This is a genomic window from Streptomyces sp. PKA51 (assembly GCF_057552455.1).
In genome coordinates this window covers 1-57,671 of the sequence record NZ_BAAJPZ010000004.1, presented here as the reverse complement: position 1 = coordinate 57,671, position 57,671 = coordinate 1, and the positions used below count along the sequence as shown (strand labels likewise).

General features: G+C 72.0%; 45 protein-coding genes, 8 tRNA genes and 1 riboswitch (1 of these 54 running past the window's edge). Of the genes, 27 read left to right on the top strand and 26 right to left on the bottom strand.

Annotated elements, in window-relative coordinates; all coding sequences use genetic code 11:
• The 7 genes from AC27L3_RS07470 to AC27L3_RS07440 form a co-directional block, all read right to left on the bottom strand.
• Positions 1–1,218: the 5' portion of a sensor histidine kinase gene (locus AC27L3_RS07470; protein WP_487233214.1), read on the bottom strand. 117 nt of this gene lie to the left of the window's left edge; the window shows 1,218 of its 1,335 coding nt (coding positions 1–1,218); the start codon lies at positions 1,216–1,218; its stop codon lies beyond the left edge, outside the window.
• Between the two features lie 23 nt (positions 1,219–1,241).
• Positions 1,242–2,021: an ABC transporter permease gene (locus tag AC27L3_RS07465; RefSeq protein ID WP_487233213.1), complete on the bottom strand. Its 780-nt coding sequence runs from the start codon at positions 2,019–2,021 to the stop codon at positions 1,242–1,244.
• Positions 2,021–3,043: an ABC transporter ATP-binding protein gene (locus AC27L3_RS07460; RefSeq protein ID WP_487233212.1), complete on the bottom strand. Its 1,023-nt coding sequence runs from the start codon at positions 3,041–3,043 to the stop codon at positions 2,021–2,023. The genes AC27L3_RS07465 and AC27L3_RS07460 overlap by 1 nt, the downstream gene beginning before the upstream one ends.
• Before the next feature lie 138 nt (positions 3,044–3,181).
• Positions 3,182–3,254 (bottom strand) — tRNA-Gly (locus AC27L3_RS07455).
• A 79-nt stretch (positions 3,255–3,333) separates the two neighbouring features.
• Positions 3,334–3,405 (bottom strand) — tRNA-Gly (locus tag AC27L3_RS07450).
• 44 nt (positions 3,406–3,449) lie between these two features.
• Positions 3,450–3,521 (bottom strand) — tRNA-Gly (locus AC27L3_RS07445).
• Positions 3,522–3,706: 185 nt separating this feature from the next.
• Entirely contained in the window at positions 3,707–4,024 is a 318-nt protein-coding gene (locus tag AC27L3_RS07440) for a histone-like nucleoid-structuring protein Lsr2 (RefSeq protein ID WP_344438592.1), read from the bottom strand.
• 317 nt (positions 4,025–4,341) lie between these two features.
• Between AC27L3_RS07440 and purS the strand changes: the two genes are divergently transcribed.
• From purS to purM, 6 genes are all read left to right on the top strand, one after another.
• Positions 4,342–4,587 (top strand): phosphoribosylformylglycinamidine synthase subunit PurS, encoded by a 246-nt coding sequence (gene purS / locus AC27L3_RS07435; RefSeq protein WP_030367046.1) that lies wholly within the window; start codon positions 4,342–4,344, stop codon positions 4,585–4,587.
• Positions 4,584–5,264: a phosphoribosylformylglycinamidine synthase subunit PurQ gene (purQ, locus tag AC27L3_RS07430; protein ID WP_487233211.1), complete on the top strand. Its 681-nt coding sequence runs from the start codon at positions 4,584–4,586 to the stop codon at positions 5,262–5,264. Before purS ends, purQ begins: the two co-directional genes overlap by 4 nt.
• Positions 5,264–7,513, top strand: coding sequence for a phosphoribosylformylglycinamidine synthase subunit PurL (gene purL / locus AC27L3_RS07425; protein ID WP_487233210.1), 2,250 nt, complete (start codon positions 5,264–5,266; stop codon positions 7,511–7,513). The genes purQ and purL overlap by 1 nt, the downstream gene beginning before the upstream one ends.
• Before the next feature lie 108 nt (positions 7,514–7,621).
• A complete protein-coding gene (locus tag AC27L3_RS07420) occupies positions 7,622–8,464 on the top strand; it encodes a sterol carrier family protein (RefSeq protein ID WP_487233209.1) in 843 nt (280 codons plus the stop codon).
• A 148-nt stretch (positions 8,465–8,612) separates the two neighbouring features.
• The gene (gene purF / locus AC27L3_RS07415) at positions 8,613–10,130 is read left to right on the top strand and encodes an amidophosphoribosyltransferase (RefSeq protein ID WP_487233208.1); all 1,518 of its coding nucleotides are present in this window, start codon (positions 8,613–8,615) and stop codon (positions 10,128–10,130) included.
• Between the two features lie 61 nt (positions 10,131–10,191).
• Positions 10,192–11,274: a phosphoribosylformylglycinamidine cyclo-ligase gene (gene purM / locus AC27L3_RS07410; RefSeq protein ID WP_487233207.1), complete on the top strand. Its 1,083-nt coding sequence runs from the start codon at positions 10,192–10,194 to the stop codon at positions 11,272–11,274.
• 119 nt (positions 11,275–11,393) lie between these two features.
• Here purM and AC27L3_RS07405 read toward each other — a convergent pair whose 3' ends face one another.
• Both AC27L3_RS07405 and AC27L3_RS07400 read right to left on the bottom strand, forming a co-directional pair.
• On the bottom strand, positions 11,394–11,651 hold the full coding sequence (locus AC27L3_RS07405; RefSeq protein ID WP_487233206.1) for a DUF3073 domain-containing protein: 258 nt from the start codon (positions 11,649–11,651) through the stop codon (positions 11,394–11,396).
• Positions 11,652–12,026: 375 nt separating this feature from the next.
• The gene (locus AC27L3_RS07400; RefSeq protein WP_487233205.1) at positions 12,027–13,142 is read right to left on the bottom strand and encodes a Leu/Phe/Val dehydrogenase; all 1,116 of its coding nucleotides are present in this window, start codon (positions 13,140–13,142) and stop codon (positions 12,027–12,029) included.
• A gap of 221 nt (positions 13,143–13,363) precedes the next feature.
• On the opposite strand from AC27L3_RS07400, the gene AC27L3_RS07395 reads away from it, so the two are divergent.
• Together AC27L3_RS07395 and bldC are read left to right on the top strand one after the other, a co-directional pair.
• On the top strand, positions 13,364–14,206 hold the full coding sequence (locus AC27L3_RS07395; RefSeq protein ID WP_487233204.1) for a DUF8083 family protein: 843 nt from the start codon (positions 13,364–13,366) through the stop codon (positions 14,204–14,206).
• 490 nt (positions 14,207–14,696) lie between these two features.
• Entirely contained in the window at positions 14,697–14,903 is a 207-nt protein-coding gene (gene bldC, locus AC27L3_RS07390) for a developmental transcriptional regulator BldC (RefSeq protein ID WP_003949541.1), read from the top strand.
• A gap of 345 nt (positions 14,904–15,248) precedes the next feature.
• On the opposite strand, the gene AC27L3_RS07385 is transcribed toward bldC, so the two are convergent.
• The 6 genes from AC27L3_RS07385 to AC27L3_RS07360 form a co-directional block, all read right to left on the bottom strand.
• Entirely contained in the window at positions 15,249–15,473 is a 225-nt protein-coding gene (locus AC27L3_RS07385; RefSeq protein ID WP_487233203.1) for a DUF6274 family protein, read from the bottom strand.
• A 237-nt stretch (positions 15,474–15,710) separates the two neighbouring features.
• Positions 15,711–15,785 (bottom strand) — tRNA-Asp (locus tag AC27L3_RS07380).
• A 118-nt stretch (positions 15,786–15,903) separates the two neighbouring features.
• Positions 15,904–19,875, bottom strand: a complete 3,972-nt coding sequence (gene hrpA, locus AC27L3_RS07375) for an ATP-dependent RNA helicase HrpA (protein WP_487233202.1) — start codon at positions 19,873–19,875, stop codon at positions 15,904–15,906.
• A gap of 133 nt (positions 19,876–20,008) precedes the next feature.
• Positions 20,009–20,082 (bottom strand) — tRNA-Phe (locus tag AC27L3_RS07370).
• A gap of 30 nt (positions 20,083–20,112) precedes the next feature.
• Positions 20,113–20,187: transfer RNA gene (locus tag AC27L3_RS07365), tRNA-Asp, on the bottom strand.
• 40 nt (positions 20,188–20,227) lie between these two features.
• A tRNA-Glu gene (locus tag AC27L3_RS07360) sits at positions 20,228–20,300 on the bottom strand.
• Positions 20,301–20,438: 138 nt separating this feature from the next.
• Here AC27L3_RS07360 and AC27L3_RS07355 point away from each other — a divergent pair.
• The 5 genes from AC27L3_RS07355 to AC27L3_RS07335 all read left to right on the top strand — a co-directional run bounded on the left by AC27L3_RS07355 (position 20,439) and on the right by AC27L3_RS07335 (position 24,647).
• Positions 20,439–20,789: a metallopeptidase family protein gene (locus AC27L3_RS07355; protein ID WP_344438566.1), complete on the top strand. Its 351-nt coding sequence runs from the start codon at positions 20,439–20,441 to the stop codon at positions 20,787–20,789.
• Positions 20,790–20,862: 73 nt separating this feature from the next.
• Positions 20,863–21,381, top strand: coding sequence for a hypothetical protein (locus AC27L3_RS07350; protein ID WP_487233201.1), 519 nt, complete (start codon positions 20,863–20,865; stop codon positions 21,379–21,381).
• 234 nt (positions 21,382–21,615) lie between these two features.
• On the top strand, positions 21,616–23,796 hold the full coding sequence (locus AC27L3_RS07345; protein ID WP_487233200.1) for a DEAD/DEAH box helicase: 2,181 nt from the start codon (positions 21,616–21,618) through the stop codon (positions 23,794–23,796).
• A 147-nt stretch (positions 23,797–23,943) separates the two neighbouring features.
• Positions 23,944–24,016 (top strand) — tRNA-Lys (locus AC27L3_RS07340).
• A gap of 169 nt (positions 24,017–24,185) precedes the next feature.
• A complete protein-coding gene (locus tag AC27L3_RS07335; RefSeq protein ID WP_487233199.1) occupies positions 24,186–24,647 on the top strand; it encodes a cellulose binding domain-containing protein in 462 nt (153 codons plus the stop codon).
• Positions 24,648–24,820: 173 nt separating this feature from the next.
• On the opposite strand, the gene tuf is transcribed toward AC27L3_RS07335, so the two are convergent.
• On the bottom strand, positions 24,821–26,014 hold the full coding sequence (tuf, locus tag AC27L3_RS07330; protein ID WP_487233198.1) for an elongation factor Tu: 1,194 nt from the start codon (positions 26,012–26,014) through the stop codon (positions 24,821–24,823).
• Positions 26,015–26,371: 357 nt separating this feature from the next.
• Here tuf and AC27L3_RS07325 point away from each other — a divergent pair, with 357 nt between their 5' ends.
• The 7 genes from AC27L3_RS07325 to AC27L3_RS07295 all read left to right on the top strand — a co-directional run bounded on the left by AC27L3_RS07325 (position 26,372) and on the right by AC27L3_RS07295 (position 35,441).
• Complete coding sequence (locus AC27L3_RS07325) at positions 26,372–27,595, top strand: MFS transporter (RefSeq protein WP_487233197.1); 1,224 nt, start codon at positions 26,372–26,374, stop codon at positions 27,593–27,595.
• A gap of 487 nt (positions 27,596–28,082) precedes the next feature.
• Entirely contained in the window at positions 28,083–28,919 is an 837-nt protein-coding gene (locus AC27L3_RS07320) for a DUF6227 family protein (protein WP_487233196.1), read from the top strand.
• A 184-nt stretch (positions 28,920–29,103) separates the two neighbouring features.
• Complete coding sequence (locus AC27L3_RS07315; protein WP_344438551.1) at positions 29,104–29,307, top strand: cold-shock protein; 204 nt, start codon at positions 29,104–29,106, stop codon at positions 29,305–29,307.
• Between the two features lie 645 nt (positions 29,308–29,952).
• The gene (locus AC27L3_RS07310; protein ID WP_487233501.1) at positions 29,953–31,338 is read left to right on the top strand and encodes a DEAD/DEAH box helicase; all 1,386 of its coding nucleotides are present in this window, start codon (positions 29,953–29,955) and stop codon (positions 31,336–31,338) included.
• Between the two features lie 135 nt (positions 31,339–31,473).
• Positions 31,474–31,610, top strand: a riboswitch (cyclic di-AMP (ydaO/yuaA leader).
• 11 nt (positions 31,611–31,621) lie between these two features.
• On the top strand, positions 31,622–32,851 hold the full coding sequence (locus AC27L3_RS07305; RefSeq protein ID WP_487233195.1) for a M23 family metallopeptidase: 1,230 nt from the start codon (positions 31,622–31,624) through the stop codon (positions 32,849–32,851).
• Between the two features lie 108 nt (positions 32,852–32,959).
• The gene (locus AC27L3_RS07300; protein WP_487233194.1) at positions 32,960–34,435 is read left to right on the top strand and encodes an MFS transporter; all 1,476 of its coding nucleotides are present in this window, start codon (positions 32,960–32,962) and stop codon (positions 34,433–34,435) included.
• Between the two features lie 61 nt (positions 34,436–34,496).
• Positions 34,497–35,441 carry an aldo/keto reductase gene (locus AC27L3_RS07295; protein WP_487233193.1) on the top strand — a complete coding sequence of 315 codons (945 nt, stop codon included), beginning with the start codon at positions 34,497–34,499 and terminating at the stop codon, positions 35,439–35,441.
• 22 nt (positions 35,442–35,463) lie between these two features.
• Here the strand turns inward: AC27L3_RS07295 and AC27L3_RS07290 are convergent, their stop codons facing one another.
• Positions 35,464–35,772 (bottom strand): hypothetical protein, encoded by a 309-nt coding sequence (locus AC27L3_RS07290; RefSeq protein ID WP_487233192.1) that lies wholly within the window; start codon positions 35,770–35,772, stop codon positions 35,464–35,466.
• Between the two features lie 361 nt (positions 35,773–36,133).
• On the opposite strand from AC27L3_RS07290, the gene AC27L3_RS07285 reads away from it, so the two are divergent.
• On the top strand, positions 36,134–36,496 hold the full coding sequence (locus AC27L3_RS07285) for a NaeI family type II restriction endonuclease (protein ID WP_487233191.1): 363 nt from the start codon (positions 36,134–36,136) through the stop codon (positions 36,494–36,496).
• Complete coding sequence (locus tag AC27L3_RS07280; protein WP_487233190.1) at positions 36,454–37,095, top strand: NaeI family type II restriction endonuclease; 642 nt, start codon at positions 36,454–36,456, stop codon at positions 37,093–37,095. The genes AC27L3_RS07285 and AC27L3_RS07280 overlap by 43 nt, the downstream gene beginning before the upstream one ends.
• A gap of 273 nt (positions 37,096–37,368) precedes the next feature.
• Here the strand turns inward: AC27L3_RS07280 and AC27L3_RS07275 are convergent, their stop codons facing one another.
• From AC27L3_RS07275 to trmB, 4 genes are all read right to left on the bottom strand, one after another.
• Positions 37,369–37,752, bottom strand: coding sequence for a very short patch repair endonuclease (locus tag AC27L3_RS07275; protein ID WP_487233500.1), 384 nt, complete (start codon positions 37,750–37,752; stop codon positions 37,369–37,371).
• A 125-nt stretch (positions 37,753–37,877) separates the two neighbouring features.
• Positions 37,878–38,672 (bottom strand): NgoMIV family type II restriction endonuclease, encoded by a 795-nt coding sequence (locus AC27L3_RS07270; protein ID WP_487233189.1) that lies wholly within the window; start codon positions 38,670–38,672, stop codon positions 37,878–37,880.
• A 244-nt stretch (positions 38,673–38,916) separates the two neighbouring features.
• Positions 38,917–40,266 (bottom strand): PrsW family intramembrane metalloprotease, encoded by a 1,350-nt coding sequence (locus AC27L3_RS07265; protein WP_487233499.1) that lies wholly within the window; start codon positions 40,264–40,266, stop codon positions 38,917–38,919.
• A gap of 192 nt (positions 40,267–40,458) precedes the next feature.
• Positions 40,459–41,286, bottom strand: a complete 828-nt coding sequence (gene trmB / locus AC27L3_RS07260) for a tRNA (guanosine(46)-N7)-methyltransferase TrmB (protein ID WP_487233188.1) — start codon at positions 41,284–41,286, stop codon at positions 40,459–40,461.
• 415 nt (positions 41,287–41,701) lie between these two features.
• On the opposite strand from trmB, the gene AC27L3_RS07255 reads away from it, so the two are divergent.
• Positions 41,702–42,640, top strand: a complete 939-nt coding sequence (locus AC27L3_RS07255) for a glycoside hydrolase family 16 protein (RefSeq protein WP_487233187.1) — start codon at positions 41,702–41,704, stop codon at positions 42,638–42,640.
• 40 nt (positions 42,641–42,680) lie between these two features.
• On the opposite strand, the gene lhgO is transcribed toward AC27L3_RS07255, so the two are convergent.
• On the bottom strand, positions 42,681–43,907 hold the full coding sequence (lhgO, locus tag AC27L3_RS07250) for an L-2-hydroxyglutarate oxidase (RefSeq protein ID WP_487233186.1): 1,227 nt from the start codon (positions 43,905–43,907) through the stop codon (positions 42,681–42,683).
• 260 nt (positions 43,908–44,167) lie between these two features.
• Entirely contained in the window at positions 44,168–45,625 is a 1,458-nt protein-coding gene (locus tag AC27L3_RS07245; RefSeq protein WP_487233185.1) for an NsdA family TPR-like regulatory protein, read from the bottom strand.
• Between the two features lie 738 nt (positions 45,626–46,363).
• Here AC27L3_RS07245 and AC27L3_RS07240 point away from each other — a divergent pair.
• Positions 46,364–48,403, top strand: a complete 2,040-nt coding sequence (locus AC27L3_RS07240; RefSeq protein ID WP_487233184.1) for an asparagine synthase-related protein — start codon at positions 46,364–46,366, stop codon at positions 48,401–48,403.
• Positions 48,404–48,446: 43 nt separating this feature from the next.
• On the opposite strand, the gene AC27L3_RS07235 is transcribed toward AC27L3_RS07240, so the two are convergent.
• Together AC27L3_RS07235 and AC27L3_RS07230 are read right to left on the bottom strand one after the other, a co-directional pair.
• Positions 48,447–50,429 carry a sigma-70 family RNA polymerase sigma factor gene (locus tag AC27L3_RS07235; RefSeq protein WP_487233183.1) on the bottom strand — a complete coding sequence of 661 codons (1,983 nt, stop codon included), beginning with the start codon at positions 50,427–50,429 and terminating at the stop codon, positions 48,447–48,449.
• Positions 50,430–50,911: 482 nt separating this feature from the next.
• Complete coding sequence (locus tag AC27L3_RS07230) at positions 50,912–51,658, bottom strand: TetR/AcrR family transcriptional regulator (RefSeq protein ID WP_487233182.1); 747 nt, start codon at positions 51,656–51,658, stop codon at positions 50,912–50,914.
• 616 nt (positions 51,659–52,274) lie between these two features.
• On the opposite strand from AC27L3_RS07230, the gene AC27L3_RS07225 reads away from it, so the two are divergent.
• Together AC27L3_RS07225 and AC27L3_RS07220 are read left to right on the top strand one after the other, a co-directional pair.
• Positions 52,275–53,600 (top strand): NAD(P)/FAD-dependent oxidoreductase, encoded by a 1,326-nt coding sequence (locus AC27L3_RS07225; RefSeq protein WP_487233498.1) that lies wholly within the window; start codon positions 52,275–52,277, stop codon positions 53,598–53,600.
• A 269-nt stretch (positions 53,601–53,869) separates the two neighbouring features.
• Positions 53,870–55,570: an ATP-binding SpoIIE family protein phosphatase gene (locus AC27L3_RS07220; protein ID WP_487233181.1), complete on the top strand. Its 1,701-nt coding sequence runs from the start codon at positions 53,870–53,872 to the stop codon at positions 55,568–55,570.
• A 13-nt stretch (positions 55,571–55,583) separates the two neighbouring features.
• Here the strand turns inward: AC27L3_RS07220 and AC27L3_RS07215 are convergent, their stop codons facing one another.
• Positions 55,584–56,915 carry an MFS transporter gene (locus AC27L3_RS07215; protein WP_487233497.1) on the bottom strand — a complete coding sequence of 444 codons (1,332 nt, stop codon included), beginning with the start codon at positions 56,913–56,915 and terminating at the stop codon, positions 55,584–55,586.
• A 100-nt stretch (positions 56,916–57,015) separates the two neighbouring features.
• On the opposite strand from AC27L3_RS07215, the gene AC27L3_RS07210 reads away from it, so the two are divergent.
• Positions 57,016–57,564 (top strand): MarR family winged helix-turn-helix transcriptional regulator, encoded by a 549-nt coding sequence (locus tag AC27L3_RS07210; protein ID WP_365970075.1) that lies wholly within the window; start codon positions 57,016–57,018, stop codon positions 57,562–57,564.
• Positions 57,565–57,671: the final 107 nt, after the last annotated feature.

Below are 57,671 nucleotides of genomic sequence, written 5' to 3'. Positions count from 1 at the left end.
CACCCGGAACGTGGCGCAGTCCCCGTACGCCGCGTCCACCGTGCCCCCCAGCGCCGCCAGGCGCTCCCGCAGGCCGGCCAGCCCGGAACCGGCGCCGCCCCCGGCCCCGCCGGCGCTCGCGCCGTCGTTGTCGACGGTCAGCACCGCCGTGCCCCCCACGCGCCGCAGCCGCACCTCGCACCGCCGCGCGTCCGCGTGCCGCAGCACGTTCGTCGTGGCCTCCCGCACCACCCACGCCAGCGCCGACTGCACCGCCGGGGGCAGGTCGCCGTCGGCGGCCGGTGCGTCGTCGATGCGGCAGGCGATGCCGGCCGCGGTCAGGATGCCGCGCGCTCCGGCCAGTTCCGTGTGCAGATCCGCCTCGCGGTAGCCGCGGACGACCTCGCGCAGCTCCCGCTGCGACTCCTGCGCGATGCGCTGCACCTCGGCCATCTGGTCGGCGGCCGCCCCGGCCCCCCGCCGGGACAGCTGCACCGCGAGCTCGCTCTTGAGCGCGATCGCCGCCAGATTGCGGCCGAGGATGTCGTGCATGTCCCGGGAGAACCGCAGCCGTTCCTCCGCGACCGCCAGCCGTGCCTGGACCGCGCGGGCCGCGTCGACCTCCCAGATGATCGACAGCATCCAGCCGGAGACGCGGGCCATGAGCATGACCCACCCGCACTGGAAGAGCGCGCCCACCGCAATGCCCGCGAGCACCGGGAACGGCAGCCCGATCACCGCGAACGGCACCCACGCCAGCAGCAGGGAGACCCCCGCGCACACCGCCGCGTACACGCGCTTGCGCACCAGGAGGCAGAAGGCGCCGGCCGGCGGCAGCGAGGTGCCCATGAGCAGCGTGGGCGCGGCCTGGAGGGCGTCCTCGGACGGGTGCCTGCCCAGCATCGCGGCGAGCAGGCACAGCGCCAGCGCCAGCAGGGCCGTGGCGAGGACCAGCCGCCCCCGTGGCACGGGGGCCTCGCCGCTCTTGTCGAGGTAGTGGTCGAGGGCCCGCCGGATCAGCCCGGCCCCCGTGGCGGCCTGGGCGACGCCGACGGCGAGGAAGGCCACGGTGAGGACCGTGCTCACCGCCCCCTGCCCGGCCAGCGCCAACAACGAGGCGCTCTGGGCGAGGAGGAAGAACCACGGGACCACGTACAGCGCACCGCGCGAGTACATGTCGATCTGCTTGACCTTGCTCTGGCGCCGGAACGCCCGCACCCGCCGGAACACGCGCGCCACCCCCCGTATTGGATTTGCCCAGCTCAGCGCCGTGGTTCCCAGCGGAACCACCGTCGTACAGCAAACACCCCCAGGCCGACCCAGACCAAGGCGGCCCCCAGGTGGGCGAGCACGCTCCCCGCGCCCGCCCCGCCCAGCCAGCCCTCGCGCACCAGCTGCACCACCCCCGTCAGCGGCAGCACCTCGCAGACCCGCGCGAGGGTGTCCGGGAAGAGGTCGAGCGGGACGAAGATGCCCGAGCCCAGCAGCGAGACCATCGCCAGCGGCATCGCCGCGAGCTGGGCGCTCTCCGAGCTGCGGGCGAAGGCCGTGGACGCGGCCGCCAGCGCGCTCAGCACGACCACGCCCAGCAGCGCCCCCGCCACGAGGAGTTCGGGTCGCGCCGGGAGGGGCATGCCCAGCCAGGTGACACCCGCCACCACCAGCAGGACGCACTGCACCAGCGCGATCAGCGCCGACGGCAGGGCCGTGCCCGCGAGGATCTCCAGGTCGCCGGCCTCGCCGGTGCGCAGCCGCTTGAGGACGAGCTCCTCGCGCCGCGCCGTATAGGCGCTCATCAGGTTGTAGTAGACGCAGAAGATCAGGACGTAGCCGAAGGCCCCCGTCATGGTGACCTCCTTCAGCGACATCCCGCTGCGGCCCAGGTCCACCTGCTGGGCGCCCGCACGCATCGCGTAGATCATGAGCGCGGGCATCAGGAGGGTCATGGAGAGCGCCGTCCTGTTGCGGCCGAGCAGGGTCAGCTCCGCCTTCCCCAGGGCGAGGGCCCGCCGCGGCCCCGTGACCGTCCCCGTCGTCGCCATCACTCGCCCCTCCCCGCGGAAACACCCGTCGGTACGCCTGCCGGTACGCCTGCCGGTACGCCTGCCGGTACGCCTGCCGGTACGTCCGCAGATGCGCCCGCTATGGCCAGGAACGCCTCCTCCAGGGAGGCGGTTCGCGCGTCCAGCCCTTCCAGCTCCAGGTCCTTGTCCCGGGCCCACAGCAGCAGCCCGGTCAGGGTGCGCTGCAGCTCGGACGTCTGCAGTTCCACACGCCCGTCGTTCTCCTCGTGCCGCAGGACGCCCAGTTCGGCCAGCGGCGGCAGGTCGCCGACGAACCAGCCGGCCGGCATCGCGAAGCGGATCCGGGCCGGGTGGGCGCCGATGACCTGCGCGGGCGTGCCCGCGGTGACGATGCGGCCCTCGCGCATGATCGCCACCCGGTCGGCCAGGGCCTCGGCCTCCTCCAGGTAGTGCGTGGTCAGCAGCACCGTGGTGCCCTCCTCGCGCAGCCGCCGCACCAGCTGCCAGGTGGTGTGCCGGGCCTCGGGGTCCAGACCGGTGGTGGGCTCGTCGAGGAAGAGCACCTCCGGCCGCCCGAGCAGGGCCAGCGCCAGGTCCAGCCGGCGCCGTTCACCGCCGGAGAGCTGCTTGACGCGCACCTTGCCCCGGCCGCTCAGCCCCACGAGCGCCAACGCCTCGGCCACGGGCCGGGCCCCGGTGGTGCAGCCGGCCCACATCGTCGCCGTCTCGGCGACCCCCAGCTCGGAGGGGAAGCCGCCCTCCTGCAGCATCACCCCGATCCGCGGCCGCACCAGGCGCCGCTGCGCGTACGGGTCGTGGCCCAGCACCCGCACCTCGCCGCCGGTCGGCCGGGCCAGGCCCTCCAGCAGCTCGACGGTGGAGGTCTTGCCCGCGCCGTTCGTGCCCAACAGCGCGAAGACCTCGCCGCGACGCACGGTGAAACAGACGCCTCGCACCGCTTCGAATCCCTTGTCCTGCCCGGGCCGCCCGTATCGCCGGTGCAGCCGGGAGACCTCGATCACACTCTCCCTGGACTCCATGCCTCAAAGGCTCCCGGCGGATCCGGGCGCGGAGCAGTGCGGGCTGTCATGACCTGCGATGACGAATGTCATCGCGGCGATTCCGGGCCGGGGGAACGCCGAAGGCCCCGGTCTGATGACCGGGGCCTTCGTTCTCTGAGCGGACGACGAGGCTCGAACTCGCGACCTCAACCTTGGCAAGGTTGCGCTCTACCAACTGAGCTACGTCCGCATTGCTCCCGACCGGCTCTCACCGGGCGGTGCGAGCACCACTCTACCTGATCCACTGCGGTGGTCGGTAAACGGTGCGGAGCGGGTGACAGGAATCGCACACTGCGCCTCCCTCTTGGAAAGAGGGCGCTCTACTACTGAGCTACACCCGCATGGCCCTCCAGCCGGACCACGTACGTGGCCGGTGGACGGTCAGAGCGGGTGACAGGAATCGCACACTGCGCCTCCCCCTTGGAAAGGGGGCGCTCTACTACTGAGCTACACCCGCGTGACGTTCGAAGTGCTCGGCCGTTTCCCGGCCTTGCCCCTCGGCGTGATCCAGACTCTAGCTGATCACCCGGGGTGCTTGGCAAGTCGGATGATCAGCCCGGCCGTGCGGGGCGCTGCGAGGGGCTGCGCAGGGTGCGGCGGGCGCCCGCGGGGGGTGGGCGCGGGGCGGCCCGGCGGCCGGGGTCAGCCGGCCGCGTTGAACGCCTCGTAGACCGCCTTGGGGATGCGGCCGCGCGGCGGCACCTCCATGCCGCGCGAGCGGGCCCAGGCCCGGACGGCCGCGGGGTCGGGCGCGACGGCGGTGCGGCGGTAGGCCCGCCCGGAGCGGGACTGGCGGCGGGCGGCCTCCTTGTAGGGCGCGAAGATGTCGCGCAGCCGCTCCGCATTGTCTTCATTCAGGTCGATCTCGTACGACTTGCCGTCGATCCCGAAGATGACGGTCTCCGCGGCTTCCCCGCCGTCGATGTCGTCGGAGAGTGTGACCACTACGCGCTGTGCCACGGAAATCGGTCCTTTCGGCCAGGTATCGCCGCGGTGACCTGCGGCGACGTCGGGGTTGCGGTTGTTCTCGGGCAATACATATTCATTTGTACGGCAAAGGGCAATGCGTTGCCGGCACCAGTAAATTCCGTACCGGCCCGTCGCCGCAATCGCCCCGGTGCATCCCCCCGGGATTTTTCCCGGAATTTTCCCGAGCGTCCCCGAAGGGCCGCACCGGGAATGCGAAGGATAAGCCCAGCATATCTATGCGCGTAGATTTTTCGGGACTGTACTCTGGCGGTACCGCTTCAGCTCACGCACCAACCCCGGGAGTGCCAGTGGCACGCGTCGTAGTCGACGTCATGCTCAAGCCGGAGATCCTCGACCCGCAGGGGCAGGCGGTGCAGCGCGCACTGCCTCGCCTGGGTTTCGAGGGGATCGCCGACGTCCGTCAGGGCAAGCGCTTCGAACTCGAGGTGGAGGGACCCGTCGACGACGCCGCCCTCGCCCGCATCCACGAGATGGCCGAAACGTTTCTCGCCAACACCGTGATCGAGAACTTCACCGTGCGAGTGGACTCGTGACCGCACGCGTGGGGGTCATCACCTTCCCCGGCACGCTCGACGACCGCGACACCCAGCGCGCCGTCCGCATCGCCGGCCTGGAAGCAGTACCCCTGTGGCACCGCGACAAGGACCTCAAGCAGGTCGACGCGGTCGTCCTGCCCGGCGGCTTCTCGTACGGCGACTACCTGCGCGCGGGCGCCATCTCCCGCTTCTCGCCGGTGATGGAGACCGTCATCGACCAGGCGAAGGCCGGCATGCCGGTCCTCGGCATCTGCAACGGCTTCCAGGTCCTGACCGAGACCCACCTGCTGCCCGGCGCCATGCTGCGCAACAACCACCTGCACTTCATCTGCCGCGACCAGAAGCTCCGCGTGGAGAACGCGCAGACCGCCTGGACGGCCGACTACGCGGCGGGCCAGGAGATCTCCGTCCCGCTCAAGAACATCGACGGCCGCTACGTCGCCGACGAGCGGACCCTGGACGAGCTGGAGGCCGAGGGCCGCGTCGCCTTCCGGTACCTCGACGGCAACCCCAACGGCTCGCTGCGCGACATCGCGGGCATCACCAACGCCGCCGGCAACGTCGTCGGCCTGATGCCGCACCCCGAGCACGCGGTCGAGCCCCTCATCGGCACCGGCCGCACCGACGGCCTCGGATTCTTCACCTCGCTCCTCAAGAAGCTGGTCAGCGCCTGATGACTCTCGACACCGTCAAGCACGCCGACGAGACCCCCGACGTCGAGCAGCCCTGGGCCGAACTCGGCCTCAAGCAGGACGAGTACGAGCGCATCCGCGCGATCCTGGGCCGCCGCCCCACCGGCGCCGAGCTCGCGATGTACAGCGTCATGTGGTCCGAGCACTGCTCCTACAAGAGCAGCAAGGTGCACCTGCGCCAGTTCGGCGAGAAGGCCCCGGAGAACGATGCGCTCCTCGTCGGCATCGGCGAGAACGCCGGCGTCGTCGACGTCGGCCAGGGCTACGCGGTCACCTTCAAGGTCGAATCGCACAACCACCCCTCCTACATCGAGCCCTACCAGGGCGCGGCCACCGGCGTCGGCGGCATCGTCCGCGACATCCTCGCCATGGGCGCCCGCCCGGTCGCCGTCATGGACCCGCTGCGCTTCGGCGCCGCCGACCACCCCGACACCAAGCGCGTCCTGCCGGGCGTCGTCGCGGGCATCGGCGGCTACGGCAACTGCCTGGGCCTGCCCAACATCGGCGGCGAGGTCGTCTTCGACGCCTGCTACCAGGGCAACCCGCTGGTCAACGCCCTGTGCGTGGGCGTGATGAAGCACGAGGACATCCACCTCGCCAAGGCGTCCGGCGCCGGCAACAAGGTCGTCCTGTACGGCGCCCGCACCGGCGGCGACGGCATCGGCGGCGTCTCCGTGCTCGCGTCCGAGACCTTCGACGACAGCAAGCCCGCCAAGCGCCCCGCCGTCCAGGTCGGCGACCCCTTCCAGGAGAAGCTCCTCATCGAGTGCACCCTGGAGCTCTTCCGCGAGGGCCTCGTCGAGGGCATCCAGGACCTCGGCGGTGCCGGCCTGTCCTGCGCCACCAGCGAGCTGGCCAGCGCCGGTTCCGGTGGCATGCGGGTCGAGCTCGACCGCGTACCGCTGCGCGACGCGACGCTCTCGCCGGAGGAGATCCTCATGAGCGAGTCGCAGGAGCGCATGTGCGCGATCGTCGAGCCCTCGAAGATCGACCGCTTCCTGGAGATCTGCGAGAAGTGGGACGTCATCGCCACCGTCATCGGTGAGGTCACCGACGGCGAGCGGCTGGAGATCTTCTGGCACGGCGAGCAGATCGTCGACGTCCCGCCGCGCACCGTCGCCCACGAGGGCCCGGTGTACGAGCGCCCGTACGCCCGCCCCGAGTGGCAGGACGCGCTGCAGGCGGACGACGCGAACGCGCTGCCGCGCCCGCAGACCCCCGAGGAGCTGCGCGAGCAGGTCCTGAAGGTCATCTCCTCGCCCAACCAGGCGTCCAAGTCCTGGATCACCGACCAGTACGACCGCTTCGTGCAGGGCAACACCGTGCTCGCCCAGCCCGAGGACTCCGGCATGGTCCGCATCGACGCCGAGACGGGCCTGGGCGTCGCGGTCGCCACGGACGGCAACGGCCGGTACGCCAAGCTCGACCCGTACGCCGGCGCCCAGCTGGCGCTCGCCGAGTCGTACCGCAACGTGGCCGCCACCGGCGCCCGCCCGCTGGCGATCTCCAACTGCCTGAACTTCGGCTCCCCCGAGGACCCGGCGGTCATGTGGCAGTTCGCCGAGGCCACGCGCGGCCTCGCGGACGGCTGCCTGGCCCTGGGCACCCCGGTGACCGGCGGCAACGTCTCGCTGTACAACCAGACCGGCGAGACCGCGATCCACCCGACCCCCGTCGTCGCGGTACTCGGCGTCATCGACGACGTCAACCGCCGTACGCCGATGGCATTCCGGGAGGAGGGCCAGCTGCTGTACCTCCTGGGGGACACCGCGGAGGAGCTCGGCGGCTCGGCCTGGTCGCAGGTCGTCCACGACCACCTCGGCGGCCTGCCGCCGAAGGTCGACCTGGAGCGCGAGAAGCTGCTCGCCGAGATCCTCATCGCGGCCTCCCGCGACGGCATGGTGGACGCGGCGCACGACCTCTCCGACGGCGGCCTGGTCCAGGCCCTGGTCGAGTCGTGCCTGCGCGGCGGCAAGGGCGCCCGGATCGTGGTGCCCGACGGGCTGGACCCCTTCGTCTTCCTCTTCTCCGAGTCCGCGGGCCGGGCGGTCGTCTCCGTCCCCCGCAGCGAGGAGCTCCGCTTCGCCGACATGTGCGGCGCGCGGGGCCTGCCGGCCACCCGCATCGGCGTGGTGGACGGCGAAGAGATCGACGTCCAGGGCCAGTTCACGCTACCGCTGGCCGAACTGCGTGCGGCGCACGAGGCCACCATCCCGGCGTTGCTCGCGTAACGGCGCGCGCCCGGGGGCGCCGCCGGTCGCCTCACGCGTTCGGGTCGGGCCCGGCCGGTTCTCCCGGTTGGGCCCACCGGAAGCGTGGCCAACGATTAGGCTCGCGCCATGCCTTCCGCTCAGCGCAAGCCGCGTACCCGCAGCCACGATCCCGCCAAGGTGCGGACCGCCCTGCAGGGCCAGGTCCGGGCCGTACGGGAACTGGTGGCCGTGGTGTGCGCGGAGCCGGACGCGCGGGCGCTGCTGGCGGCGCCCACGCGGCTGGGGCGGTGGACGGTCGGCGAACTGATCGTCCACCTCGCCGACGCGCTGGACTGGTTGCCCCGGCTGCTGGCCGAGCCGCGGCCGTCCGCGGGTGCAAAGGCCGTGCGCACCGGCCTCGTCGAGTACCTCGACGGGGCCGGCGCGAAGGCCGAGGACGTGGCGCGGCGCACGAGCGAGGCCGCCGCCGCCCTCACCGACGACGGCCCCGCCGCCGTCGCCGAACGGCTGGATCGAGCCACCGCGCAGCTGACGGCGGTGCTCGAACAGGCCGATCCCACCGACGTGGTGGCGACGGCGCTCGGCCCCATGACGGTGGCCGACGTCCTCGTCACACGCCTGGTGGAGGCCGTGGTGCACGCCGACGACCTCGCCGAGGCCACCGGCACGGCCGTGCGGCACGACCGGCACGCCCTCGCGGTCGTCACCCGGCTGTTCGCGGACGCGCTGGCGGTCAAAGCACCGGGCGGCTCCGTGGAGTTGCGCATCCCGCCGTTCGCGGTGGTGCAGTGCATCGAGGGCCCCCGGCACACCCGCGGCACCCCGCCGAACGTCGTGGAGAGCGATCCGGTCACCTGGATCCGCCTCGCCACGGGCCGGACCCGGTGGGAGGACGCCGTGCGCGCCACCACCGTGACCGCGAGCGGGGAGCGCGCGGACATCTCCGCATACCTGCCGCTATTCACTTGAGCGGTTAAAGCGAATTCCCCTGCGCGCCGTGCGAATGCGCCGTGCGAAAAGGTGATGCGCTGTGCCCGTCGAGTGGCTGTCCGTGGTGTGAGGCAGAACCGGTCGTCCCCGGTTCGGATGAACCTCATCCCTGCCATAGACTCAAGGTGTGCCTCGTGGTGACGGACGACTCAACCACGACCTGCTTCCCGGCGAAAAGGGCCCCCAGGACGCTTGTGGCGTCTTCGGTGTCTGGGCTCCGGGAGAAGAGGTCGCCAAACTCACCTATTTCGGGCTGTACGCCCTGCAGCACCGCGGACAGGAGTCCGCGGGCATCGCAGTGAGCAACGGCTCGCAGATCCTCGTATTCAAGGACATGGGACTGGTTTCCCAGGTCTTCGACGAAACATCCCTCGGCTCCCTCCAGGGCCACATCGCGGTCGGTCACGCCCGCTACTCCACCACCGGAGCTTCGGTGTGGGAGAACGCGCAGCCGACCTTCCGCGCAACGGCCAACGGCTCCATCGCCCTCGGCCACAACGGCAACCTGGTCAACACCGCCGAACTGGCGGAGATGGTCGCGGCCCTGCCCCGGGACAAGGGGCGGGCCACCCAGGTCGCGGCGACCAACGACACGGACCTGGTCACCGCCCTGCTGGCGGGCCAGACCGACGACGACGGCAAGCCTCTGACCGTGGAGGAAGCCGCCCGGAAGGTCCTCCCGGACGTCCGGGGCGCCTTCTCGCTCGTCTTCATGGACGAGCACACCCTCTACGCCGCCCGCGACCCGCAGGGCATCCGCCCGCTGGTCCTCGGCCGCCTGGAGCGCGGCTGGGTGGTGGCCTCCGAGACGGCGGCGCTCGACATCGTCGGCGCCACCTTCGTCCGCGAGGTCGAACCCGGCGAGCTGATCGCGATCGACGAGAACGGCGTGCGGACCAGCCGCTTCGCCGAGGCCCGCCCCAAGGGCTGCATCTTCGAGTACGTCTACCTCGCCCGCCCCGACACCGACATCGCCGGCCGCAACGTCTACCTCTCCCGCGTGGAGATGGGACGCCGGCTGGCCGCCGAGGCGCCGGCCGACGCCGACCTGGTGATAGCGACCCCGGAGTCCGGCACTCCGGCCGCCGTGGGCTACGCCGAGGCCAGCGGCATCCCCTACGGCTCCGGCCTGGTCAAGAACAGCTACGTGGGCCGGACCTTCATCCAGCCCAGCCAGACCATCCGCCAGCTCGGCATCCGCCTCAAGCTCAACCCCCTCAAGGAGGTCATCCGCGGCAAGCGCCTGGTGGTCGTCGACGACTCGATCGTCCGCGGCAACACCCAGCGCGCCCTGGTGCGGATGCTGCGCGAGGCCGGCGCGGCCGAGGTCCACGTCCGGATCTCCTCCCCGCCGATCAAGTGGCCCTGCTTCTTCGGCATCGACTTCGCCACCCGGGCGGAGCTGATCGCCAACGGCATGAGCGTCGAGGAGATCGGCCGCTCGCTGGGCGCGGACTCCCTCGCCTACATCTCCCTCGACGGGATGATCGAGGCGACGTCCATCCCCAAGTCCAACCTGTGCCGCGCCTGCTTCGACGGCGAGTACCCGATGGAGCTGCCCGACCCCGAGCGGCTCGGCAAGCACCTGCTGGAGACCGAGCTCGCCGGCGGCCCCGACGCCGCCGACGCGCTCCGGCGCCCGTAGCGCCCGCGCACCCCACCCTGACGTCACCCCCTGACGTACGACACGAAAGATCTTGAGGACCATGTCTCCCGAGACCACCAGTGCCGGCGGCGGCGCCAGCTACGCGAGCGCGGGCGTCGACATCGAGGCGGGCGACCGCGCCGTCGAGCTGATGAAGCAATGGGTGAAGAAGGCCACCCGCCCCGAGGCCCTCGGCGGCCTCGGCGGCTTCGCCGGCCTCTTCGACGCCAGCGCCCTCAAGCGCTACGAGCGCCCGCTGCTGGCCTCCGCCACCGACGGCGTGGGCACCAAGGTCGACATCGCCCGCCGCATGGGCGTCTACGACACCATCGGCCACGACCTCGTGGGCATGGTCGTCGACGACCTGGTCGTCTGCGGCGCCGAGCCGCTGTTCATGACCGACTACATCTGCGTGGGCAAGGTCCACCCCGAGCGGGTCGCCTCGATCGTCAAGGGCATCGCCGAGGGCTGCGTCCTGGCCGGCTGCGCGCTGGTCGGCGGCGAGACCGCCGAGCACCCCGGGCTGCTGGGCGCCGACGAGTTCGACGTGGCCGGCGCGGGCACGGGCGTGGTCGAGGCCGACCGGCTGCTGGGCGCCGAGCGCATTCGTCCGGGTGACGTCGTCATCGCGATGGCCTCGTCGGGACTTCACTCGAACGGGTACTCACTGGTGCGGCACGTGCTCTTCGAGCGGGCCGGCTGGGAGCTCGACCGCGAGGTGCCCGAGCTCGGCCGCACGCTGGGCGAGGAGCTGCTGGAGCCCACGCGGATCTACTCCCTGGACTGCCTGGCCCTCACCCGCACCACCGAGGTGCACGCCTTCTCGCACATCACCGGCGGCGGGCTCGCCAACAACCTCGCCCGCGTGATCCCCGACCACCTGCGCGCGGTCGTCGACCGCACGACGTGGACGCCGGGCCCGGTCTTCTCCCTCGTGGGGGAGCTGGGCAAGGTCGCGCGCCCGGAGCTGGAGAAGACGCTCAACATGGGCGTCGGCATGATCGCCGTCGTGCCCCCGGAGGCCGTCGACGTCGCCCTGGCGACGTGCGCGGACCGCGGACTGGAGGCCTGGGTGGCCGGAGCGATCACGGAGCGCGGAGACGCCCCGGAAGCGGCCGTCCTGACGGGCGACTACGCCGTGTGAAGGGGCGCCGGTGCCCTCCCGGGCCGCTGCGGCGGCACGGGGGCACCGGCGCCCCTTCACGGACAGCACAGAACCCGGTCCGGGCGAGGCCCGGACCGGGTCGGTGAAATTTCAGAGCGTCAAGCGCGGCGACGGTATGCGGACGAGTCGGACGCCGAGTGCTCGTCCTCGTCCTCATCGTCGTTGTAACGCGCCGCGTACTGAGCGTACGGGTCGTCGTCCAGCTCGTCGTCGAGCGGCTCGCTGTTCGGCGGCTGCTTCGTCGGCGATGTTGCGCCCAGCTCACTGGCCAGACGTGTCAGGTCCGTCCCGCCGCTGTTGTACTTCAGCTGGCGGGCGACCTTTGTCTGCTTGGCCTTGGCCCGGCCGCGCCCCATGGCTCGACCCCCTCATTGACGGGGCTCAGCGGCCCCAGAGTCTTGACACGCGTTCACGTTCATGAGTTCAGAGCGGACCCCTGTCCAAGGGTGTCCGGCCTGTAGAGCTTCAACGGTACCTGCTTCCGCGGCCATACGGTACGTCGCCCGCATGACGTGGCACGCAGCACAACCCGCGAGCCGCTCTGTACTCGCTGGTCAGATGCGATTTTAACGTGTCCTGGACGCCGACCCGCCGAGAGGTGGTGACACTTCTCTCCTTTCACCACCGCCCGGCGGCCCACTGTGGGGACCGGTGTACGGCCTTCGTTCAGGCACTCGGCCAAGCGGCCTCACCCGAACGAGTGACGGCGGGACCGAGGCCGAACGTTTCGGTCACTGCTCCGCCGTCACCCGGGCAGTTTTCCCCTCCGCCATGCGCTGCTCGGCGAGCCGGTCGGCCGCGACGGCCGGCGGAATGCCGTCCGCCTTCGCCCGATCGAAAATGGCCAAAGTCGTGTTGAAAATCTTGGCCGCCTTGGCCTTCGCCCGCTCGAAGTCGAAACCGTGCAGCTCGTCCGCGACCTGAATGACGCCGCCGGCGTTCACGACGTAGTCGGGCGCGTAGAGCACGCCCCGGTCGGCCAGGTCCTTCTCGACCCCCGGGTGGGCCAGCTGGTTGTTCGCGGCCCCGCAGACGACCGTCGCGGTCAGCGCGGCCACCGAGTCGTCGTTGAGCGCGCCGCCCAGGGCGCAGGGGGCGTACACGTCCAGCGGGGTGCGGACCAGCACGTCCGCGTCGGTCACCGCGGTGACCTTCGGGTGCCGGGCCATGATCCGCTCGACGGCCTCGGCCCGCACGTCCGTGATCACGACCTCGGCGCCGTCCTCGATCAGGTGCTCCACCAGGTGGTGGCCCACCTTGCCCACGCCCGCCACGCCGACCCGGCGGCCGGCCAGCGTCGGGGCGCCCCACTGGGTCTGCGCGGCCGCCCGCATGCCCTGGAAGACGCCGAAGGCGGTGAGCACCGAGGAGTCGCCGGCGCCGCCCTGCTCGGGGGAGCGGCCGGTGGTCCAGCGGTTCGTCCGGGCGACCACGTCCATGTCCTGCACGTACGTGCCGACGTCGCACGCGGTGACATAGCGGCCGCCCAGGGAGGCCACGAAGCGGCCGTACGCGAGCAGCAGCTGCTCGGTCTTGATCAGGTCGGGGTCGCCTATGATCACGGCCTTTCCGCCGCCGTGATCGAGCCCGGCCAGGGCGTTCTTGTACGACATGCCGCGCGAGAGGTTGAGCGCGTCCTGCACCGCCTCGTCCTCGGAGGCGTAGGGGTAGAAGCGCGTACCACCCAGGGCCGGGCCCAGGGCGGTGGAGTGCACGGCGATCACGGCCTTCAGGCCGCTCTCGCGGTCCTGGCACAGCACGACCTGCTCGTGGCCGCCCTGCTCCGATCGGAACAGGGTCTGCAGCACGCCGCCGGCGGCTTCGGTGGTGGGACGTACGTCAGTCACGGTGGTGACTCCATATGTCGCGGAGGTCGCCCTCCCGGGGTGGCGGAGGGCCGGTTGGCACGAGGGTAGGGCCTGGCGGCGCCCGGGAAGGGCCGCGTGCCGAGGATCACCCTCCCGTGCTGCGACGTCGTGGGACGATCTGGACGAGAGCGCGGGGCGACGCCGCGGGCAGCGGCCCGGCGGGCCGCCCCCCAGGGGTCCTACGGCTTGAGGGAGCGAGCGTGGGCGTGGCGTCGTCGATGACCGTCCCGTACGCGGCGTACCTGCGGGTCTACGAGCCGCTGGGGGCCTTCCCCGAGCCCGAGCGCAGCCACTGGCTGCGCTACGCCCGGCGCGGTGAGCTGCCCGGTGCCCAGGAGGAGTTGCGCCGCTCGCTCGCCGACCTCCTGCCCACCCCGCCGGTGCCCGTGCCGGTGCACGAGAGCGCCGACGCCTTCGTGGCCGTGGTCGACGGCGTGCTGTGCGTGTGCCCCTGGCGCACCCGGCTGCGCGGCTGGCTGGCCCTGCAGAGCCTGGCCGACAGCCTGCCGGCGCCCGTCCTGGACGCGGCGCTGCCGCCGGTGGTGCGCCGCCAGGCCGTCGCCGACTACGAGCACTGGCTCGAGCGCAATCCCGACGCCCGGCCGTGGATCAGGACCGCCACCTGGCAGGTGCCGCTGCGCTGGTTCGTGCTCTTCTCCGACGACGAGCGCGACTACGACAGCGGTGAGGGCGGCCGCGAGGTACGGATGCGCTACCGCACGCCCATGGTCCAGGCGCGGCGCCGGGTGGCCCGGGGCCTGCGCACCCTGCGGGACGCGATCGAGGAGGGACCGCTGATCGAGGGGCTGGTGGAGGTGGGGCGATGGCTGGAAGAGTTCCATCCGCGGTCCCTGGTGGAGCTGGACTACGGCGGACTTGTGCATATGGTTCCGGAAGCACGACTGGCCGAGGACCACTCCGCGGCCGACACGGCGGAGGGACTGGCGGCGCTGCGGGCGGGTGACGGGGCGCGGGCCGGTGCGGCGTACGAGCGGCTGACGGAGCGTTGGAGCGCGGTCCGCAACCGCCAGTTCGCCAACTGACCGCCCGTCGTGGGGCCGGGGCGGGCACGGTCCGGGACCTAGGTCCCGATCCGGGCCATTGTGGCAAGCGTGACCTACCGCACTTACGGAAGGTCTTGCGCCGATCGCCCATCCTCATGGCAAAATAGGACAAGGAGCCTCGGAAGGGCTCCTTCCGCCTAACTGAGGGCGGATAGATCGGTATTGCACTCCTTGGCGGATCTGGTGACCCCTGATCTGATTGATCCCGCTGTGACTGATCGTCACGGTGGCGTGACTGTCCGCTATGGCATGGTCCATCGGCTTCCGTCGAGGTTGAACACCTGAGAGGGCAATTCCATCGGTTTGGCCGACGTGGCTGGACAGATGGTGTAGTTGTAGTGCCGAGGACAAGCCGTTCGTCCTATAACCGACTCGGCCCGCGTCCGCCATTTCGGGCAACGCGGGTCAAGGTGCAGAATTTAGAGGAAAGAACCGACGTGATGGTTCGGTTCTCCCGAGGAGGCCGCTCATGACCGCTCGCACCCCTGATGCCGAGCCGCTGCTGACCCCGGCTGAGGTTGCCACGATGTTCCGCGTGGACCCGAAGACGGTCACCCGCTGGGCCAAGGCTGGCAAGCTCACGTCCATCCGCACGCTCGGAGGACACCGGCGCTACCGCGAAGCCGAGGTCCGTGCCCTGCTGGCGGGTATTCCGCAGCAGCGCAGCGAGGCCTGAACAACTGAATGACCGGGTGATTTCCGGGGCCCCCAACCCGGCTGTCGCCCAGCACAGCTCCACCAAGCAGTGAACGACGGGACGCCTGCCCCAACAGGTTCCCAGCCCACCGACTTGGGTGCGTCGTCGATCGCGCTGGACTCCGCCGGGTCCAGCGCGATCTTTTTATGCCCGCGTGCATGCAGGGCGCCCGGACGGCGCCGAGGGGCCGCCGCCCCGGGGGCGCCCTTCGGGGCCGGTGCAATTGCACATATTAAATTGAGCAGGGGTGAAGGGGGTGTGAGTTCCCCCTTCACCGAAACTCTTTCGGTGACACCCATCACATCGCGGTCGCCTTGTCACCCATCATGGCGCTGCGGTAAAGGAGTTGCTGCCCTCACCACTGAGGGTGACACCCGCGCCCGGCGGCCCCGCCGGCTCTCCCACCCCCTCCCGGGCCAGCTGCAGCAGCCGGTGGCAGACCGGGCAGTGCCGGGTCAGATGCCGGTAGCCGGCCGCGGCGGAAAGGTGAGCACGCAACAGCGCCCGCGTCTCGTGCCGGGCACGCTCGGTCCGGGTGGTCGTCGTCATGGGGCGCAGCACCTCCCTCTGACTGGGGTACCCCTGGCACGTGTCGCAGTCAAGGTCGACAACGAGGCCCGGTGGGGCGAGGCGCCGATCCGGCCGGTATCCGGCCGGGGCCCGGCCGGGAACGACGACGTGGCTCGCGCGGAAACGACGATGAGGCTCGCGCAGGAACGACGACGTGGCTCGCGCGGAAACAACGATGAGGCCCGCACCGTGAACGGTGCGGGCCTCATCCCACTGCGGTCCTGACGGGATTTGAACCCGCGGCCTCCACCTTGACAGGGTGGCGAGCACTCCAAACTGCTCCACAGGACCTTGCTTGCGTTCCCCTTCCGGGGGCTGCGAAACAAGACTCTACAGCAGGTCAGGCCGTGCGGTCGAACCCGCTCGGTGAGGCGTGGAGCACACGCCTCACCATCACCTCACCGGCGCCTCACGGCGCCAGCTTGTCGACCGCCTTCACGATCCGCTTGTCCGACACCGGGTACGCCGTACCCAGCGCATGCGCGAAGTAGCTCACCCGCAGCTCCTCGATCATCCAGCGGATCTCCCGGGCCTCCTGCGGCACCGGCCGCCCCTTGGGGAACTGCTCCAGCAGCCAGGCGTACTCGTCCTGCATCTCGTGGACCTTCGCCATCCGCGCCCGGTCCCGCTCCACGCCCGTCGGCAGCTGCGTCAGGCGGCGGTCCACCGCCACCAGGTAGCGCAGCAGGTCCGGCAGCCGGCGTACCCCGTGCTCCGTCACGAAGTCCGGCTTGATCAGCGCCGCGAGCTGCTCCTTGACGTCCGTCAGCGACGTCAGCAGCGCCGGGCTCGTCGTCGCCTTGAGCCGGCGCTCGCACGCCTGCCAGGCGGCCAGCACCTCCTGCACCTTGCGGATCGCATCCAGCGTCGCGTCCACGATGTCCGCGCGCACCGCGTCGAAGAGCTTGCGATAGGACTCCTCGTCCCACACCGGCCCGCCGTGCGCCGCCATCAGCTTGTCGGCCGCACCGGCCACGCAGTCGTCGAAGAGCGCCTGGATCGAGCCGTGCGGATTGCGCGAGAGTGCGAGCTTCTGCTGGTTGCCCAGCTTGTCCTGGGCGAACTTCGCCGGGTTGGACGGCAGGTTCAAAAGGATCAGCCGGCGCACGCCGCGCCACATCGCCTCCCGCTGCTCCTCCTCCGTGTCGAAGAGCCGCACCGCCACCGAGGTGCCCTCGTCCACCAGCGCCGGGTACGCCTTGACCGGCTGACCCGCGCGGCGCGTCTCGAACGTGCGCGGCAGCGTGCCGACCGTCCAGCCGGTCAGGCCCGAGCGCTGCTCCAGCCGGCCGGCCGCTTCGCCGCCGGACCCCGGCGCGCCCGCCGCCCGGTCCAGGGCCGCGTCGAACGCCTTGGAGATCGCCGCCTGCGTCTTCGGCTTCAGCCGCAGCCGCAGGGCCTCCAGGTCCTTGTCCTCGGCGATCTTGCGGCGCCGCTCGTCCACCACCCGGAACGTGATCTTCAGGTGGTCCGGGACCTTGGCCTCGTCGAAGTCGCCCGCCTCCATGCGCACCCCGGTCATCCGGTGCAGCGCACGCGCCAGCGCCACCGGCAGCGGCTCCTGCAACGGCACCGCCGTTTCCAGGAACCGCTGGGCGAAGTTCGGCGCCGGCACGCAGTTGCGGCGGATCGGCTTGGGCAGCGAGCGGATCAGCTCCGTCACCAGGTCCTCGCGCAGCCCCGGGATCTGCCAGTCGAAGCCCTCCGCCGAGACCTGGTTGAGCACCTGCAGCGGCACGTGCACCGTCACACCGTCCGCGTCCGCCCCCGGCTCGAACTGGTACGTCACCTTGAACTTCAGCCGGCCCTGCCGCCAGGAGTCCGGATAGTCCTCCTTGGTGACCGCCCCGGCCTTCTCGTTGATGAGCATGGACTGCTCGAAATTGAGCAGCTCCGGCTCCTCGCGCCGCTTGTGCTTCCACCACGAGTCGAAGTGCGCACCCGAGACCACGTGCTCCGGCAGCCGCTGGTCGTAGAAGTCGAACAGCGTCTCGTCGTCCACCAGGATGTCGCGCCGGCGCGCCCGGTGCTCCAGCTCCTCGACCTCGTCGAGCAGCTTGCGGTTGTCGTGGAAGAACTGGTGGTGCGTGCGCCAGTCGCCCTCCACCAGCGCATGGCGGATGAACAGCTCCCGGCTCGTCTCCGGGTCGATCCGCCCGTAGTTCACCTTGCGCTGCGCCACGATCGGCACGCCGTAGAGCGTCACCCGCTCGTACGCCATCACCGCCGCCTGCTTCTGCTCCCAGTGCGGCTCGCTGTAGGTGCGCTTCACCAGGTGCTGGGCCAGCGGCTCGATCCACTCCGGATCGATGCGGGCATTGACCCGCGCCCACAGCCGCGAGGTCTCCACCAGCTCCGCCGACATCACCCAGCGCGGCGGCTTCTTGAACAGCGCCGAACCGGGGAAGACGGCGAACTTGGCGTTGCGGGCGCCGACGTACTCGTTGTTCTTCTCGGGATCCTTCAGGCCGATGTGCGACAGCAGACCCGCCAGCAGCGACTGGTGCACCCGCTCCGGCGCCGCGTCCTCCTCGGCCAGGTGGACGCCCATCGTCTTCGCGACCGAGCGCAGCTGGTAGTAGATGTCCTGCCACTCACGTATGCGCAGGTAGTTCAGGAACTCCGACTTGCACATGCGGCGGAAGGCCGACGACGACAACGTCTTCTGCTGCTCGCGCACATAACGCCACAGGTTCAAGAAGGCGAGGAAGTCGCTCGTCTCGTCCTTGAACCGGGCGTGCTGCTGATCGGCCTGCTGCTGCTTGTCCGAGGGCCGCTCGCGCGGATCCTGGATGGACAGCGCGGAGGCGATGACCATGACCTCACGGGCACAGCCGTTGCGGTCCGCCTCCAGCACCATGCGGGCCAGCCGCGGGTCCACCGGCAGCTGCGAGAGCTTGCGGCCCAGCGGCGTCAGCCGCTTCTTCGGATCCTTCTGCTGCGGGTCGATCGCCCCCAGCTCCTGCAGCAGATCCACGCCGTCCTTGATGTTGCGGCGGTCCGGCGGATCGATGAACGGGAACCTCTCGATGTCGCCCAGGCCGGCGGCCGTCATCTGCAGGATGACCGAGGCGAGGTTCGTCCGCAGGATCTCCGCGTCCGTGAACTCCGGCCGCGAGAGGAAGTCGTCCTCCGAGTACAGCCGGATGCAGATGCCGTCACTCGTGCGGCCGCACCGGCCCTTGCGCTGATTGGCACTGGCCTGCGAGACCGGCTCGATCGGCAGCCGCTGCACCTTCGTGCGGTGGCTGTAGCGCGAGATGCGCGCGAAACCCGGGTCGATGACGTACTTGATGCCCGGGACCGTCAGGGACGTCTCCGCGACGTTCGTCGCCAGCACGATGCGGCGACCGGTGTGGCGCTGGAAGACACGGTGCTGCTCGGCGTGCGACAGCCGCGCGTACAGCGGCAGCACCTCCGTGAACTTGTACTTCCGCTTCTCCAGCGCATCCGCGGTGTCCCGGATCTCCCGCTCGCCGGAGAGGAAGACCAGGATGTCGCCCGGACCCTCCTGCTGCAGCTCGTCGACCGCGTCACAGATCGCCGTGATCTGGTCACGGTCCGCGTCCGAGGACTCCTCCTCGAGCAGCGGGCGATAGCGCACCTCCACCGGATACGTACGCCCGCTGACCTCCACGATCGGCGCGTCGCCGAAATGACGGGAGAAGCGCTCCGGATCGATGGTCGCCGAGGTGATCACGACCTTGAGGTCGGGGCGACGGGGGAGCAGCTGCGCCAGGTAGCCCAGCAGGAAGTCGATGTTGAGGCTGCGCTCGTGCGCCTCGTCGATGATGATCGTGTCGTACTGGCGCAGCTCGCGGTCCGTCTGGATCTCGGCGAGCAGAATGCCGTCCGTCATCAGCTTGACCAGCGTGTCGCCACCGACCTGATCGGTGAACCGCACCTTCCAGCCGACCGCCTCGCCCAGCGGCGTGCGCAGCTCCTCCGCGACCCGCTCGGCCACCGTACGGGCGGCGATCCGCCGCGGCTGCGTGTGTCCGATCAGGCCCCGCACGCCACGGCCCAGCTCCAGGCAGATCTTCGGGATCTGGGTCGTCTTGCCGGAACCCGTCTCACCGGCGACGATCACGACCTGGTGGTCGCGTATCGCCTCCAGGATCGCGTCCTTCTTCTGGCTGACCGGCAGCTGCTCCGGATACGAGATCTCCGGCACGGCCTCCCGCCGGGCCGCCACCCGCAGCTCGGCCGCGTCGACCTCCCCCGCGATCTCGGCCAGCACGGCCGCACGGGCCTCGGGCTTGCGAATGCGCCGAGCCCCCTCCAGCCGCCGGCCCAGCCGCTGCGCGTCGCGCAACATCAGCTCGGACAGACGGCCGGCGAGATCGGCAAACGTGGCGGTGGCGGCAGGCTGCGTAGACATACGCCACCCAGGATCGCACCAGCCGCCACGAAGCGGCGAACCCATTTATCCGGCGGTGTGGCGGCCCCCGCGCCCCTCGCGGAGCGCCCCGCAATGCACCGAGGCCCCCCATCGGAGATGGGGGGCCTCACTGTGGCTGGGGCCGGGGTCGAACCGGCGACCTTCCGCTTTTCAGGCGGACGCTCGTACCAACTGAGCTACCCAGCCATACGATCACTCGTCACAAGCAATCGTAAGCGGTCCTGACGGGATTTGAACCCGCGGCCTCCACCTTGACAGGGTGGCGAGCACTCCAAACTGCTCCACAGGACCTTGCTCATGTGCGAGAACAAGTCTCGCACACGTTCCAGCGTGCCCCCAACGGGATTCGAACCCGTGCTACCGCCTTGAAAGGGCGGCGTCCTGGGCCACTAGACGATGAGGGCTGAATGGCCCACCTGGGCGCTTCGCAGCGCCTCGGGGACGTGAGAAGCATATGGGATGGGAGGAGGGATCGCCAAAACGGTTTGCCGAGGGCCTCGCCGCGCAGGTCCCCGCGGGCCCCGTTGCCGGACAATGGCCGCGTGCTGGAGATGACGCGCGAGGAGTTCGAGGAACTGGTCGCCGAGGGCCTGGACCGGATCCCGCCCGAGCTGACGCGGCTGATGGACAACGTCGCCGTTTTCGTCGAGGACGAGCCGCCGACCGACGACCCGGAGCTGCTCGGGCTCTACGAGGGGACGCCGCTGACCGAGCGCGGCGAGTGGTACGCCGGCGTGCTGCCGGACCGCATCACGATCTTCCGCGGCCCGACGCTGCGCATGTGCGCCACGCGGGAGGAGGTCGTCGCCGAGGTGGAGGTGACGGTCGTCCACGAGGTGGCACACCACTTCGGGATCGACGACGCCCGCCTGCACGCCCTGGGCTACGGCTGACGGCCGTGTCCTGCGCGGGGCGGGGCCAGTTGGGCAGGGCGCCCGTCCCCCGTACCCGAAGGCGGTCCTGTCCATGCGCGCAATGTCAGCGCACGCCGCAGCGTTCACCCGCGCGACGGCCACCCGTATCGCCGCGGTCGCGGTCGCGTCCCTGGCTCTGGGCGGGTGCATGAGCGTGAGCGACCCGGGACGCCCGGTGCCCAAGGGGGCGGACGACCGGCAGGGGGACGGCCAGCGGACGGAGGGCGGCATCCGCATTCCGGGCAGCCGCCCGGGCGGGCGGGTGGACGGCAAGTCGGTGAAGGGCGGGGCGAGCGGCAGTCCGTCGGCGAAGGGGGCGCACCCGGAGGCGTCGGCCTCCGCGTCGCCGTCGGCGGCCCCGGGCGCGTCCCCGCCGGCGGCCCGTCCGGACAAGCCGGGGGCGCCGTCGAAGCCGCCGGCCGGGCACGGTGCGGGCCCGTCGTCGGCGCCGGGCAAGCCGCCGGCGCCGTCGCAGCCACCGACGCAGGCCCCGCCGACGCAGGCCCCGCCCACGCCGCCGACGCAGCCGCCGACCCAGCCCCCGTCCTCGCCGCAGACGGGTCCCTCGTGAGGCGGGGGCGCGGTGGGGGAGTGTGTCCCAGGCCATGTGCAGGCGGCTTGCGCCGCAGGGCGTCGGGTGCGTATGGTGGTAGATCGTTTGATCCCATTTGCCCGGCGCCAGACAGAAGCGCGCCGTGTGGCGCGTTCCTTACCTTGCCGTGGCTGACCGCATCGAGGCGGTCATTTGTGAAGCCGACACGGAGCTTGGGCGCGTGCCGAAACTCCGGAAGGTTTCGCATTTCGCATGTCCATTTCCCCTGACCAGACCGTCATGCCCGAGGCCGACGAGAAGATCGTCGAGGCCCTCGAGGCGACCGTGGCCGAGACCCCCGAGGTCTCCGAGGAGCCCCGGATCACCTTCGGTGACCTGGGCCTGGACGAGGCGATCGTCCGCAAGCTCGCCCAGAACGGTGTGACCACGCCCTTCCCGATCCAGGCCGCGACCATCCCGGACGCCCTGGCCGGCAAGGACATCCTGGGCCGCGGCCGCACCGGCTCCGGCAAGACCCTCTCCTTCGGTCTGCCCCTGCTGTCGATCCTGGCCGGCGGCCACACCGAGAAGAAGCGCCCGCGCGGCCTGATCCTCACCCCCACCCGCGAGCTGGCGATGCAGGTCGCCGACGCCCTGCAGCCGTACGGTGACGTGCTCGGCCTGAAGATGAAGGTCGTCTGCGGCGGTACCTCCATGGGCAACCAGATCTACGCCCTGGAGCGCGGTGTCGACATCCTCGTCGCCACCCCGGGCCGACTGCGCGACATCATCGACCGCGGTGCCGCCTCCCTCGACAAGGTCCAGGTCGCCGTCCTCGACGAGGCCGACCAGATGGCCGACATGGGCTTCCTGCCCGAGGTCACCGAGATCCTCGACCAGGTGCCGACCGGTGGCCAGCGCCTGCTGTTCTCCGCGACGCTGGAGAACGAGATCGACACGCTGGTCAAGCGCTACCTGGTGGCCCCGGTCACGCACGAGGTCGACCCCTCCGCCGGTGCCGTGACGACCATGACCCACCACGTCCTCGTCGTGAAGCCGAAGGACAAGGCGCCGGTCACGGCCGCCATCGCCGCCCGCAAGGGCCGCACGATCATCTTCGTCCGCACCCAGATGGGCGCCGACCGCGTCGCCGAGCAGCTGCTCGACGCCGGTGTCCGCGCGGACGCGCTGCACGGCGGCATGACCCAGGGCGCCCGTACCCGCGTCCTGGAGGACTTCAAGGCCGGCCGCGTGAACGTCCTGGTCGCCACCGACGTCGCCGCCCGCGGCATCCACGTCGACGGCATCGACCTGGTCCTGAACGTCGACCCCGCCGGTGACCACAAGGACTACCTGCACCGCTCCGGCCGTACGGCCCGCGCCGGCCAGTCCGGCACGGTCGTCTCCCTGGCCCTGCCGCACCAGCGCCGGCAGATCTTCCGCCTGATGGAGGACGCGGGCGTGGACGCCTCGCGCCACATCGTCGCCGGCTCCGGCGCCTTCGACGAGGACGTCGCCAAGATCACCGGTGCCCGTTCGCTCACCGAGGTGCAGGCCGACTCGGCGGCCAACGCCGCCAAGCAGGCCGAGCGCGACCTGGCGGACCTGACCCGTCAGCTGGAGCGCGCCCAGCGCCGCGCCACCGAGCTGCGCGAGGAGGCCGACCGCCTGCTGGCCCGTGCCGCCCGCGAGCGCGGCGAGGACCCGGAGGCCGCGGTGGCGGCCGCCGCCGCGGAGGCCGAGGCCGAGACCGCCCGTGCGGAGGAGGCCGAGCGGGCCGCCGCCGTGCCGGCGCAGCAGACCGCCCCGGCCGACGAGCGCCGTGACGAGCGCGGCAACTTCGAGCGCCGCAGCGGCGGTTTCCGCCGCGACGACCGTGACGACCGCCGTGACGACCGCCGCGAGGACCGCGGTGGCTTCCGCCGCGACGACCGTGGCGACCGCGGTGGCTTCCGCCGTGACGACCGTGGCGACCGCGGTGGCTTCCGTCGCGACGACCGCCCGTCCGGTGGTTTCCGCCGCGACGAGCGTCGTGACGACCGTCCCTCCGGCGGCTTCCGCCGCGACGACCGTGACGGTTTCCGTCGCGACGAGCGTCGTGACGACCGCGGTGGCTTCCGTCGCGACGACCGTGGCGACCGCGGTGGCTTCCGTCGTGACGACCGCCCGTCCGGTGGTTTCCGTCGCGACGAGCGTCGTGACGACCGTCCCTCCGGCGGCTTCCGCCGCGACGACCGCCCGTCCGGTGGCTTCCGCCGCGACGACCGTCCGTCCGGTGGCTACCGCTCCGGTGGCGGCGACCGTCCGTTCAACCGCGACCGTCGCGACGACCGTCCGTCCGGTGGCTTCCGTTCCGGTGGCGGCGACCGCCCGTACGGCCGTCGTGACGACCACCGCGGTGGCTCGTCGTTCGACCGCCGCGCCGACAAGCCCCGCTGGAAGCGCAACGGCTGACCCGGCGGCAGCTTTCGAGGGCCCGTACGACACACCGTGTCGTACGGGCCCTCGCCCGTTTCGCGCCCGCCCCGGCGACGCTCCTGCCAAGTCCTCGGCGATAACGACTCGGGCTTCGCGGGCAGGCCGGGCTATGCTGCGGGGTGCGGGCCGTTAGCTCAATTGGCAGAGCAGTGGACTTTTAATCCATTGGTTGTGGGTTCGAGTCCCACACGGCCTACCGCATGCGGGTAGGGGTCACGGCCCCTGACCTGCGGTCGAGCGCCTCGTCCGGCTGTTGCCGGGCGGGGCGCTCCGTCGTTGGGGGCGGCGTACGGCCACGCCTTCGGGTGGTTTCGATCCGGGGCGGCGGGATAGCGGAGGGGGTCCGTCCGGTAAGCCTGGGCCCCATGACGCTCCTCGGCTCCCGGTGGGCCGCCACCGTCCTGACCGTCGTCGCCGCCGCGGCTCCGGCCGTTCCCGCAAGTGCCGCACCCACGCCGCCCGGCCCGGGCGTGGTGGGGGACGTCGCCGGGGCGGTCACCGGGTTCGCGGACACCGTCCTCGAGCGACGCGGCGCCTGCACGGCGGCGTACCGGGTGACGGACTCCTGGAACGGCGGGTTCGAGGCGGAGGTCACCGTACGGGCCGGGGCCCGGGAGATCGGCGGCTGGACGGTGGAGTGGACGCTCGCGCCCGGACAGCGGGTCACCCGGCTGTGGAACGGCACCCTCAGCGTCTCCGGGCAGCAGGTGGTCGTGCGCAACGTCGCCTACAACGCCACCGTGCCGGCGCGGCGGTCGGTCACCTTCGGCTTCAGCGTCAGCGGGCCCGCCGCCAAGGCCCCCTCGCTCAGCTGCACTTCCCCGTGAGCCCGCGCCCGCCTGCGGGCCGGCGGGCGGCCACGGCGGGTTTTTGCGTCGCCACGCCGACCGGCCTGCGGGGGGTGCCGCCGCCCGGGCGCTAGCGTGTCGACTGGGAACGGGGCGGTCCGGCTCGGCTCCAGGGTCCTCTGGCCTGCAGCCGGCCCCCGTTCCCGCCCTTCCTACTTCGTGATCTTCGTGACCTGGCCGGCGCCGACCGTGCGGCCGCCCTCGCGAATGGCGAACTTCAGGCCCTCCTCCATGGCGATCGGCTGGATCAGCGCCACCGACATCGCGGTGTTGTCGCCCGGCATGACCATTTCCTTGTCCTCGGGCAGGGTCACGACGCCGGTCACGTCCGTGGTGCGGAAGTAGAACTGCGGACGGTAGTTGTTGAAGAAGGGCGTGTGCCGGCCGCCCTCGTCCTTCGACAGGATGTAGGCCGTCGCCTCGAACTCGGTGTGCGGGGTGACCGACCCCGGCTTGATGATGCACTGGCCGCGCTCGACGTCCTCGCGCTTGATGCCGCGCAGCAGCAGACCGACGTTCTCGCCGGCCTGGCCCTCGTCGAGCAGCTTGCGGAACATCTCGATACCGGTGACGGTCGTGGTCGTCTTCTCCGGGTGGATGCCGATGATGTCGACGGTCTCGTTGACGCGGAGGACGCCGCGCTCGATGCGGCCGGTGACGACGGTGCCGCGGCCGGTGATGGTGAAGACGTCCTCGATCGGCATCAGGAACGGCTTGTCGACCTCGCGCTCCGGCTGCGGGATGGCCTCGTCCACGGCCTTCATCAGGTCGAGGACCGACTTGCCCCACTCCGGGTCGCCCTCCAGCGCCTTCAGGGCCGAGACCTTCACGACCGGGGCCTCGTCACCCGGGAACTCGTACTCGCTCAGCAGCTCGCGCACTTCCAGCTCGACGAGCTCCAGGATCTCCTCGTCGTCCACCATGTCGGCCTTGTTGAGCGCCACGACGATGTACGGGACGCCGACCTGGCGGGCGAGCAGGACGTGCTCCTTGGTCTGCGGCATCGGGCCGTCGGTCGCGGCCACGACGAGAATGGCGCCGTCCATCTGGGCGGCACCGGTGATCATGTTCTTGATGTAGTCCGCGTGACCGGGGCAGTCGACGTGGGCGTAGTGACGCGCCTCGGTCTGGTACTCCACGTGGGCGATGGAGATGGTGATGCCGCGTTGCCGCTCCTCCGGGGCCTTGTCGATGTTCTCGAAGGCCGACACCTCGTTCAGCTCCGGATAGGCGTCGTGCAGCACCTTGGTGATCGCCGCGGTCAGGGTCGTCTTGCCGTGGTCGATGTGGCCGATGGTGCCGATGTTGACGTGGGGCTTTGTCCGCTCGAACTTCGCCTTCGCCACTGGGAACCTCCTGATTGATCTCAGCAGGACCAAGGAAGGCCGGCGGCCGCCGATCCCTCGCGTCCCGCAGATACGCGGAGCAATTGTGCCGTCACTCTATGTCGTCACACCCCATCGTCGCGCGCGGCGCGTCCCCGGATGGACCAGTGGCGCTGACCGAACCGCGTACGCCCGCCCCGCCGCCCCGGTCACCGCCCCGCGCGGGTCCGCGTCGTGAGACGCCGTGCGAACACCGCCACACCTGCGGGTGGTCGACGCCCACACCCCGCCCCGGTCTGCGACGGAAGGCCGGTAATGCCCGCTCGCCCGCGCCCTAGGGTGTGCCGCCCCGGACCGGAATTGCCGGAGGTAAGCGCCGTGAGGCATGTGCGTCTGCTGCGCTCCCGCTCCGTCCGCGTGCTGTGGCTGTCGATGACCCTCTCCGTCCTCGGCGACCGGCTCTACGCCCTCGCCGCGATGTGGGTGGTCTACGAGGCCACGGGGTCGTCGTCGCGGATGGGGCTGGTCGCCGCCGTCGAGTCCCTGCCCTACATCGCCCTGGGCGGGGCCGGCACGGTCGTCGGACGGTTCTCCCGCTGGCGCTCACTGGCCTGGCTGGACACCGCCCGCGCCGCCGTGGCCCTCGCCCTGCCCGTGCTGTGGTCCCCCGACGCCTTCGGCTTCGCCCTCACCCTCGGCCTCGTCCTGATGCTCGGCACCCTCGGCGCCCTCTTCGACCCCAACCTCGGCACCCTCGTACCGCAGCTCGTCACCCCCGACGAGGTGGCCCAGGCCAGCTGCCTGTTCGACCTCACCTCCCGAGTCGCCGGCGTCGTGGGACAGGGCAGCGCCGGCGCCCTGCTGCTGCTCGTCTCCGAGGTGCAGCTGTTCGCCATCGACGGCCTCACCTTCGCCGTCTCCGCCGCCGCGCTCGCCTGGCTGGGCCGGCGCACGGCCCGCCGGAAGAGCGCCGCGGCCGCCCGCGGCCCCCTGCCGGCCGTCCGCGCCCGGCGCCTGCTGCGCGAACAGCGCCGCACCGCCACCGCCATCGCCGTCCACGCCGTGGCCCTGTTCGCCTCCGCCGTCTCCACCGTCGGGCTGCCCCCGCTGCTCGTCGCCCGCTTCGGCCAGGGCGCCGCCGGCTACGGCCTCGCCCTCGCCGCCACCGCGGCCGGCGGACTCGCCGGCAACCTCCTGACCGGCAACACCCTCGCCACCCGCCCGCCCGACGAACAGAACTGGCTCGGCACCTACTGCTTCGCCTGGGCCGTCTCCGGCCTCGCCCTCGCCGGACTCGGCGTCGCCGACCGCATGGCCGCCGTCGTCGCCCTGTGCATCGTCACCGGACTGCTCTTCCCCGTGTGCACCGTCACCTTCCGCGCCCACCTGGCGCGCTTTCCGCCCCCCGCCCGGCTGCGGCTGCTGACCGTCGACCAGATGGCCGCCCACGCGGCGTCCGTGGCCGGAATGCTGCTGCTGCCCTTCGCCGTCGACGCCGCCCCCGGCGCCTCCTTCGTGGCGGCCGGCGCCCTGCTGTGGTGCGCGGCAACGGCCGGCTGGTACCTGTCCGGCCGCGCCCGGCCCCTGCCGACCGGCCTCTAGGGCGTGTCCGGCGGATCAAGCAGTGCCCCGTCAGGGGCGCCGGGCGGTGTCGATCTGCGGCTGCCGCCGCGTGGGCGGGATCGGCCACCGACGGCCCGCAGTGGACGCGCCACCGGCGAGGCCCGGGCGGAGCCGGCACCCTGTCTGCGGGCGCGCGGTGGCTTGTCGCGCAGTTCCCCGCGCCCCTGACGGGGCGCGCATGCCGCCCCGCGACGAAGATCCGCCGGCCGGCCCCCAGGCCCGTTCGCCGCGCCGGACGTTCGAAGGAAACGTGTGCGGTAAGGGCGCCCTACGGCCACTTGCGGAAAACCCCGCCCGCCGGCCGTGTTCGCGCCGCTACGGTAAGTGCGCGAAGGCAGCGCACGGACCCCCGCGAGCGGCGCAGGGGCGCCGGCACGGCGCTCGTACCGGCGACGGCGCAGCCTGCGACGGACGGCGGACGGCACCCGGCTCGGTGGCGGGAGAGGGACTCGGGAGGTCGAGGGGCATGGCGAGGACGCGCGAGGGCGGGGGCGAGGGCGAGCAGCGGGGCGGCGACGAGCCGGAGCGCCCCGCCGGCCGCGAGGCGAGCCCCGCCGAGCAGGTGCAGGAGCTGCTGAGGCGGGCCCAGAACGGCTTCGAGATCGGCGAGCACGTCCTCGCGCGGCTGGGCACCGCGCTGATGCACCAGCCCGAGCTGCGCTCGTACCGCCAGCGCAACGACGGCGGGCGCCCCCTGCGCTGCAACACCTACCGCCACGTCTTCCTGCTGGCCGACGGCAGCAGCCTCGTGCTGTACGAGCTCGAACACGACACCGGGCCGCAGGAGCGGTTCCTGTACGAGCTCTACACCGACGACACCGCCCTCGACGCCGCCGAGCGCCGCGTGCACGAGCGCATCGGCGGCGGAGGCATCGGCCCGGGCAGCGAGGACGAGGAACTGCCGGCCTGGCTGGCCGAGGAACTGCTGCTCGCCATGGGCCCCAGCCGGCCCCGCCGCGAGTACGTCGCCGAGGCGTCCCCCGAGCACGCCCGCCGGCTGCTGCGCCGCGCCGAGAACGCCGACGGGCCCGGCGAGGTGGTGCGCGAACTCCTCCAAGGGGCGCTCGGCCACCACATCGCCCTCATCACCAAGCCCCGGCGCCGGGGACCCGGCAAGGACGCCACCTGGTGCCGCTTCTACGAGCACGCGTTCCTGCTCGAAGGCGGGGGAGAGGTCAGCCTCTGGGAGCTGGAGCACAACATGACCGCGGACGGGCGGCTGGTCTGCGAGGTCTACCTCGACGAGGCCGAGGCGGAAGTCGCCGCCGACCGGCACGCCAGGGCCCAGGGCGTCGAGTTATAGCGCGGGCCGGGGGCAGCGTTCTTCAAGATCCACACGAGGCGCACAGGGCGTGGTACGCTCGTACGAGTTGCAGTTGTGGTACCCATGGAACTCGTGTGCGCCTCGGCCATGTAGCCGAAGGCGCATTTTTGTTTTCGCCGGTCTTTTTCCGGTCGGGGGCCACCCCATCACTAAGGAGATAGACATGGCTACTGGCACCGTGAAGTGGTTCAACTCGGAAAAGGGCTTCGGCTTCATCGAGCAGGACGGCGGCGGCCCCGACGTCTTCGCCCACTACTCGAACATCGCCTCCAACGGCTTCCGTGAGCTGCTCGAGGGCCAGAAGGTGTCCTTCGAGGTCACGCAGGGCCAGAAGGGCCTGCAGGCCGAGAACATCGTCACCATCTGACGAAACCGTACGCGCGTACGCGCCATGGGGCCCGCACCACTGGGTGCGGGCCCCATTGTCGCGTCGTCCACCGGGGGCCCGGCTCCCGCCGCCGCCACCGAGGGAAGGTCCCGCATGACTCGCTCCGCCCCCCGCCCCGCCCGCTCCGGTGGCGAAGCCCGCTCCGGCAACGCCAGGACCCCCGGCGAGGCCCGCTCCGCCGGCAGCGCCCGCACGAGCGGCGACAGCCGCTCCGGTGGCGGTGCCCGTTCCAGTGGCAACGCCCGCTCCGGCGGTAACGCCGGTTCCGGTGGCGGTGCCCGTTCCGGTCGTGGCGCCCGCTCCGGTGGCGACGCCCGGACCGGCAGGGACGCGCGCTCCGGCGGCAGCGTCCGGACCGGCAGCGATGCCCGGACCGGCGGCAGCCCCCGCGCCACTGACGACGCCCGGACCGGCGGCAACGGCCGCAATGGCGGAGAGACCCGTTCCGGCGGCAGTGCCCGCTCCGGTGGGGACGCCCGTTCCGCGGGCGAGGCCCGTTCCGGCGGCGGCAGCCGTTCCGGCGGCACCCGTTCCGGCGGCGACAGCCGCCCCGGCACCCGTACCCGCGGCGGCAGCCGCTCCGGCGGCGAGAGCCGTTCCGCCCGGCGTCGCGCCGGCGGCCCCGTGCGGGGTGCCGCTGCCGTCGTCGAGCCGGCCGCCGATTTCGAGGTGCCCGAGGCCACGACGCCGGCGCTGCCGCCCGTCGCCTCCTTCGCCGACCTCGACATGCCGGCCGCCCTGCTGAAGACGCTGACCCGCGAGGGCGTCACCGAGCCCTTCCCCATTCAGGCCGCGACCCTGCCGAACTCCCTCGCCGGACGTGACGTCCTCGGCCGTGGGCGTACCGGTTCCGGCAAGACCCTCGCCTTCGGGCTGGCGCTCCTGGCCCGTACCGCGGGCCGGCGGGCCCAGCCGGGCCGGCCGCTGGCGCTGGTGCTGGTGCCCACCCGCGAGCTCGCGCAGCAGGTCACCGATTCCCTCGCCCCTTATGCGGCCGCCCTGGACCTGCGTACGGTCACCGTCGTCGGTGGGCTGTCCATCGGTCGGCAGGCGCAGGCCCTCGGCCGTGGCGCCGAGGTCATGGTCGCGACGCCGGGTCGGCTCGCCGACCTGCTCCAGCGCGGCGACTGCGCCCTGGGCGACGTGACCGTCACCGTCCTGGACGAGGCGGACCAGATGGCCGACATGGGCTTCCTTCCCCAGGTCACCCGCCTGCTCGACCAGGTCGCCCCGGGTGGTCAGCGGATGCTGTTCTCCGCGACGCTGGACCGCAACGTCGACCGGCTCGTGCGCCGCTTCCTGACCGACCCCGTCACCCACTCCGTCGACCCCTCGGCGGGTGCGGTGGTCACCATGGAGCACCACCTGCTGCACGTCGCCGACGTGGAGGCCAAGCGGGACGTGGTCACCCGGATCGCGGCCCGCGAAGGCCGCGTGATCATGTTCGTGGACACCAAGCGGGGCGCCGACCGGCTGGTCAAGCGCCTGCTGGCGCAGGGCGTGCGCGCCGCGGCGCTGCACGGCGGCAAGAGCCAGCCGCAGCGCAACCGCGTGCTGGAGCAGTTCCGCACCGAGCAGGTGACGGCGCTGATCGCCACGAACGTGGCGGCGCGCGGCATCCACATCGACGGGCTCGACCTCGTCGTCAACATCGACCCGCCCGTCGACCACAAGGACTACCTGCACCGCGGCGGCCGTACGGCCCGGGCCGGCGAGGCGGGCACCGTCGTCACGCTGGTCCTGCCCGAGGAGCGGCGCGACATGCGGCAGATGATGGCGACCGCGCGCATCGCCCCGGAGACGGCCGACGTGCGCCCGCAGGACGCCGAGCTCGTCCGGATCACCGGCGCCCGCGAGCCGAGCGGTGTCCCGGTGACGATCGCGGTGCCCGCGCCCCGGCAGGAGCAGTCCCGGCCGGAGCAGCCCCGGCAGGAGCAGTCGCAGCGCCGTCCCGGGCGCGGCCGCACCCGTCCGGCCCGGCGCCGCCGGCCCGCGGGGGAGCGCGCATAACAATTGACGCTCCGTCAGAAAATCGGAGCGTCAACACGCCTGTGGATTCACCCGTTCGGCTTGGAATCCGGTCGCGATGTCTATTAACGTTCGATAACGCAGCGCGGTCCTGGATACCGCCGCAAGAGGCGGTGCCGCGCGCCTTCGCCGAATCCCGTGAACGGAACCGGGGAACCATCCCTTTGGGGTGAATCGGGCCGCGCACCGGCCCGTAGGAGACCTTCCTGCTCCGAACCCGACAGCTAACCCGGTAGGCGAGTGGGAAGGAAAGGAGTGCGCCCCGGTGGCGTCCAACAGGCACGGTGCCGACGACGGTTCCTACACCGCGTACGACCCTCCGATCGTCCCGGCTTACGCCCCGCCCTACGATCCCGGCGCCACCGGTCCCGTCGCCACCGACCCCGGCGACGCGCTCCCGGCGACGCCGCTCGAGCGCGGCCGGCACCGCGCCGCCAAGCAGCGCGGCGGCACGATGGCCCGCAGCGGTGCCGTCCTCGGCGTGGGCATGATCGCGGCAGTGGGTGCCGGCGGCATGGCCAGCGCGCAGGACCGCCCGGCGGCCCCCATATCCGTGCCCGACCCGGGGCGGAATGCGCCCGCAACGGCGTTCGGCGAGGACGTCGCCGACGCGGGCGAGGTGCTGCGGGCACGCATCATGCAGCAGGCCGACCACCAGCAGGAGGCGGCGGAAGCGGCCGTGCAGGCGGCCGAGGCCCGCGCGGCGGCGCAACGGCACCAGGCGATGGCCGCGCAGCAGGCGGCAGTGGCGGAAGCCGAGGCCAAGGCCGCTGCCGCGGCCCGGGCGGCGGCAGCCCGCGCGGCGGCGGTGCACGAGGCAGCGGCGGCAGCGCCCGCCCATGCGGCGCCGGCGCCGCACCAGGCCCAGCACAGTCACCAGGCCCAGCACAGTCACCAGACGCATCAGAGCCAGCAGACCCACAAGGCTCCGCACGCCGCCCCGCAGGCCCACCACGCCCCGCAGGCGCACTCCGCCCCGCAGGCCCACCGGGCGCCGCAGGCGCACGCCGCCCCGCAGGCCCACCGGGCGCCCCAGCAGCACCGCGCCCCTCAGGCGCAGCACCGTGCCCCCCAGGCGCAGCCCCACGCCGGTGGCGGCTCCTTCACCCTGCCCCTCACCTCCTACACCCTCACCGCCGGTTTCGGGCGGGCCGGGGCCATGTGGTCCTCGCATCACCACACCGGCGAGGACTTCGCCGCCCCGACCGGCACTCCGGTGCGGGCCGTGAGCGGGGGTACGGTCACGCAGGCCGGCTGGGCGGGCGCGTACGGCTATCGCGTCGTGCTGACCCTCGGTGACGGCACGGAGGTCTGGTACTGCCACCTGTCGTCGATGGTGATCACCTCCGGCAAGGTAGGCCCCGGCACGGTCATCGGCCGTGTCGGTGCGACCGGCAATGTCACCGGTCCTCATCTGCACCTGGAGGTGCGTCCGGGCGGTGGCGCCCCGGTGGACCCGCTGTCCTGGCTGCGTGGCCGGGGCCTGCAGCCGTAGCGCGCGCTCCGCAACCGCAGGGAGGCAGCCGGGTCATAGCGGCGTGGATTCCCCTACGTATCCCGATTTTCCGGGAATGTTATCCGTGTGATCGGGAAATCAGAGGATGTGACGACGACCGCACCGACGATCACCACGTCCGTTCCCGCCCGCCTGGACCGGCTGCCCTGGTCCCGGTGGCACTGGACGGTGGTGATCGGGCTGGGCACCGTCTGGGTGCTGGACGGTCTGGAGGTCACGGTCGTCGGCAACATCGCCGGCCGCCTCTCCGAACAGGGCAGCGGCCTGCCCATCACCTCCGGCGGGGTGACGGGCCTGGCCGCCGCGCTGTATGTGGCGGGGGCGTGTTCCGGGGCGTTGTTCTTCGGCCGACTCACCGACCTCTTCGGCCGCAAGAAACTCTTCATGGTCACCCTGGCGGTCTACCTGTCGGCGACCGCACTGACCGCACTGTCGTACTCGTCCTGGTGGTTCTTCGTCTTCCGCTTCATGACGGGTTTCGGTATCGGCGGTGAGTACGCGGCCATCAACTCCGCCATCGACGAACTCATCCCGGCCGCCTACCGCGGCCGCGTGGACCTGATCATCAACGGCAGCTTCTGGCTCGGGGCGATCGCCGGGTCGCTGCTGTCGATTCTGATGCTGGACACGAGCATCTTCGCCAAGGACGTCGGCTGGCGGCTGACCTTCGGGCTCGGCGTCGTGCTGGGCCTGGTGATCCTGCTCGTCCGGCGCCACGTCCCCGAAAGTCCGCGCTGGCTGTTCATCCACGGCCGCAGCCGGGAGGCGGAGGAGCTGGTCACGGAGATCGAGAAACGTGTCGTCGCGGAGAAGGGCGCCGAGCTGCCGCCCGCGAAGGGGCGCTTCACCATCCGCCAGCGCGAGAGCTTCGGATTCCGGGACATCGCCCGGACCGTCTTCTCCGACTACCGCCGCCGGGCGGTGCTGGGGCTCGCCCTCTTCATCGGACAGGCGTTCCTCTACAACGCCATCACCTTCGGCTTCGGCGCGATCCTCACCCGCTTCTTCGGCGTCTCCACCTCCCGTACCGGCTATTTCTTCGCCGTCATAGCGGTGGGCAACTTCCTGGGCCCGCTCTTCCTCGGCAAGCTCTTCGACACGCTCGGCCGGCGCATCATGATCACCTCGACGTATCTGCTGGCCGGCCTGCTGCTGTTCGCGACCGCCTGGCTCTTCGGCAGCGGCCGGCTCAACGCCGTCACCCTGACCGCGTGCTGGGCCGTCGTCCTCTTCTTCGCCTCGGCCGGAGCGAGCAGCGCCTACCTCACCGTCTCGGAGATCTTCCCGATGGAGACCCGCGCCATGGCCATCGCGTTCTTCTACGCGGTGGGCACAGCGGCGGGCGGCATCAGCGGCCCGCTGCTGTTCGCCGCCCTCACCCACAGCGGCGTCGTCGGGGACACCGTGCTCGCCTTCAGCATCGGCGCCTGCCTGATGTGCATCGGCGGGGTGGTGGCCGCGTTCCTCGCCGTGGCCGCCGAAGGCCGCTCCCTCGAAGACATCGCCACCCCCTTGTCCGTCCACCCTCCCGAGCCCCTACCGGCTCCCGCACCCGCGGACTGACCGAAGACACCACGCACATTGACGCGGAATAACGCTGCCGGTAGGGGCGTTGAGGCATCGCATGGCTGACAACCACCGCACGATCGGCAGTCTCTCCGTCCACCCCCTCGCACTCGGGGGCAACGTCTTCGGCTGGACGGCGGACGAGAAGCAGTCCTTCGCCGTCCTCGACGCCTACGCCGAGGCCGGCGGCAATTTCATCGACACCGCCGACGTCTACTCGGCATGGGTCCCGGGCAACCGGGGCGGCGAGTCCGAGACCATCCTCGGCGCCTGGCTCGCCGCCCGCGGCAACCGCGACCGGATGGTCATCGCCACCAAGGTCGGCGCCGGCGTCCCCGAACCGGCCGGCCTCGCACCCGCCACCATCAGGTCGCGCGTCGAGGAGTCCCTGCGCCGCCTGGGCACCGACCACATCGACCTCTACTACACCCACTACGACGACACCGCGCAGCCGGTCGAGGACATCATCACCACCCTCGACGCCCTGGTGAAGGAGGGCAAGGTCCGCGAGATCGCCGCCTCCAACATCAGCGCCGAACGCCTGGAGGCATCCCTCGCCTTCTCCGACGCCTCCGGCCTCGCCAAGTACGCGGCAATCCAGCCGCACTACAACCTGGTCTCCCGCGACACCTACGAAGGCCCCCTCGCCGACGTCGCCGCCCGCCACGGCCTGGCCGCCGTCCCCTACTACGCCCTGGCCTCCGGCTTCCTCACCGGCAAGTACCGCCCCGGCACCACCGTGGACAGCGCCCGCGCGGGCAAGGCCGCCCAGCACCTCGAAACCGAACGCGGCCGCCGCGTCCTGGCCGCCCTCGACGAGGTGGCCGCCGCCCACGGCGCGGACGTCTCCACCGTCGCCCTCGCCTGGCTCGCCGCCCGGCCCACCGTGGCCACCCCCCTGGCCAGCGCCCGCACGGTCGACCAGCTCCAGCCGCTCCTGGCACTGACCGACCTGCACCTGACGGACACCGAACTCAAGCAGCTCACCGAAGCCTCGGCATAACCACCGGCAACGGCTTCGTGGGCTACGCCCGCTTCTCCACCGCCCACGAAGCCACAGCCACCCCACCGGCAACGGCGAACACCGCCGGCCAGGCCCCCACCTTCTTCGCCAACGGATGCGCCCCACCGAACGCGGCAAGGTACAACCCCGTCAGCCCCGCGGCAGCCTGCGCCCCGGCCTTCTCGTTCCACTCCCGACCCGCCACCACCCCGGCGGCCCCCAACACCACCCCGCCGAGCGCCCTCTTCTTCGTCCACCGCGCCACGCCATACCCCCCGACAAGCCCGACGGCTGCTACGACAGACGCCGGAACCTTCGACAGTGCACTCATACCGCGCCCTTTCATGCAGATCGATCTTCCTCACGCTAACGTGCTGCTGCCTCTGCCCACACCGATGCACGAATCCCTCGCACGACATCCGAGGGCTTGCTGCATTACTTCGTACGACACCGTCTGCACCTGCGGTCTGTGCCGTCGGCCTGCGCGTAGAGCCGATCGACAAAACACCGAAGGGCCTGAGTGGTTTTCCTGGGCGCGGCTCGACCAACAGACGTGCCCAAATGCCGGTCGGTCGGCTCCGGACCGGCTGTGGCACCCGGGTGCATGTCGTGTGACACGGGCTCGAACGGATCGTAGTGAGTCGGCTGATTCTGTATAGCCAATCGATCAACTGTGATCGTAATGTGCCCTCATGTCGATGCATGAAGGCGCATTGTTTGATCTGAAGGAACCGGATGCTTCGCTTCCTTCGGAGAGGTTCGCGAGCGGGCGGCTCGATCGTGTGGCGCAGTGGTTTGCGAGATGTGCGGAGCGCTCGAACCTGGAGGATCGTTTCTCCTCCGTCTTGAGGCAGTCGATCGACGAGGTGCTGGACGGTCAGCGAACAGGTCGATACGACCTCAAGGAACTGAGCAAGACGGAGAAGACTTATCTGGGAACCAAGGTCGAGATAGTTTGCCAAAAGGAGTTCGGGTTTTCGAATGGTTTGCGATGGACTATCGAATATCCGGAGTGGAGGTCGATGCAAAATTTTCACTCACCGGCAAATGGATGATTCCCACCGAGGCCATGGGGCACGTCTGTCTGGTCATGTCGGCAGACGACGAGAGGTCCACCTTTGGCGTGGGGCTGGTTCACGTAAGGGAAGAGGTTTTGGGGGGCGGATCCAACAAGGACAGCAAGCGGCAGCTGTCGGCGAGTGGCAGGAGTGCCATCCGATGGATCGTCGAAGCGGGAAGGCTTCGAAGGAATATACTTCTCGGTCTCAATGAGAAGCAAAAGCAACTAATCTTCTCGGGCACCACCGGACAACAGCGAGTCAATAACTTGTTCGAGACCCTGCAGGGGTGCGTCATCGATCGCACAACGGTTCAGACGACCGCGAAGCAGCTGGATGCACCCAAGCGGGTCCGCGATGCGAGGTTGCATTTGCAGTCGAAGGGAATCGTCATACTGGGCCACCAGAAGGACAGCGTACGAGTTGCGTATGCTCTGGGGCTGGGCGTGCCGGAAAAGGGTTCCTGGGTCTCCGTGAGGCTGGTACCGGTCGGGGATCGGATCGTGAACGGTCGCCAAGTCGAGATCGGTGGATCCTGGTATATGCGTGCCGGTGAGCAGGATCCGGAAGTTCCGGCACCAGCGATTGCTCACTGAGTCGGGGTGATGGGAATTTCCCTGGCCCGGTGGGCCCGGGCATGGGGATCTCGCCGATGCGGGATTCGATAACGATCGTGAGCTTGCGGCGCCGTAGCGTCCCGAAGCCGGCAGCAAAAGGGTTCCCATGGGACAGGGCGTAGCCCTCGAGGAGGTCTCCGTCCGCCCCTCAGCCATGAACAATATGCGCCTTTTATGGCAATGGGCCGGACTTTTAGGCCGCCGCAGCCGGCGAACAGGTCGATCACGGGGATGCCGGCCAGGCTCGCAAGGTCAATCGGAGGGACTGACAGTTGCCCCCGATGGCTGTGTCACGCTTGCGTGGCGAGCGGCTACCGCGGCCTGGACCCGGTCGGCTGCCACGGCCGGGGCTTCGTGCTCCCACACCCGGACGGGCAGCCAACCTGCTTCGATCAGCCGTCGGTCCGTGTCCCGGTCGCGACGCTCGTTCCCTTCGATCTTGTTGCGCCAGAACTGATCGTTGCTCTTCGGCCATGTCGCATGGGCTGGGCACCCATGCCAGAAGCAGCCGTCCACGAACACGGCCACCTTCGTGGGGCCGAAGACGATGTCGGCCTCCCGACGGACGGCTGGGACGGGGCGGCGATGCACCCTGTACCGCAGGCCACGGCGGTGGAGCTCCCGTCGCAGAGCCATCTCGATTCCGGTGTCTCGGGACCGTTGTTTGCTCATGCGACGGCTGGTCGTTTCTGTGGTTTCAAGCCGACGCTCGGCGGACATGTGGAGACGCTCTCCTCGGGTTATGTGACCATGATGGCCTTTTACAGCGTGGTGAGGTAGCTGCACAGCTCGTCGTAGTCGCGAAGTCGGCGTTGGTCTCGGAGCCGCAGGAACTTATCGCGGATCTCGAGTCGGGCCTTGTTCGCCGTGCCCGAACAGTAGTCTTCTATGGCGTCCGAAAGGGCGGTGAGGTTCAAGTGGTAAACGCAGTCGAGGTCGCCGGAGCCTCTTCCCAGCAAAGCGAGCATGGATGGTCGTGGCTCCATGGTAACGGCGGCGAAATGGGGCATGCGGCCTCGCCGTAGTGCTGCAAGCTTTGCACCTTGACTTCGGCAATCTTGAGCTCGGTCTGTTCGTAGCGACCATTTCAGGGAGAATCCTGCAACTAGATGCGGGAGTTCCGTCTTGAGGGAAAGGGGACTCGAGGTCTCACGCGAGACGGTGATGTCCAGTTTAAGGAGAGACTCTTCGCCCAGCAGATCGAGCAGGTCGCGTCGTCGTGCCTCGACGCCCAAGAGCTCCTTCTCGAGTCTGGTCAGGTGAGTGAGCAGTGCGGTGTGCGTCTGGACGTCCGACGTGAAGTTTTTCGACTCGGTCCGCATCACTTTGACTGCGGCCATCACGTCGCTGGTCATGTCGCCGCGAAGCTCCCGGACCGCGCTGAGGTGGCCGTATTGCTCAAAGCTGGTGAACGGTTTCTCGGGGACCACGGACAAGTGTGGAGCCTCTGTCTTGAGGCGTATCTTGAGGTCTGCGGCGAGCTCGTCTGCCATGAGCCGGCCGACACTCGACGGCGCAGCGGCCGTCGGTGGGACACCCAGAGCGTCGAAGAACACCCTTCCAAGTTCGATGGATTGGTCGTTGCTCGCATCCGACGTATTCGGATTGCCTTTGCGGTAGCCGCACAGAGAGGCGGCGAAAGGAGCCGGCACGGATCCCCCCCCCCGGTTGTGAGAGCACGGTCTCGAGCGTTGATCCCAAAGGTTAACCTCAAATAAGCCTGTTCATCCCGGATTCCGGGCTTCGACGTAGGGTCACCGCCGGTCCGTGGCCACCCGCGCCGCAGGCCCGAAGGCGTGCTCAGCGGTGCCGCCCGGGCCGCAGTGGCCACGGGGACCCGGGCTGCTGCCCCGAGAACGGTTGCTGAGGCCATGGCCACTGGCTCGGGGCGGGGCCCCACTGGGGTGGGTACGGGGGCTGGTACGGCCTCGGGATGGTGGTGACTGCTTGGGCCAGGGCGGGTTGGGCTGTGGTGCGGCGTTGCCAGAGGTGGTGGAGGAGTTCCTGCTCGCGGGCGGTGAAGTGGGGGTCCGGGGTGCCGCGGTGGGCGCGGTGACGGAGGAAGGCCAGGGAGGTGGCGAAGGATATGTACTCCGCGACCATGCGGGCCGCCGCCGCACCGCCGGTGCGGCGGGCCAGGTCGCGGGCTATGCCGCGGGCCCGCATCGAGGACAGGGCGAGCGGTTCGGGCGGGGTGAGCCAGCCGGCGGCCTGGTAGGCGGGGAGCTCGGCGAGGATGGTGCGCAGCTCGTTCTGGCGGGACCAGATCACCAGCCAGGTCAGCAGCCCGAAGACCGGCACCATGAACAGCGCGTACACCGCGAGGAAGCCGCCGTTCGGCAGCGTCGCCGAGCCGTTCCACAGGGCGTGCAGGAGCATGGCCGTCAGCAGGGCCAGGAAGGGCACGAGCGTGCGCAGCACGCGGCGCCGGGCCGCGAGAGTGGCCGCCAGGCCGAAGCCCAGGCCCGTCATCGACGTGAACAGCGGGTGCGCGAAGGGCGACATCAGCACCCGGATGAAGAACGTGGCCGCGGTCGTCGTCGGCAGGCCCGAGTAGCCGAAGCTCTGGTCGTCGGCGAAGGCGTTGCCCAGGTAGAGGATGTTCTCGGTGAACGCGAAGCCCGTGGCCGTGATGCCGGCGACGACGACGCCGTCGACGATGCCGTTGAAGTCGCGCCGGCGGAAGAGGTACAGCAGCAGGATCGCCACGCCCTTGGCGCTCTCCTCCACCACCGGCGCCACGAAGGTGGCGCCCCAGGTGGAGGGGTCGTCGCGCTGGGTGACGTCGACGGCGCCGATCAGCCAGCGGGTGGCGTAGCCGTTGGCGAGCAGGGCGACGAGGGTGGCCGCACAGGCGCCCCAGGCGAAGGCGAAGACGAGGTTGCGCCAGGGCTTGGGGTCGACGCGGTCCATCCAGCGGAACGCGGCTATGAGCAGCGGTACGGGCAGGACGGCGAGGCCCAAGCCCACCAGGAAGCCCTCGGTGCCGGTCTGCTCGCGGACGAGGGCGAGGATGATCAGCCCGCACAGGGCGAGCAGCAGGAAGACCGCGCCGGCCCGGACCGCCTTGTTGTCCCAGAGGGTGTCCCACAGGGCCCGGCGGGCCTTGTAGTGCAGGCCCGCCGGCGGTGTCGGCGGGCTGGCGGGCATCGGCGGTATCTGCGGCGGCAACGGCTGCGGCTGCGGTTGCGGCTGCCGGTCGGTCGGGGGCGCATGCACGTCACGACCCTAACCAAGCGCCGTGGGGGTCGGCGTCCCCAATTCGGGCCCGGATCCGGCGCCCCCGGTTCCGCAAGGGCGCGTACGGGCGCGTACGGGCCCTTGCAGGCGAGTACGGGCGGCTCAGCCGCGGCGGCGGAACATCAGGTCGTGGACGACGTGGCCCTTGTCCAGGCCCTGCCCCTCGAAACGGGTCAGCGGCCGGAAATCCGGACGCGGCGCGTAACCGCCGTCGGGCTGCGTGTTCTCGAAGTCGGGGCTCGCCGAAAGCACTTCCAGCATCTGCTCGGCGTACGGCTCCCAGTCCGTCGCGCAGTGCAGCACCGCGCCCGGCGCGAGCCGCGTCGCCGCCAGCGCCAGGAACTCCGGCTGGATCAGCCGGCGCTTGTGGTGGCGCTTCTTGGGCCACGGGTCCGGGAAGAAGACACGGATGCCGGCGAGAGCATCGGGCGCGAGCATCTCGCGCAGCAGGATGATCGCGTCGCCGTTGGCCACCCGCACGTTGGTCAGCCCGCGCTGCTCGGCCAGGGCCAGCAGGTTGCCCTGACCCGGGGTGTGCACGTCGCAGGCGAGGATGCCGGTACCGGGGTCGGCGGCCGCCATCTCGGCCGTCGCCTCGCCCATGCCGAAGCCGATCTCCAGGACCACGGGCAGCGCCGGGTCGCCGAAGAGCTCGCCGAGGTCGAGGCGGCGCAGACCATCGACGTCCAGGCCCCACGTGGGCCACAGGCGGCGCAGCGCCCCGGCCTGCCCGGGCGTGACCCGGCTGCGGCGCGGCTGGAAGGAACGAATGCGGCGCTCGTGGTGCGAGCCCGCCGGATCCGGCGCCGGGCCGTCGGGAAACATGGGCTCGCGCCGGGCACGGGCGGGGGCCGGGACCGGACGGGTGGCTGCGGTGCCCGCGGCGGCCGTGCCGGCCGCGGTGCTGCTGGGGGCGAGGTTCTCGGACACAGTCCCTCCAGTCTACGGGCGCCCCGAAAAGTCCCCGCGGGACTGGGGCGAGGGCGCGGGGGCCGATGCGGCGCCCCGGGCTTGGGGGCGGGTCCGGTGCCATGGGCCCAGGGCCTGTCCGGCGGATCTTCGTCACGCGGTATCCACGGCGCCCCGTAGGGGCGCGGGGAACTGCGCGACAAGCCACCACGCGCCCGCAGGTCGGGAAGCACCTCGGCTACGGGCCGTCGCCTGCCGATCGCGCCCACGCGGCGGCAGCGCGGCCGACAACCGGGGGAATGCCTGTCCGCCGTTCCGGTGGGTCCGGCGCGACGCTGCGTGGTGGCCCTGGCCCCGGCTTGCCGCGCCCATACGCTCCCACTGGCCCGGGCCTCCGGCGAGCCGTCCCGCCCCCCACCCTCTTCAGGGATCACCCATGCGACTGCGCCCCTTCACCGCCACGCTCGCCCTGCTCGCCGCCGCGGTGCTGCTCGCCGGCAGCGGCATGGCCCGGGAGGAACTCGCCGGGCAGCCGACCGGGGTGCGCACGGGCGCCCCCGCCGCGGTGGCCGGTGCGCCCGGCCCCGGGCCCGTACGGCAGGCGTACGCCCGTTCCGGCGGGTGGCGGCTGGTGTGGTCGGACGAGTTCGCCGGGCCTGCCGGCCGGCGGCCCGACCGGGGCAGGTGGGTCTTCGACCGGGGCGGGGAGCCCCGCTGGGGCAACCACGAGTGGGAGTACTACACGGACCGCCCCGGCAACGTCTCCCTCGACGGCCACGGGCACCTCGCGATCACCGCCCGCCACGAGAAGCGGCGCGGCATGCGGTGCGCCAGCGGGCCGTGCGACATCACCTCCGGGCGGATCAAGACGAAGGGCCGCTTCGCCCGCGCGTACGGCCGCTTCGAGGCCCGCATCAGGATCCCGCGCGGGCAGGGCCTGTGGCCCGCCTTCTGGATGATGGGCGCCGACTCCGACCGCGTCGCCTGGCCCGCCAACGGCGAGATCGACGTGATGGAGGCCCTGGGCCGGCAGCCCGGCACCGTGCACGGTGCCGTCCACGGCCCCGGCTACGTCGCCCAGGGCATCGAACGCCACACTCAGCTCGGCGGGGGCGGGCGGCTGTCGGACGACTTCCACACCTACCGCGTGGACTGGGTGCCCGGCAGGATCACCTGGTACCTCGACGGCAAGGCGTACGGCAGTGCCTCGGCCGACCGGCTGCACCGCGGGCAGCGCTGGGTCTTCGACCACCCCCACTACCTGCTGCTCAACCTCGCCGTCGGCGGCGACTGGCCCGGCCCGCCGGACCGCTCCACCCCGTTCCCTGCCCGCATGCTGGTCGACTACGTGCGCGTGTACGCCCCCGGCCGGTGAACCCCACCAGCGCCCAGCGCCCAGCGCCCAGCGGTAGCGGCTAGCGCGCCACGGCCGTGTGCCCCAGTGCCGCCAGCGCCCGGCGCGCCACCTCCCGTCCGATCGGCAACGAGGCCGTGGCCGCCGGCGAGGGCGCGTTGAGCACGTGCACCATGCGCGGCGAGCGGACGAAGAGGAAGTCGTCCACCAGCGTCCCGTCCGGCAGCACCGCCTGGGCCCGCACCCCCGCGGGCGCGGGTATCAGGTCCTGCGGGGTGACCTGCGGCAGCATCCGCCGCACCGCCTCCGTGAAGGCCCGCCGCGACAGGGAGCGGCGCACCTCGCCCGCCCCGTACCGCCAGTGGCGGCGGGCCAGCTGCCAGGCCCCCGGATACGCGACGGTGCCGGCCAGCTCGCCCGGCCGCACCGTCCACCGCCCGTACCCCTCGCGGGCCAGCGCCGGCACCGCGTTGGGGCCCACGTGGACGTGGCCGTCGATGCCGCGGGTGAGGTGGACGCCCAGGAACGGGAACGCCGGATCCGGCACCGGATACACCAGGCCCCGCACCAGCCCCCGGCGCTCGGGCGCCAGCTCGAAGTACTCCCCCCGGAAGGGGACGATGCGCATGCCCGGATCGTCACCCGCGAGGCGGGCCACCCGGTCGCTGTACAGCCCCGCGCAGTTGACCAGGACCCGGCCGCGCAGCACCTCGCCGGCCGCCGTGCGCACCGCGACGGCGTCCTCGCGCCGCCCCACCGCGCACACCTCGGCGCCGTAGCGCACCTCGGCCCCCTCCCGCCCGGCCAGCTCCGCCAGCCGCCGCGCCACCGCCGGGAAGTCGCAGATGCCGGTGGTGGCCACGTGCAGGGCGCCCACGCCCCGTACCGCCGGCTCGAACTCCGCGATCTGCGCCGGGCCCAGCTCTCGCACCGGCACCCCGTTCTGCCGGCCGCGCTGGGCCAGGGCGTGCAGCCGCGGCAGCTCCTCGCGCCCGGTGGCGACGATCAGCTTGCCCGTCACCTCGTACGGCAACTGCTGCTCCGCACAGAACCGCACCATCTCCGCCGCGCCCCCGACGGCGAAGCGCGCCTTCAAGGAACCCGGCCGGTAGTAGATCCCGCTGTGGATCACACCGCTGTTGCGACCGGTCTGGTGCCGGGCCGGCCCCGCCTCCTTCTCCAGCACCAGCACCCGCGTACCCGGGGCGGCGCGCGTGAGGGCGTACGCGGTCGACAGGCCCACGATCCCGCCGCCGACCACCAGCACGTCGCAGTCGTACGCCGCCATCACCTCACCTCCCCGCGCCCACGCCGCCGCGCCCCGCCCGGGCCACGGCGACCACCGACTCCCTGCGTCCTTTGCGCCTCCCGCACGGACCCATGATGACCTGTGCCACCGACAACCGGACGCCCGATGAGATCACTCACCGGTAACCGACGGCCCGGCGAGCGGGCGCAGGACCGCTCGCAGGACCGCTCGCAGGACGACGCGCAGGCCGGCTGCGGGACCGTTCGCAGGGCCGCTCGAAAGGCCGCTCGCAGGACGGTTCAAGCAGGCGCCACCAGCAGCGGCCGCGCCCGCTCCCGCAGCTCCGCCACGCGCGGCTCGTTCCCGTACGGCTCCAGGCGGTGCAGCAGATCCCGTACGTACTCCGTCGTCCGCGCCGAGGAGATCCGCCCCGCCACCTCCACCGCGCGCACCCCGGCCGCGCACGCCGCGTCCAGGTTGCCCGACTCCAGCTCCGCCACCGCCGAGACCACCAGCCGCAGGCCGTGCGAGCGCACGAACTCCTCCGTCGGCCGCGCCAGCGCCTGCTCGGTGAAGCGCTGCACCTGCCGCGGCATGCGCAGATCGCGGTAGCACTCGGCGGCATCGGCCGCGAACCGCTCCTGGGTGTAGAAGTCCAGCCAGGACGGATCCGCATCGCCCGAGCGCGCCCGCTCCAGCCAGCCCTCGGCGGCCTTCAGCGCCGCCCCGCAGGCCGGCGCGTCCCCCGCCTTCGCCTGCGCCCGCGCCTCCACGAGCCGGAAGAAGCTCATGGTGCGCGCGGTCGCCAGCCCCCGGTTGCGCTCGTACGCCGCCTGCGCGAGGTCGACGCCCTCGTCCGCGTAGCCGCGGTAGGTGGCCTGCAGGCTCATCGACGCCAGCACGTAGCCGCCCAGCGGCACGTCGGCGGCCGCACGGGCCAGGCGCAGCGCCTGGATGTAGTAGCGCTGGGCCGCCTCCTGCTGGCCGGTGTCGAAGGCCATCCAGCCCGCCAGCCGGGTCAGCTCGGCCGTCGCCCCGAACAGCGAACGGCCCACGTCGTCGCTGTACGAGCCCAGCAGCAGCGGGGCCGCGTCCACCCGCAGGCACTCGGGCACCATCGACGAACGCCAGTCGCCGCCACCGTACTTGGAGTCCCAGCGGCGGGCGTCGTCGGCGGCCTCCCGCAGCTTCGTCACGTCGCTGTGGCCGACACGCTGCGGTAAACCGCAGTCCTGACCGCCGCCCGACGGCGCGGTCGCCGCCTCGCGCGCCACCTGCTGCGGCTCGCGCGCCACCGAACTGTCCGCGGGCGTTATCAGCCAACGGGAGGCCGGCGTGGAATAGGCGCTGACGGAGAAGGAACCGGCCAGCGACTGCCAGATCCCCCCGCCCCCGCGCCGACCGGCAGAATCCAGCCGGAACAGCTCCGTCGCCGACCGCACCGCCTGGCCGACATCGCGCGGAAAGGAGAGCCCCACCTCCGGCGCCGGATCGGCGTCCGCCAGCCCGATCTCGTGCAGCGGCACCGGCCGGCCCAGTTTGGCGGCTATCGCCGCAGCGATCAGATGCGGCGCGGCGCCCTGCGGGACCATGCCCTTGGACACCCATCGCGCCACCGATGTCTTGTCGTACCGAAGCGTCAATCCCCGCTGCGCACCGAGGTCGTTGACCCTGCGCGCGAGACCGGCGTTGCTGATCCCTGCGAGGGCGAGGACAGTGCCCAGCTTCTCATTCGGCCCGCGTGGCTCCCTGGACATGCGCACCCCTCGACAACACGACGCGCGCCCCGGCATAGGCACGAGGCATTCGTAAACCCAGCGTAGTTCGCCGCATCCCGACCGTTAAGAGGCGATGTCCCGGATGGCGAGATTCTGGTCCGTATGTGCGTGCACCGAGGGGCACGTGCTCCGGTTGTGTGTGGCCGTGCGCCCGCCGTGCGCTCTGTCCGCGCCAAAGCCCGTGACGGTTCCATGGAGATGCGTGGGTTGGCCCGCTGCACTGGGTCCAGTGGGCTGGGGGATGCCGTCGCCTCATTCCCCGCGGGCGGCGGACCGGTCCGGGAGGCGGTTCACCGCCTCCCGGGCCGCGCCCGCACCCGCACGCGACCCTGGCGTGGGGCGGGTCCTGCTCAGCGGTTCCTGCTCAGCGGTTCCTGCTCGGCGGATGCCGTTCAGTGGATGCCGTTCTGTGGTGGCCGGGCACGGCCGGATGTGGCCGGATGCCGTTGCCTCGCCGCCGCTTGGCGGCCGCCGGGCCGCCGCACGGCCGCCGTACGTGCCTGCCCGCACCCGCCCCCACCCGCCCCGCATTCGGGACAACCGTGACGAAGTGCCATCTCGCCGCGTTGTCCGAGGAGTTGGCAGCCTTCGATCAGCCGTCGAGCCGCAACCAAGGTGTTGCCCAGGGATGTACGCAACCCCAGCCCGGCTGTGCATGATGACTGCTACCGATCGGTTGCCCGGCCGATCGATTGTCCACAGCCTGTGGAGGCGGCGATGCGCTGGTTGGTGGGGTGGAACCGCACCACCGCGCACCACCACGCCGACGGCACCGGTGAGCCCCGCCTCCACCCCGTCGCCGCACGGCAGTTGTGGCACGGATCCGAACCCCTGTGGGCCGTCGGCGACTGGCGCCCCGACGAGATCCGCACCGTCCACGCCGACCCCGCCGACCCCACCACCCGCCTCGCCGTCCTCGGCCGCTGCGCCGCCGACGACGACGCCCTGCGCGCCGGCCTGCGCGCCGCCCGCGGCGGCGCCCTGCGCCACCTCACCACCTGGCCCGGCAGCTACACCGTCGTCGTCCGCACCGGCTGCCGCCTCGCCGTCCTCGGCGATCTCGCCGGCACCCGGCCGGTCTTCCACACCGACTTCCACGGCGGCACCGCCTACGCCACCGCCGCCCTCCCGCTCGCCGACCTCGTCGAGGCCCAGCTCGACATCGGCCACCTCGCCGCCCTCCTCGCCTGCCCCGACATCCCCGAAGCCCTCGGCGACGGCACCCCCTACACCGGCGTACGCCGCCTCCCGCCCGGCCACGCCCTCGTCCTGCGCGACGGCACCCGCCAGATCACCGGCTACGAACCCCACCCCACCCTCGCCGCCGCCACCCCCCGGGCCGACGCCCACCAAGCCGTCGACGCCGTACGCGAAGCCCTCGTCGACGCCGTGCACGCCCGCCTCACCGGCCCCCGCCACCCGACCGGCACCCGCCCCGCCACCGGCGCCGACCTCTCCGGCGGCAGCGCCTCCGCGACCCTCGCCCTGCTCGCCGCCGGCCTGCCCGGCGCGCACAGCGGCGTCCCCGGCTTCTCCGGCGAACGCCTCCTCGCCGTCACCTTCAACGACCTCGCCACCGAAACCACCCGCCACCGCACCCCCGAACTCGAACGGGCCCGCGCCCTCGCCGCCGACCTGCGCCTGCACCACCTCATCGTCGCCGCCGGCACCGAAGCCCTGCCCTACGCCCACCTCGACCACGGCCCCCTCACCGACGAACCCGGCCCCGCCCTCGCCTACGCCGCCCGACACCGCCACCGCCTCGCCGCCGGCGGCACCGACCACCTCGTCGGCAACGGCGCCCGACAAGTACTTGACGCACACCCCGCCCGCCTCGCCGACCTCCTCATGGACCGCCGGCGCCGCCACCTGCTCAAACCCGTCTCCGCCCTCGCCCGCGCCGAAAACACCGCCAGCCGCACCGCCACCCACTCGCTGTCCGTCCCCTTCACCGTCTACCGCGCCGCCCGCCGCCTCGCCCGCACCGGCCACCGCGAAGGACTCGAGACCGCCGCCGCCCACCTGCTCCACGCCGCCGACACCCCCGACGCCCGCGGCACCACCGGCCCCCTCGACGCCTCACTGGCCGCCCTCGCCTGGTGCCGCCCGGGGCCCGCCGCCCGCTGGCTGACCGCAGAAGCCCGCGCAGAGGTGGCCGTACGCCTGCACACCGCCGCCGTACAGCCCTCCGCACCGCCCTCCGGGCTGCCCCAGCGCCCCGGCGAACGCCGCGCCGCCACCGCACTGCACCGGCACGCCGCCGACCACCGCATCCACGAACAGGCCGTCGAGGCCCGCGGCCAGCGCCTGCACGCCCCCTTCCTCGACAACCAGGTCGTACGCGCCTGCCGCGCCCTGCCCGACACCCTGCGCGTCCAACCCGGCGCACGCGCCGCGATCCTGCGCGCCGTCCTGGCCGGCGCCGGCATCCACGACCTGCCACCCGGCTGGGGCACGCCCTCGCACGCCTCCCACGCCGCCGCGGCCCGCGCCGGACTCGCGGCCGCGCTCGGACCCCTGCTGGAACTCCTCGACGCGCCGCTCCTCGCCGACGCCGGCCTCGTCGACGCGGGCGCGGTGCGCGGCGCCCTGCGCGCCGCGGCCCGCGGGGACGCGCTCCCCCTGGACGGGCTCGCCGAGATCGTCTCGACCGAAGCGTGGCTGCGCCGCCTGCTCGCCCGCCGCGGCACCTGCTGGACGGGCGCCGAGACCCCCGGCCCCCGCGCGGTGGCGGGCGGAGTCCTGCCACCACGCTGAGGCCCGACTTTCGGTGCGGGTCCGGTTGTTGAGGGGCCGTCGTTCAGGGGCTTTCGCCGGCGGAGGCGCCGGCGGATGCGGCCGGGGTGGTGCAGGTGATGCGCCCCCGGGCCCAGTCGGCGACCGCGGCCCCCTCGTACGGTGAACGGGACTCGACGACGAGGCGCAGCGTCCTGCGCCCGGCCAGCGGAACGTGTACGGCCTTCGCCGGCTGCCCGCCCTCCACCAGGCCCGAACTCCACATCCGCGCGCCGTCGGCGAAGACGGAGAACGTGACCGCGCCATGGCCCATGGACATGTCGTCGATGCCGGCGAAGGCGTCGTAGGAGGTGCAGGAACGGTTCAGGTCGACGGCCACCGAGGACGGCGCATGCACGCTCGCGCCATTGCGGTACGCCGTACCACCGATACGCAGATCGCCGTACCTCTGCCACATCCAACCGCCGGGTACCGGCCGCAACTCCGGCTCACCGCCGTCGCCCAAAGGAGCGTATTCCAGCTGGTCGAGCGGATAGACGGCCGTGGGGAGGCGCGGGGGAGCGGGCTTGGGCACGGCCGGGGAGGCGCCCGGCGTACGCGGACGCGAAGGCGCAGCGGAACGCGAGGCGGCAACCGACGCCACCGGACTCGCCGACCCGGCCGCCGCAGGCGACGGCGACGCGGAAGGAGAAAGGGAGGGGGAAGGAGAAGCGGAGGGGGAGACGGAGGGCGAGGCGCTCGCGGAGGCCGCCCCGGCCGGCAACCCGGGCCCCGCGGTCGGCGCCGCCGACGCAGTGAGCCGCGGCTGCGAGGCCCGGGGCCGCGGGACGTGCGTGACCGGCGCCGGAACCGGGGCCTGAGCCTGCGGTCTGGGCGAGGGCGCCGGCGAACCCGCGGCCAGCGCATAGGCGATCACCGCCCCCGCCGCCGCAACCGCCCCCGCGACCAGCCCCACCTTCGTCATCACCCCGAGCCCCTCGCCGCCGGAACCCGCGGGAGACGCGGAAGGCGCGGAAGAGCCCCCGGGCGCGGAAGACGACGACCCCGAGGCGGTGACGGGAGCGGAGGAGGCGGAGGCCCCGGAGGCCCCGGAGGCACTGGAAGCACCTGCCGAGGGGGCCCCCGCCCCCGCCCCTCCCCCCACGCCCCCGCTCCCCGTGCCGCCGGTCGCGGCCGCACCCGCGCCGGCGGCCGTGCCCGCCGCCAGGCCGGCGGCCGCCTTCACCGACCAGCCCGCGGCGAACCAGCCGATGACGGCCATCGGCAGCAACGTCCGCAGCCGCTCGTTGACGTCGGCCACCTCCAGGGCAGCCGTACGACAGCGCGCGCACGTCTCCAGGTGCTTGCGCATGCCCCGCTCGGCCCGCGAACGCAGCCGCCCCCGCGCATAGGCGCCCAGCCGGTCCGCGTACTGCGCGCACTCCCCGCCCGAGGTGAGGGAACTGCTGACGTGCGCCTGCAGGTACGCCTGCTTCAGCCCCTCACGTGCACGGTGCGCCAGCACGGCCGTCGCGTTGGCGCTCAGCCCCAGCAGCGGGGCGACTTCCCCCGGTGCCTCCTCCTCCACGGTCGTGTGCCACAGCACGGTCTGCCACCGCTCCGGCAGGCTGCGGAACGCCTGCACGGCCAGCGACCGCTCGGCCTCCTGCATGGCCCGGACGTCCGCCCCCAGGCCCAGGGTGTCGTCGTCCGCCGCGATGGAGGAGACGGCCGACGAGGTGGCGAAGACCGCGAAGTCCTCGACCAAGTGCTCGCGCTTGGTCGTCCGCCCCCAGGCGGCCGCGACCCGGCGGACGCTGGAGAGCAGGTACGCCCTGACCGCCGAGTCCGGGCCGGCGCCCCGCCGCACGGCCTGCAGCGTCGAGGCGAAGACCTCGTTGGTCAGGTCCTCGGCGGTGTGCTCGTCACGGCAGCACGTACGGGCGTAGCGGCGCACGGCGTCGACGTGCCGCCGGTACAGCTCCTCGTAGGCGTCCTCGTTCTCGCCCCCGCGCAGCTGTGCCACCAGTTCGAGGTCGGACGGGGGCGCGTCGCTGTCCTCGCGCACACCCGCGTCGCCCGTCCACCCGGCATCGGCCTCCCGTGCCCCGCCCGACCGCGTACCACCGCCTGACGTGCCACCGCCTGACGTGCCACCACCCGGCGTGCCACTGCCCGTGCCCGCACCGCCACCCGTGGCCGCACCGCTTCCCGGGCCCGGTCGGCCGCCTTCCCGTTGCTGCGGCACCACCGGGCCCAGGGCGCCGCGCCACAGGTCCAGCGCGCCGGCGACGGGATCCGCCGCCGCCGGCGGCAGGGCCGGTGACCCGGGCGGCTGCACGGCAGGCCCGTCGGCCTCGCCGCTCTCCCGCGATTCTTCCCGCCCGTCAACGCCCATAGCGCAGGCTCCCCGTGCACGCCGCAGACTCGAATACCGAGCAGCGTCGCACACGGGCCGACGGCAGGATCGCTCAGCGAAGGGCAACCACCCGTCCGGACCCCTGGACCGGGCCGGAAGTCAGCTGATCACCCGGTGCACCGGGCCGATGGTCAGGCAGCGGGCCGCGAGCGCAGACCTTCGAGCAGGATGTCCAGCAGCCGCGAGGAGGCCGCCGCCTGCTGCGCCGGGTCCGGCAGGGACGGCGCCGCCGTGGCTATCACCAGCAGCACATCGGCCACGGTGACATCGGTGCGCAGCTCGCCGGCCGCCCGTGCCCGCTCGACGAGCCGGCCCACGACGTCCAGCAGCGCGTTGACGCCTGCGTCGTCGCGCTCCTTGACCGCCGTCTGCCGCTGCTCGACCAGGCGCAGTTCGTGCAGCTGGCCCTCGGCCACCGGCTGCCGCTGCTGCGGCACGCGCGCCCGCTCCTGGCCGGGCTGCTCGCCGGGCTCGACGTCGACGCCGACCCGCAGCACCTGCGGCGGCAGCAGCCGGCCGGCGCCGGAGGCCACCGACGTGCGCAGGAAGCGGGAGAGCGCCGACCAGGGCTCCTCCTCCTGCCCCAGCGCGGTGCGCGCCTGCTCGGTCAGGCGTGCCGTCTCCTCCTCGGCTATGCGCCGGACCAGCACGTCCTTGCTCGGGAACCGGCGGTAGACCGTGCCGACCCCCACCCGGGCCCGGCGCGCCACGTCCTCCATGGGCGCGCCGTACCCCAGCTCGCCGAATACTTCGCGAGCCGCCCGCAGCACATGTTCGAGGTTGCGCTGGGCATCCACGCGCAACGGCGTATTGCGGCCACCTGTCCCGTCAGACGTCGTCGCGACGGCGGCAGACCAATGAGACCCCTGAATGTGCATACGTTCCCCCGGTTATGACGTCTCCCCCCGGAGACTCCCCGCCCTGACTGCCGGGGCGCGTCTCGACACCCCGACGGAGTACGAACATAGTTGAGCCCAGGTCAAGAAAGAAGGGGGTAGCTCCGCACAGGCCGTCCCCAATTGGAGTACGGGCCCCGCGGGCGTTGATGGTGCACCACCCCACCACCCCTGTGAAGCGGCTCTGACCTGCGTACCTTTCCCTCCGGGCGGGCCCGGGCGGCGGGAGGGACCGGCTCCGTGGCCGGTCGTACATTTCGCCGGGCCTGTGGACAAACCCCTGGCACCCGTGGGACACGGGAAGGAGCTGGGGCAGCAGTGCGGCGAGGAGCCGAGCCCGCATACAACCACCGTGCGAGTGGTATGCGAGGGAGAACGCCAGCACCACCCGAGGGCCGAGCCGGCACCGTGCGAGCACCACACGGGGGTCCGTGCGCGGACCGAGCGGCGACCACGCGGCGACCACGCGGCATACGCGAGGCGGAACAAGGAGGAGTGGGCCTTGGTGAGCGGACCGGCGCGGGAAGGGCAGCGGGAGCAGGACAACGGCCGGCGGACGACCGGGGAGCAGGACGCGGGCCCCGGCCGCCCGAGGCGGATCCTGGTGGTCGGCGGCGGCTACGTCGGCATGTACGCGGCGCTGCACCTGCAGCGCGGGCTGCGGCGCGGGGAGGCCGAGGTCGTGGTCGTCGACCCCGAGCCGTACATGACGTACCAGCCGTTCCTGCCCGAGGCGGCCGCCGGGTCGATCTCCCCGCGGCACGTGGTGGTCCCGCTGCGGCGAACCCTGGCCAAGTGCCAGGTGCTCACGGGTGAGGTCGTCTCCCTCACGCACGCCAAGCGCACGGCGGCCGTCAAGACGCTGGCCACCGCGGAGGAGGGCACGGGCGCCGTCGACGTCCGCTACGACGAGCTGATCCTGGCCCCGGGCTCCATCTCCCGCACCCTGCCCGTGCCCGGCCTCGCCGAGCACGGCATCGGCTTCAAGTCCGTCGAGGAGGCCATCGGCCTGCGCAACCACGTCCTCGAACAGCTCGACATCGCCTCCTCCACCCGCGATCCGCAGGTGCGCGACGCGGCCCTGACCTTCGTCTTCGTCGGCGGCGGCTACGCGGGCGTCGAGGCGCTCGGCGAGCTGGAGGACATGGCCCGCTACGCCTCCCGCTACTACCACAACCTCGAACCGGACGATCTGAAGTTCATCCTGGTCGAGGCCACCGGGCGCATCCTGCCCGAGGTCGGCGAGGACATGGGCCGCTACGCCGTGCGGGAACTGCGCGGACGCAACATCGACGTACGGCTGCAGACCCGCCTGGAGTCCTGCGAGAACCGCGTCGCGGTCCTCAGCGACGGCTCCCGCTTCCCCACCCGTACGCTCGTGTGGACCGCCGGCGTCAAGCCGCATCCCCTGCTCGCGGCCACCGACCTGCCGCTCGACGAGCGCGGCCGGCTCGCCTGCACGGCACAGCTGCAGGTGGACGGCGCCGAGCACGCCTGGTCCGCCGGCGACGCCGCCGCCGTCCCCGACCTGACGTCCGATCAGCCGGACGCCACCTGCGCGCCCAACGCCCAGCACGCCGTCCGCCAGGCCAAGGTGCTCGGCCGCAACGTCCTGGCCTCGCTGCGCGGCGAGGCCCTGCAGGAGTACCGGCACAAGTACGCCGGCTCCGTCGCCTCCCTCGGCCTCCACAAGGGTGTCGCCCAGGTCTACGGCAGGAAGCTCAAGGGCTACCCCGCCTGGTTCATGCACCGCGCCTACCACCTCAGCCGTGTCCCCACCTTCAACCGCAAGGCGCGGGTGCTTTCCGAATGGGCCCTCGCGGGGCTGTTCAAACGTGAGATCGTCTCCCTGGGCTCGCTGGAGCACCCGCGTGCCGAGTTCGAGCTCGCGGCCGGCACGGGACGCCATACCGAGGCGAGTTGACGCGCGGATGAGGGGCGCACATCCGGACCGGGATCCCCCTCCTGCGACGCGGCGTCTGACGGATGTCCGTCCGGTCGGCCACACTGGTCGTGTGACCATGAGTGGGCTGGTATCTGCGAAGAGTGACAATCGCGAGCATTCGGACGTTTGCTGCCCCTACGCGGCAGCGGGCGCCCCCACCGCTCACCGCGCCCCCGCACCGGGGGCGCGGCTTTGCCACCCCACGCCGCCGAGCTGATTCCGCAGCGACTCCACGAGGTAGTCCTTCAGTGAACTTCACCCGCTGGAGCGCACGGCTCCCCGGAACGCAGCGCCGAGCCGCCGCCCGCGCCGACCGCGCCTCCGCCACCGCCCCGCACGGGCCGACCGGAAGCGGCACCGGCTCGGTGCCCGCCGCCCGGGCCGAGCCCGCCCCGGACGCCGAGCCCGTCCCCAGCCTCGACGCGCTGCGCGTGCACGACATCCTCGGCAAGGTCCCGGCCCTGGTCGCCCTCGTCTACGGGCCGGACCACCGCGTCGCCTACGTCAACGACGCCTACGCCGCGCTCTTCGGCATCCGCACGCCCGGCATGCCCGCCCGCACCGCGCTGCCCGAGCTCGTCGAGCTCGGCCTGCTGCCCCTGATGGACCAGGTCCTGCGCAGCCGCAAATCCCGCACGGTCAAGTCCCGGCGGGTCGCCGTCACCACCGGACGGCACTGCTACTACACGCTCACCTGCTCGCCCATCGAGGTCGGAGAAGGAAAGGGCGCCCAGCACGGCGTCCTCGTCTTCGCCGCCGACGTCACCGACCAGGTCGAAGCAGCCGAACGCCTGCGCGCGAGCGAACGCCGCCAGCGGGAGGCCGCCGTCACCCTCCAGCGCAGCCTGCTGCCCCAGGAGCTCGAACAACCCGACGACCTGCGCGTCGCCGCCACCTATCAGCCCGGCGGCCACGACACCGCCGTCGGCGGCGACTGGTACGACGTCATCACCCTCGGCGCCGGCCGCACCGCCCTCGTCATCGGCGACGTCATGGGCCGCGGAGTACGCGCCGCGGCCGTCATGGGCCAGCTGCGCACCGCCGTACGCGCCTATGCGCGCCTGGACCTGCCGCCCCACGAGGTCCTGCAACTCCTGGACGGACTCGCCACCGAGATCGACGCCACCCAGATCGCCACCTGCGTCTACGCCGTCCACGACCCCAACGAGGGCCGGCTCGTCTACGCCTCCGCCGGACACCTGCCCATCCTCATCCGCGACCCCGACGGCACCGTCCACCGCGCCGCCGAACCCACCGGGCCACCCCTGGGCACCGGCGGCTGGCTGCACACCTCCGGCAGCGTGCCCCTCGGCCCCGGCGCCAGCGCCGTCCTCTACACCGACGGTCTCGTCGAACGCCGCGACCAGGACATCGACGAGGGCGTCGCCGCCCTCGAGCGCGCCTTCGCCGGCGCCACCGGCTCACCCCAGGTCATGTGCGACCGCCTGGTGCGCGCCCTCGGCGTCACCCAGGAGCACGACGACGACGTCGCCCTGCTGGTGCTCCAGCACCCCGCCCGCACCGGCCACGACGCCGAGCTCTTCCACAACGCCGCCCTCGAACTCCTCGGCGGCGTCGAGGCCGCGCCCCGTGCCCGCGCCTTCGCCTCCGGCGTGCTCGCCAGCTGGCGCTTCCCCACGGACCTGCGCGACCTCGGCGTCCTGGCCGCCAGCGAGCTGGTCGCCAACTCCCTGCAGCACGGAACCCCACCCATGCGACTGCGACTGCGCCGCACCGACCGGCGCCTGATCATCGAGGTCACCGACGGCGACGACCACCTCCCGCGCCGCCGCCGCGCCGAACCCGCCGACGAGGCTGGCCGCGGCATCTCGATCATCGCCACGATCGCCTCGTCGTGGGGCTCACGGCGCACACCCGGCGGCGGAAAGGCCGTCTGGTGCGAATTCGCCCTGCCCACCGGCCGCGGCCTGCGCACCCACCTGGGCTGAGCGAACGCCGCCGTCAGACCGCCACGGGCGCCCGCTCGCCCTGCTCCTGCACGGAGCGGGCGGCCGGCACCTCGGCCGCGGCACCCGCGGCGGCGACACGGCGAGCGTGCGCACGCACCGGGTTGTCCTGCTCCGGGGTGAGCAGGCGACCCAGCCGCAGCGCGAGGACGCAGATCCCGAGCGCACAGACGACCAGCAGGACGATGTACGCCGGGTACGCACCTGCCCCCGCCATCAGACCGCCCGCCGCCGGCCCCACCGCCAGCGCCAGCTGCTTGACCAGGGCGAACGCCGAGTTGTACTGACCGACCAGCCGCGCCGGTGCCAGATCGGCCACCAGCGGCGCCATCGTCGGCGACAGCATCGACTCACCGATGCCGAACAGCGCGTACGTCGAGATCAGCAGCGTCGTCGCCAGGGCCGGCGCGCCCGGTATGAGCCCGGACAGGCCCGCCGCCACCCACGCCACGGCCCAGATCAGACCGACCAGCGCGATGACACGGCTGCGCCGGCGCCGCTCGACGAGCTTGAGCACCACGAACTGGGCCACGACGATCGCCATCGTGTTGGCGGCCAGCGCGATGCCCAGCATCGCCGGCGAAATCCTGGTGACCTCGACGGCGAAGGCCGCCAGGCCCGACTCGAACTGGCCGTAGCAGGCGAAGAACATCACGAAGCCCAGCACGCACAGCTGCACCATCGCCCGGTCGCCCACCAGCGCCCGCCACCCGCTCTGCGGGGTGGGCCCGCTGGGCACCTTGTCCTCCACCTTCGGCGCCCGGGGCAGCCGCACGGTCGCGACCATCGCGCCCAGCACCAGGAACATCACCGACTCGATGGCGAAGAGCCGCACGAAGCTCCCCGGGTCGGAGGTGTCCACCAGCTGGCCACCGAGCAGACCGCCGACACCCAGACCCAGGTTGTTCAGGAAGAACTGCATGGCGAACGCCCGCGAGCGGGTGGTCGTCGTCGAGCACCACACGATCATCGTCGCCAGCGAGGGCTGCACCACCGCTATACCCGCGCCCAGAGCAGCGGCCGCGGCCAGCACCAGCGGCCAGACGCTCGCCAGACCCAGCGCGAGGGAGCCCAGAGCGGCGGCGACCGTACCCGCGACGGCGACAGGCAACGGACCCCGACGATCGATCACCCGACCGACGAACGGCAGCACGGTGAGCGCGGCCACGGCGAACGTCATCATCACGAAGCCCGCCATGCTCGCCCCGAGACCCCTTACCTGGGACACGTAGACGAACAGGAACGGGACCGTGAAGCCGTTGCCGAACGCGCTCAACGCGTTGCCCAGCTGGATCCGGCGCAGCGCCGCGCCCATCGCGGTGGTCACACTCACCCCTCAACCTCGAAGACTTCAACCCTAAAGTTCGAAGCTAAAGAGTACACGTCGAAGGGCTTTAGCGCGAACGATTTCTGGGATACTGCCGCACATGGCTGACACCCACGGGCCCGCCGAGCCGAGCCTCGAAGAGCAGATCGCCGCCTACCAGCGCGAGTTCCAGGGCCTGGACCCGCAGGTCGAGCGGGTCGTCTCGGCCCTCAGCCGCCTCAACCGGCGCATGCACGTCGCCTACGGGCGCCAGACCGCCGAGCTCGGCATCAGCAACGCCGAGTGGGAGGTCCTCAAGGCCCTCGTCCTCGCCGGCGAGCCCTACCGCCTCGGCCCCGGCGACCTCGCCAAGCGCCTCGGCCTCACCCCGGCCGCCATGACCCACCGCATCGACCGCATGGTCGGCGAGGGCCTCGTCACCCGGGAGCGCGACGAGAACAACCGTGTCCGCGTCATCGTCGGCATCACGGAGGAAGGCCGCGCCAAGTGGCTCGACGGCCTCCGCAAGGCCACCGTCTTCGAAGAGGACCTCCTCCAGGACCTCTCCCCTGTCGAGCGGGCCCTCCTCGGCGAGATGCTCACCCGCCTCCTGCGCCGCGTCGAGGAGACCCAGCCCGACGCCGGCGGACGCCTCAGCGACCTCGACTGAGAGGGGTGACCGAGAGGGGTAGGAGAGGCCCCTCGCACCGGGGTTGACAGGGCATCGCCCCATCCGTAGTGTTCTCCGAGTTGTCGCGGGCCCGGAAGGGTTCGGGA

Excerpts from the sequence above, each read along its gene's own strand:
- AC27L3_RS07465 (WP_487233213.1), bottom strand. The coding sequence starts at position 2,021 with ATGGCGACGACGGGGACGGTCACGGGGCCGCGGCGGGCCCTCGCCCTG.
- AC27L3_RS07460 (WP_487233212.1), bottom strand. The coding sequence starts at position 3,043 with ATGGAGTCCAGGGAGAGTGTGATCGAGGTCTCCCGGCTGCACCGGCGA.
- purL (WP_487233210.1), top strand. The coding sequence starts at position 5,264 with ATGACTCTCGACACCGTCAAGCACGCCGACGAGACCCCCGACGTCGAG.
- AC27L3_RS07420 (WP_487233209.1), top strand. The coding sequence starts at position 7,622 with ATGCCTTCCGCTCAGCGCAAGCCGCGTACCCGCAGCCACGATCCCGCC.
- purM (WP_487233207.1), top strand. The coding sequence starts at position 10,192 with ATGTCTCCCGAGACCACCAGTGCCGGCGGCGGCGCCAGCTACGCGAGC.
- AC27L3_RS07405 (WP_487233206.1), bottom strand. The coding sequence starts at position 11,651 with ATGGGGCGCGGCCGGGCCAAGGCCAAGCAGACAAAGGTCGCCCGCCAG.
- bldC (WP_003949541.1), top strand. The coding sequence starts at position 14,697 with ATGACCGCTCGCACCCCTGATGCCGAGCCGCTGCTGACCCCGGCTGAG.
- AC27L3_RS07385 (WP_487233203.1), bottom strand. The coding sequence starts at position 15,473 with ATGACGACGACCACCCGGACCGAGCGTGCCCGGCACGAGACGCGGGCG.
- hrpA (WP_487233202.1), bottom strand. The coding sequence starts at position 19,875 with ATGTCTACGCAGCCTGCCGCCACCGCCACGTTTGCCGATCTCGCCGGC.
- AC27L3_RS07350 (WP_487233201.1), top strand. The coding sequence starts at position 20,863 with ATGCGCGCAATGTCAGCGCACGCCGCAGCGTTCACCCGCGCGACGGCC.
- AC27L3_RS07345 (WP_487233200.1), top strand. The coding sequence starts at position 21,616 with ATGTCCATTTCCCCTGACCAGACCGTCATGCCCGAGGCCGACGAGAAG.
- AC27L3_RS07335 (WP_487233199.1), top strand. The coding sequence starts at position 24,186 with ATGACGCTCCTCGGCTCCCGGTGGGCCGCCACCGTCCTGACCGTCGTC.
- AC27L3_RS07320 (WP_487233196.1), top strand. The coding sequence starts at position 28,083 with ATGGCGAGGACGCGCGAGGGCGGGGGCGAGGGCGAGCAGCGGGGCGGC.
- AC27L3_RS07315 (WP_344438551.1), top strand. The coding sequence starts at position 29,104 with ATGGCTACTGGCACCGTGAAGTGGTTCAACTCGGAAAAGGGCTTCGGC.
- AC27L3_RS07295 (WP_487233193.1), top strand. The coding sequence starts at position 34,497 with ATGGCTGACAACCACCGCACGATCGGCAGTCTCTCCGTCCACCCCCTC.
- AC27L3_RS07290 (WP_487233192.1), bottom strand. The coding sequence starts at position 35,772 with ATGAGTGCACTGTCGAAGGTTCCGGCGTCTGTCGTAGCAGCCGTCGGG.
- AC27L3_RS07285 (WP_487233191.1), top strand. The coding sequence starts at position 36,134 with ATGTCGATGCATGAAGGCGCATTGTTTGATCTGAAGGAACCGGATGCT.
- AC27L3_RS07275 (WP_487233500.1), bottom strand. The coding sequence starts at position 37,752 with ATGGCTCTGCGACGGGAGCTCCACCGCCGTGGCCTGCGGTACAGGGTG.
- AC27L3_RS07265 (WP_487233499.1), bottom strand. The coding sequence starts at position 40,266 with ATGCCCGCCAGCCCGCCGACACCGCCGGCGGGCCTGCACTACAAGGCC.
- AC27L3_RS07255 (WP_487233187.1), top strand. The coding sequence starts at position 41,702 with ATGCGACTGCGCCCCTTCACCGCCACGCTCGCCCTGCTCGCCGCCGCG.
- lhgO (WP_487233186.1), bottom strand. The coding sequence starts at position 43,907 with ATGGCGGCGTACGACTGCGACGTGCTGGTGGTCGGCGGCGGGATCGTG.
- AC27L3_RS07245 (WP_487233185.1), bottom strand. The coding sequence starts at position 45,625 with ATGTCCAGGGAGCCACGCGGGCCGAATGAGAAGCTGGGCACTGTCCTC.
- AC27L3_RS07240 (WP_487233184.1), top strand. The coding sequence starts at position 46,364 with ATGCGCTGGTTGGTGGGGTGGAACCGCACCACCGCGCACCACCACGCC.
- AC27L3_RS07230 (WP_487233182.1), bottom strand. The coding sequence starts at position 51,658 with ATGCACATTCAGGGGTCTCATTGGTCTGCCGCCGTCGCGACGACGTCT.
- AC27L3_RS07210 (WP_365970075.1), top strand. The coding sequence starts at position 57,016 with ATGGCTGACACCCACGGGCCCGCCGAGCCGAGCCTCGAAGAGCAGATC.